Source organism: Oribacterium sinus (assembly GCF_963553175.1).
Taxonomy (GTDB): domain Bacteria; phylum Bacillota; class Clostridia; order Lachnospirales; family Lachnospiraceae; genus Oribacterium; species Oribacterium sinus_B.
Genome location: NZ_CAUVME010000013.1, coordinates 1 through 57,671, shown reverse-complemented (window position 1 = coordinate 57,671; position 57,671 = coordinate 1). Strand labels below are relative to the sequence as shown.

51 protein-coding genes and 1 pseudogene are annotated in these 57,671 nt (G+C 40.6%); 42 read left to right on the top strand and 10 right to left on the bottom strand.

Annotation, left to right across the window (positions count from 1 at the left end):
* Positions 1-44: 44 nt before the first annotated feature.
* The 10 genes and pseudogenes from RYO92_RS05320 to RYO92_RS05275 all read left to right on the top strand — a co-directional run bounded on the left by RYO92_RS05320 (position 45) and on the right by RYO92_RS05275 (position 11,681).
* Positions 45-944 carry a metal ABC transporter ATP-binding protein gene (locus RYO92_RS05320; protein WP_315369718.1) on the top strand — a complete coding sequence of 300 codons (900 nt, stop codon included), beginning with the start codon at positions 45-47 and terminating at the stop codon, positions 942-944.
* On the top strand, positions 937-1,740 hold the full coding sequence (locus RYO92_RS05315; protein ID WP_315369717.1) for an ABC transporter permease: 804 nt from the start codon (positions 937-939) through the stop codon (positions 1,738-1,740). The genes RYO92_RS05320 and RYO92_RS05315 overlap by 8 nt, the downstream gene beginning before the upstream one ends.
* A 61-nt stretch (positions 1,741-1,801) precedes the next feature.
* Positions 1,802-2,731, top strand: coding sequence for a RhuM family protein (rhuM, locus tag RYO92_RS05310; RefSeq protein ID WP_315369716.1), 930 nt, complete (start codon positions 1,802-1,804; stop codon positions 2,729-2,731).
* Between the two features lie 134 nt (positions 2,732-2,865).
* Positions 2,866-4,200: a hypothetical protein gene (locus tag RYO92_RS05305; protein ID WP_315369715.1), complete on the top strand. Its 1,335-nt coding sequence runs from the start codon at positions 2,866-2,868 to the stop codon at positions 4,198-4,200.
* On the top strand, positions 4,184-5,089 hold the full coding sequence (locus RYO92_RS05300; RefSeq protein WP_314967170.1) for an ADP-ribosylglycohydrolase family protein: 906 nt from the start codon (positions 4,184-4,186) through the stop codon (positions 5,087-5,089). Before RYO92_RS05305 ends, RYO92_RS05300 begins: the two co-directional genes overlap by 17 nt.
* A 115-nt stretch (positions 5,090-5,204) precedes the next feature.
* Positions 5,205-8,330, top strand: coding sequence for an AAA domain-containing protein (locus RYO92_RS05295; protein ID WP_315369714.1), 3,126 nt, complete (start codon positions 5,205-5,207; stop codon positions 8,328-8,330).
* A 253-nt stretch (positions 8,331-8,583) separates the two neighbouring features.
* Positions 8,584-9,426 carry a hypothetical protein gene (locus tag RYO92_RS05290; protein WP_314345869.1) on the top strand — a complete coding sequence of 281 codons (843 nt, stop codon included), beginning with the start codon at positions 8,584-8,586 and terminating at the stop codon, positions 9,424-9,426.
* A 117-nt stretch (positions 9,427-9,543) separates the two neighbouring features.
* Positions 9,544-10,470: pseudogene (locus RYO92_RS05285) on the top strand (DUF1848 domain-containing protein).
* Between the two features lie 171 nt (positions 10,471-10,641).
* On the top strand, positions 10,642-11,328 hold the full coding sequence (locus RYO92_RS05280) for an MBL fold metallo-hydrolase (protein WP_315369713.1): 687 nt from the start codon (positions 10,642-10,644) through the stop codon (positions 11,326-11,328).
* Entirely contained in the window at positions 11,325-11,681 is a 357-nt protein-coding gene (locus RYO92_RS05275) for a VOC family protein (protein ID WP_315369712.1), read from the top strand. The genes RYO92_RS05280 and RYO92_RS05275 overlap by 4 nt, the downstream gene beginning before the upstream one ends.
* Positions 11,682-11,881: 200 nt before the next feature.
* On the opposite strand, the gene RYO92_RS05270 is transcribed toward RYO92_RS05275, so the two are convergent.
* A complete protein-coding gene (locus RYO92_RS05270; protein WP_315369711.1) occupies positions 11,882-13,399 on the bottom strand; it encodes an ABC transporter permease in 1,518 nt (505 codons plus the stop codon).
* Positions 13,396-14,124, bottom strand: coding sequence for an ABC transporter ATP-binding protein (locus RYO92_RS05265; protein WP_009537653.1), 729 nt, complete (start codon positions 14,122-14,124; stop codon positions 13,396-13,398). The genes RYO92_RS05270 and RYO92_RS05265 overlap by 4 nt, the downstream gene beginning before the upstream one ends.
* 299 nt (positions 14,125-14,423) lie before the next feature.
* Between RYO92_RS05265 and RYO92_RS05260 the strand changes: the two genes are divergently transcribed.
* The 3 genes from RYO92_RS05260 (at position 14,424) to mgtA (ending at position 19,141) form a co-directional block, all read left to right on the top strand.
* Positions 14,424-15,131, top strand: a complete 708-nt coding sequence (locus RYO92_RS05260; protein WP_315369710.1) for a response regulator transcription factor — start codon at positions 14,424-14,426, stop codon at positions 15,129-15,131.
* Entirely contained in the window at positions 15,128-16,339 is a 1,212-nt protein-coding gene (locus tag RYO92_RS05255; protein ID WP_315369709.1) for a sensor histidine kinase, read from the top strand. The genes RYO92_RS05260 and RYO92_RS05255 overlap by 4 nt, the downstream gene beginning before the upstream one ends.
* 114 nt (positions 16,340-16,453) lie before the next feature.
* Entirely contained in the window at positions 16,454-19,141 is a 2,688-nt protein-coding gene (gene mgtA / locus RYO92_RS05250; protein WP_315369708.1) for a magnesium-translocating P-type ATPase, read from the top strand.
* 175 nt (positions 19,142-19,316) lie between these two features.
* Here mgtA and RYO92_RS05245 read toward each other — a convergent pair whose 3' ends face one another.
* The gene (locus RYO92_RS05245; protein ID WP_315369707.1) at positions 19,317-21,281 is read right to left on the bottom strand and encodes a LacI family DNA-binding transcriptional regulator; all 1,965 of its coding nucleotides are present in this window, start codon (positions 21,279-21,281) and stop codon (positions 19,317-19,319) included.
* Between the two features lie 290 nt (positions 21,282-21,571).
* Here RYO92_RS05245 and RYO92_RS05240 point away from each other — a divergent pair, with 290 nt between their 5' ends.
* From RYO92_RS05240 to RYO92_RS05225, 4 genes are read left to right on the top strand one after another with little or no spacing between them, the layout of a single operon-like run.
* A complete protein-coding gene (locus tag RYO92_RS05240) occupies positions 21,572-22,585 on the top strand; it encodes a substrate-binding domain-containing protein (protein ID WP_315369706.1) in 1,014 nt (337 codons plus the stop codon).
* 41 nt (positions 22,586-22,626) lie between these two features.
* Positions 22,627-24,138 carry a sugar ABC transporter ATP-binding protein gene (locus RYO92_RS05235; protein WP_315369705.1) on the top strand — a complete coding sequence of 504 codons (1,512 nt, stop codon included), beginning with the start codon at positions 22,627-22,629 and terminating at the stop codon, positions 24,136-24,138.
* Positions 24,135-25,118, top strand: coding sequence for an ABC transporter permease (locus RYO92_RS05230; RefSeq protein ID WP_183684600.1), 984 nt, complete (start codon positions 24,135-24,137; stop codon positions 25,116-25,118). The genes RYO92_RS05235 and RYO92_RS05230 overlap by 4 nt, the downstream gene beginning before the upstream one ends.
* A 32-nt stretch (positions 25,119-25,150) precedes the next feature.
* Entirely contained in the window at positions 25,151-26,632 is a 1,482-nt protein-coding gene (locus tag RYO92_RS05225) for a glycoside hydrolase family 32 protein (protein WP_315369704.1), read from the top strand.
* Positions 26,633-26,791: 159 nt separating this feature from the next.
* Here the strand turns inward: RYO92_RS05225 and RYO92_RS05220 are convergent, their stop codons facing one another.
* Both RYO92_RS05220 and RYO92_RS05215 read right to left on the bottom strand, forming a co-directional pair.
* Positions 26,792-27,121 carry a thioredoxin family protein gene (locus tag RYO92_RS05220; protein ID WP_315369703.1) on the bottom strand — a complete coding sequence of 110 codons (330 nt, stop codon included), beginning with the start codon at positions 27,119-27,121 and terminating at the stop codon, positions 26,792-26,794.
* An 86-nt stretch (positions 27,122-27,207) separates the two neighbouring features.
* The gene (locus tag RYO92_RS05215) at positions 27,208-28,572 is read right to left on the bottom strand and encodes an L-cysteine desulfidase family protein (protein ID WP_315369702.1); all 1,365 of its coding nucleotides are present in this window, start codon (positions 28,570-28,572) and stop codon (positions 27,208-27,210) included.
* Positions 28,573-28,774: 202 nt separating this feature from the next.
* Between RYO92_RS05215 and RYO92_RS05210 the strand changes: the two genes are divergently transcribed.
* The 13 genes from RYO92_RS05210 (at position 28,775) to RYO92_RS05150 (ending at position 38,721) form a co-directional block, all read left to right on the top strand.
* Positions 28,775-29,920 (top strand): low temperature requirement protein A, encoded by a 1,146-nt coding sequence (locus RYO92_RS05210; RefSeq protein WP_183684598.1) that lies wholly within the window; start codon positions 28,775-28,777, stop codon positions 29,918-29,920.
* Positions 29,921-30,013: 93 nt separating this feature from the next.
* Complete coding sequence (locus RYO92_RS05205) at positions 30,014-30,448, top strand: LytTR family DNA-binding domain-containing protein (protein ID WP_183684597.1); 435 nt, start codon at positions 30,014-30,016, stop codon at positions 30,446-30,448.
* Between the two features lies 1 nt (position 30,449).
* Entirely contained in the window at positions 30,450-30,884 is a 435-nt protein-coding gene (locus RYO92_RS05200) for a DUF3021 family protein (protein WP_009535134.1), read from the top strand.
* A gap of 323 nt (positions 30,885-31,207) precedes the next feature.
* Positions 31,208-32,119, top strand: a complete 912-nt coding sequence (locus tag RYO92_RS05195) for an ABC transporter ATP-binding protein (RefSeq protein WP_315369701.1) — start codon at positions 31,208-31,210, stop codon at positions 32,117-32,119.
* Between the two features lies 1 nt (position 32,120).
* Positions 32,121-32,828 (top strand): ABC-2 transporter permease, encoded by a 708-nt coding sequence (locus tag RYO92_RS05190; protein WP_315369700.1) that lies wholly within the window; start codon positions 32,121-32,123, stop codon positions 32,826-32,828.
* Between the two features lie 97 nt (positions 32,829-32,925).
* Positions 32,926-33,189: a hypothetical protein gene (locus tag RYO92_RS05185; RefSeq protein WP_315369699.1), complete on the top strand. Its 264-nt coding sequence runs from the start codon at positions 32,926-32,928 to the stop codon at positions 33,187-33,189.
* A 64-nt stretch (positions 33,190-33,253) separates the two neighbouring features.
* A complete protein-coding gene (locus tag RYO92_RS05180) occupies positions 33,254-33,631 on the top strand; it encodes a Panacea domain-containing protein (protein WP_243155913.1) in 378 nt (125 codons plus the stop codon).
* A 183-nt stretch (positions 33,632-33,814) separates the two neighbouring features.
* On the top strand, positions 33,815-34,282 hold the full coding sequence (locus RYO92_RS05175; RefSeq protein ID WP_315000223.1) for a hypothetical protein: 468 nt from the start codon (positions 33,815-33,817) through the stop codon (positions 34,280-34,282).
* Positions 34,283-34,569: 287 nt separating this feature from the next.
* Positions 34,570-35,175 carry a TetR/AcrR family transcriptional regulator gene (locus RYO92_RS05170; protein WP_315369698.1) on the top strand — a complete coding sequence of 202 codons (606 nt, stop codon included), beginning with the start codon at positions 34,570-34,572 and terminating at the stop codon, positions 35,173-35,175.
* Positions 35,172-36,083: a CPBP family intramembrane glutamic endopeptidase gene (locus RYO92_RS05165; protein WP_315369697.1), complete on the top strand. Its 912-nt coding sequence runs from the start codon at positions 35,172-35,174 to the stop codon at positions 36,081-36,083. Before RYO92_RS05170 ends, RYO92_RS05165 begins: the two co-directional genes overlap by 4 nt.
* Before the next feature lies 1 nt (position 36,084).
* Complete coding sequence (locus RYO92_RS05160) at positions 36,085-37,314, top strand: MFS transporter (protein ID WP_315369696.1); 1,230 nt, start codon at positions 36,085-36,087, stop codon at positions 37,312-37,314.
* Between the two features lie 64 nt (positions 37,315-37,378).
* Positions 37,379-37,774, top strand: coding sequence for a hypothetical protein (locus RYO92_RS05155; protein ID WP_315369695.1), 396 nt, complete (start codon positions 37,379-37,381; stop codon positions 37,772-37,774).
* On the top strand, positions 37,771-38,721 hold the full coding sequence (locus RYO92_RS05150; RefSeq protein WP_315369694.1) for a ketopantoate reductase family protein: 951 nt from the start codon (positions 37,771-37,773) through the stop codon (positions 38,719-38,721). Before RYO92_RS05155 ends, RYO92_RS05150 begins: the two co-directional genes overlap by 4 nt.
* A gap of 77 nt (positions 38,722-38,798) precedes the next feature.
* Here the strand turns inward: RYO92_RS05150 and RYO92_RS05145 are convergent, their stop codons facing one another.
* A complete protein-coding gene (locus RYO92_RS05145) occupies positions 38,799-39,347 on the bottom strand; it encodes a TetR/AcrR family transcriptional regulator (RefSeq protein ID WP_315369693.1) in 549 nt (182 codons plus the stop codon).
* A gap of 126 nt (positions 39,348-39,473) precedes the next feature.
* Here RYO92_RS05145 and RYO92_RS05140 point away from each other — a divergent pair, with 126 nt between their 5' ends.
* The 8 genes from RYO92_RS05140 to RYO92_RS05105 all read left to right on the top strand — a co-directional run bounded on the left by RYO92_RS05140 (position 39,474) and on the right by RYO92_RS05105 (position 47,248).
* On the top strand, positions 39,474-40,142 hold the full coding sequence (locus RYO92_RS05140; RefSeq protein ID WP_315369692.1) for a flavodoxin family protein: 669 nt from the start codon (positions 39,474-39,476) through the stop codon (positions 40,140-40,142).
* A gap of 157 nt (positions 40,143-40,299) precedes the next feature.
* On the top strand, positions 40,300-40,563 hold the full coding sequence (locus RYO92_RS05135; protein WP_007157316.1) for a SemiSWEET family transporter: 264 nt from the start codon (positions 40,300-40,302) through the stop codon (positions 40,561-40,563).
* Positions 40,564-40,781: 218 nt separating this feature from the next.
* A complete protein-coding gene (locus tag RYO92_RS05130) occupies positions 40,782-41,393 on the top strand; it encodes a helix-turn-helix domain-containing protein (protein ID WP_315369691.1) in 612 nt (203 codons plus the stop codon).
* 119 nt (positions 41,394-41,512) lie between these two features.
* Positions 41,513-42,826 carry an ATP-binding protein gene (locus RYO92_RS05125; RefSeq protein WP_315369689.1) on the top strand — a complete coding sequence of 438 codons (1,314 nt, stop codon included), beginning with the start codon at positions 41,513-41,515 and terminating at the stop codon, positions 42,824-42,826.
* A 498-nt stretch (positions 42,827-43,324) separates the two neighbouring features.
* Positions 43,325-43,741, top strand: coding sequence for a YjdF family protein (locus RYO92_RS05120; RefSeq protein ID WP_315369688.1), 417 nt, complete (start codon positions 43,325-43,327; stop codon positions 43,739-43,741).
* A gap of 463 nt (positions 43,742-44,204) precedes the next feature.
* Positions 44,205-45,500, top strand: coding sequence for an ATP-binding protein (locus RYO92_RS05115; protein ID WP_315369687.1), 1,296 nt, complete (start codon positions 44,205-44,207; stop codon positions 45,498-45,500).
* Positions 45,501-45,785: 285 nt separating this feature from the next.
* Positions 45,786-46,202 carry a YjdF family protein gene (locus RYO92_RS05110; RefSeq protein ID WP_314345315.1) on the top strand — a complete coding sequence of 139 codons (417 nt, stop codon included), beginning with the start codon at positions 45,786-45,788 and terminating at the stop codon, positions 46,200-46,202.
* Positions 46,203-46,222: 20 nt separating this feature from the next.
* Positions 46,223-47,248, top strand: a complete 1,026-nt coding sequence (locus RYO92_RS05105) for a hypothetical protein (protein WP_314345313.1) — start codon at positions 46,223-46,225, stop codon at positions 47,246-47,248.
* Here RYO92_RS05105 and RYO92_RS05100 read toward each other — a convergent pair.
* The 3 genes from RYO92_RS05100 to RYO92_RS05090 all read right to left on the bottom strand — a co-directional run bounded on the left by RYO92_RS05100 (position 47,208) and on the right by RYO92_RS05090 (position 50,837).
* A complete protein-coding gene (locus RYO92_RS05100; RefSeq protein ID WP_315369686.1) occupies positions 47,208-49,082 on the bottom strand; it encodes a heavy metal translocating P-type ATPase in 1,875 nt (624 codons plus the stop codon). The two genes, RYO92_RS05105 and RYO92_RS05100, sit on opposite strands and share 41 nt — an antisense overlap.
* 318 nt (positions 49,083-49,400) lie before the next feature.
* On the bottom strand, positions 49,401-49,673 hold the full coding sequence (locus RYO92_RS05095) for a metal-sensing transcriptional repressor (RefSeq protein ID WP_183684328.1): 273 nt from the start codon (positions 49,671-49,673) through the stop codon (positions 49,401-49,403).
* Between the two features lie 72 nt (positions 49,674-49,745).
* Positions 49,746-50,837: a WYL domain-containing protein gene (locus tag RYO92_RS05090; RefSeq protein ID WP_315369685.1), complete on the bottom strand. Its 1,092-nt coding sequence runs from the start codon at positions 50,835-50,837 to the stop codon at positions 49,746-49,748.
* Positions 50,838-51,272: 435 nt separating this feature from the next.
* On the opposite strand from RYO92_RS05090, the gene RYO92_RS05085 reads away from it, so the two are divergent.
* Positions 51,273-52,754 (top strand): DUF2828 family protein, encoded by a 1,482-nt coding sequence (locus tag RYO92_RS05085; RefSeq protein WP_315369684.1) that lies wholly within the window; start codon positions 51,273-51,275, stop codon positions 52,752-52,754.
* Positions 52,755-52,767: 13 nt separating this feature from the next.
* Positions 52,768-53,862 carry an RtcB family protein gene (locus tag RYO92_RS05080; RefSeq protein WP_315369683.1) on the top strand — a complete coding sequence of 365 codons (1,095 nt, stop codon included), beginning with the start codon at positions 52,768-52,770 and terminating at the stop codon, positions 53,860-53,862.
* Positions 53,863-53,986: 124 nt separating this feature from the next.
* Here RYO92_RS05080 and RYO92_RS05075 read toward each other — a convergent pair whose 3' ends face one another.
* The gene (locus RYO92_RS05075; protein WP_315369682.1) at positions 53,987-54,634 is read right to left on the bottom strand and encodes a DUF3137 domain-containing protein; all 648 of its coding nucleotides are present in this window, start codon (positions 54,632-54,634) and stop codon (positions 53,987-53,989) included.
* A gap of 523 nt (positions 54,635-55,157) precedes the next feature.
* Here RYO92_RS05075 and RYO92_RS05070 point away from each other — a divergent pair.
* Positions 55,158-55,988, top strand: a complete 831-nt coding sequence (locus tag RYO92_RS05070) for a DNA-3-methyladenine glycosylase family protein (RefSeq protein ID WP_315369681.1) — start codon at positions 55,158-55,160, stop codon at positions 55,986-55,988.
* A gap of 405 nt (positions 55,989-56,393) precedes the next feature.
* Complete coding sequence (locus RYO92_RS05065) at positions 56,394-57,599, top strand: ammonium transporter (RefSeq protein WP_315369680.1); 1,206 nt, start codon at positions 56,394-56,396, stop codon at positions 57,597-57,599.
* The last annotated feature ends 72 nt before the right edge of the window (positions 57,600-57,671 follow it).

Sequence of the window (57,671 nt, the reverse complement as noted above, 5' to 3'; positions counted from 1 at the left end):
GAAAATGTACATACTTTGCTTAACAGGAATAGGAGGGATTGACAATGGCATTGCTGACGCTTAAAGATGTATCCTATTTTTACGAAGGAACGCACAATGGAATTTGTGACATTTCTTTTGAGGCAGAGAAAGGAGATTTTATTGCTGTTGTTGGCAAAAATGGAGCCGGAAAAAGCACTTTACTCAATCTATTATCCGGAATTTATGCTCCCCAACAGGGAAGCATTACTTGCTCACCTAAGCTTACTTATCATGATTTAGGCATAAGCCCACAAAAGCAATCCATTGATTGGTATTTAAATGTGCGAGATAATATTATGCTTGGAGCTGTATTGACCGGCCTTTCTAAGACAGAATCACAGGCGGCAACGGATTCTATCTCTGAAATTCTTGATCTTACAGATTTCTATACCCGTTCCCCCGATTCACTCTCCGGCGGACAACAACAAAGAGTTCAAGTTGCACGTGCTTTAGTTCATAAGCCTGAAATAATGATTTTGGACGAACCAACTGCCGGTCTGGATTACCGTTACTCCCATGGACTATTTGAATATTTGAAAGAGAAATGTTTTGGTGAAAAGAAACTGGCTCTTGTTTCATCCCATGATTTGGGAATGTTGGAAGATTACTGCAACAAAATTCTATTTCTAAACCAAGGTCAGCAGTTTTACTTTGGTAGTATGCGTGATTTTTTAAGTGCTCATCAATTGACAAGGGAAATCACAATTTCCTTCTCCGGCGAAATGAGCGACGCGCTCAAAGAGGAACTGATTGACCAAGGAGCTAAGCTTGAAGAGCAAACAGTAAGTTTCATCGAGTCTTCTGTAGACTTGAACTGTATTATTGGAAAGCTTTTAGCCGAAGTATCGATTACAAGTATGGGTAGTGAACGCTTGGGTCTTAAGGAAATCATGATGCAAGAGGAGGAAACAGAAAATGCGTAAATTTCAAATGTATATTAAGCCCGGGCATCTCGGGCTAAAGGGTTTGCCCATAATGGTCAATAATGAGTTGAAAGCACTTTGGTCCAACAAACAAATTATCTATAGTAGTTTGATTTCCCCTATTTTATATTTCTTATTTTATTCTGTAGGCATTCAGGCTACATTTGGAGATATATCTTTCAATGGAACGACTGTAAGTTTTCTTTCCTACTCTTTAATCGGTATTTTTGCCATGTCGTTATTTAAAGAAATGTACCAATGCGTTTATCGCATGATAACAGACAAGCGTTGGGGACTTTTAAGCTTAAAGATTCTTAACGGAATTCATCCGGCAATTTATATACTCGGAATTGCAACATTTCCAATCGTAGGAGTTGTCATTCAAGCTACCATTTTATATATTCTTTCCTTTTTTGTTGGTGGATCTTTTTCGTTTTATAGATTTTGCATGATAATCGTTTTTTTAATGATTAGCGTGTTGTTTTGGGCTTCTATCCTGATTTGTGTTGCGCTACTGATAAAAAATTATAAGCAACGAGACTTTGTGATGGATACCCTGTTGGTGCCAATTCTTTTTGCTGCACCATTATTTTATTCCTTTGACAATGCGCCATTCCTTCTAAAATGTATTTCACGCATTAATCCCTTAACATATCAAGTTGATGCCATGCGTGCAATCGCATTCGGCATTCCGGATTTCACTACGATTTGCATCGTTTTAGTTTTCACAGTTGTGGCATACTTATTCGCTATATTCTGTCTTAGTAACAGCGATTTCAAAAATGATGAACATTAATTACAGCTCTAAATCCGGTGAAAACTTATGCCTTAAATTCTAAAATAGTGAGGTCTCATCGATGAGAAATGAAATAATCTTATTTACGGATGGCAATATTAATATTGAAGTTCAGATAAATCCTGAACAGGAAACAGTCTGGTTGACACAGAAACAAATGGAAGTATTGTTTGATGTTAAGCATGCTACGGTAAGTGAGCACATCACAAATATTCTGACTTCAGGAGAATTAGATGAGACTTCTGTCGGTTTTTCCGACAAAAGTTCAGGTGGAAGAAAACCGAAGATCTATAACTTGGATATGATTTTGTCTGTTGGATATCGTGTTAATTCTAAAAGAGGTATAGCTTTTAGGAAATGGGCTAATAATGTTCTTAAGCAATATATTATTAAAGGCTATGCTATCAATGAAAAACGCCTTCAGGCATTAGAAAAAACAGTTGATATACAGAGCAGAATGCTTGCCGATGCACTTGATATAGAGGAATCGGATGTGCTTAGAGCTGTAAATGAATATACAGAAGCATTACTTTTACTTGATCAATATGATCACCAGACCTTATGCGAACTAGATGGGAGTAGGCCCACATATCGTATTACCTATGAAGAATGTGTTCATATGGTTGGAAAAATGCGAGATTCTTTTCATACAGATGTTTTTGGAGTAGAAAAAGAAGTTGGAAAAGTATCAGGTATAATTGCTGCAATATATCAAAGCGCTTTTGGACAAGAGGCATATCCGTCGGTAGAAGAGAAAGCTGCAAATTTATTATATTTTATGATTAAGGATCATCCCTATGTTGACGGGTGCAAAAGAATAGCTGCCTCACTTTTCTTGGAATTTTTAGATAAGAATGGGGTCTTATTTCAAAATGGAATCAAGAGACTGAGTGATGGAGCATTGGTGGCGATAACATTAATGATTGCTGAGTCAAAGCCGGAAGAAAAAGATGTAATGGTCCAATTAGTAATGAATATATTGAATTTATAGAGAAAAAATAATGATATTATTAAGAATAAACAGGCAGAGGAGATAGGCATCAAAAGGCATATCTCAGTTTCACTTATAAAAAAAGCGGGTTGGAGTGAGTTGAAATAGTTTTATGAAGGAAGGAAATGTAAGGCATGGAGTATAAAAAGAGATTAATAAAATTCAGCAGAAAGCAATTATATGATGAGATTTGGACCAGTTCAGTTTCAGGAGTTGCTAAAAAATATGACTTAAATTATGCAAAATTAATCATTAGCTGTAAACAAGCAAACATTCCATTTCCATCATCAGGATTTTGGACAAGAAAGCATTATGGAAAAGATATTTCTGCAGAGATTGTACCTTTACCTGAATCTAATCTGGAATATGTTTCAGTTTACTTAAACAATGCAAGTATGCAAACTTCTAAAGAGAGAGCAGAGCTAGAAAATAGCCTAAGCAATCAAAACAGTATTTCTGATATTAAAATAGACGAAAATGAAGAAGGATTATACAGGGATATATTAGATTATCTTGATGAAGCTGAACGTGTTATGGTAATTGCGCAGGCATGTTCCATAAAGATTGTTGAGAGGGCAAGATTGCATCCGGTGCTAGCTAAATATAAAACAATGATGGAGGATTATAGAGTTAAGCTAAAAGAAGCAAAAAGCAACCCATACTATAATCCGAGAAATAAACCCGATGGTGAGCCGGTATTTTTTCCTGATTTATCAGAAAATGGAGCGAAGAGAACGATAGCTATTTTGAATGCTTTGTATAAAGGGATTGAAGCATTAGGTGGAAGCATAAATGATGACCTTTCTGTTACTATTCATAAGGACTCTGTACGTTTTAGGTTTGCAGAGAGTAAGGATAAAATCAAACATGAATTGACTAATAAGGATATTCAGGAGCTTGCGAAGTATGAGAAGGACTTAAAAAATGGCTATAGATGGGTTTCAATGCCACAGATAAGGAAATATGATCATGTGTTTAATGGGAAATTACGCATAGTTTTTGGTGAAAAGAATTACTTACGTGATAATGAGTTCCAACGATTGGAAGACCGACTGGGGGATATTCTGATTCGATTCTATGACAAATCAGAGGAAAACAGAATTGAAAGAGAACGTAGGGAAGAAGAACAAAGAATTAGAGAAGCGGAACAGAGAAGAAAAGAAGAAATCCGTGAGCGGAAAAACCTGGAAAGTCAGCGGACAAAGGAATTGGCCAATAAAGCTGAAGACTATCGTATTGCATGTGATATTAGAAGATTTATCGAAGATGCGATGAAAAGTGGAAAGGAAGAATTTTCTCATGAGTGGCTTGCGTGGGCGAGTTTAAAAGCAGATTGGTATGATCCCATTATTGCTGCTGAGGATAAATACCTTGGAGTGCGTGAACATGGAAAATCCAAAGAAGAAAAAGAAATGGGAGATGAGGAAATACGGAAAGGGAAGAGTATATTTTATGGCAGTTGGTACTAAAAACGATTACTTGTGTTTAAGAAGAAATAACAAACAACTCTATGACGCCATTTTTGGCTTTGCCATCGGCGACGTCCTTGGCGTTCCCTACGAATTTCAGGAGCGGGGTAGCTTCCTTTGCACGGACCTCACAGGCTATGGCTGTCATCATCAGCCGGCAGGCACCTGGTCGGATGATACTTCCATGACCTTGGCGACCTTGAAAAGCCTTAAAGAAAATAACGGGAAAATTCATATCGAGGACATCAGAAAGCGTTTTCTTTCCTGGCTACATGAAAATGCCTTTACCGCCAATGGAGAAGTTTTTGACATCGGTCATGCCACCTACGAGGCACTGACCAGTGGTAAACCCTGCGAAGGGGAGCGTTCCAATGGCAATGGCTCCCTTATGCGTATCCTGCCCTTGGCCTTTGTGGAATGTACGGATGAAGAAATCCGCGCGGTTTCCGCCATCACCCACGGGCATTGGATTTCGGAGGAAGCCTGCGTAATCTACGTGCATGTGGCAAAAAGGCTTCTTACCGGAGAGAATATTTTGGATATCCTTCCCACCTTACAATACGACAAGCCTTTCGATAGACTCCATCGGATTCATCAGCTGGATATTTCAGAAATCAAGTCCTCCGGATATGTGGTGGACACCCTGGAAGCTGCTTTGTGGGCAATCAGTCACGTTGAGGAAAATGAGGAAAACGATGAAAGGATAGGACTAATAAGCAAGGATTATGCCAATGATGTTTTAGCAGCTGTGAACCTTGGGGAAGATACGGATACCGTGGGAGCTGTGGCAGGAGGCCTGGCTGCAATTATTCATGGTTTGGGGTATAAAGGAGAACAATGGCTTGAAAGATTGAGAAATAAAGAGCTGATTTTGGAATGTTTATGGTAAGCGCCTTTATTATTTTGAACTTCCTATAATCAAGTATCTAACATAAAATATTCATAGCATTTATTGAATAGTAGTCTAAAAGATAATGGCAGTATAAAAGGCGAGGGAATACAAAATGGATAAGAGGGAAAACATATTAGAAGCGTGGATTATGGTGGAACATCTCTCTGAGGGAGATATTAAGCTAAATGACAATTTGTTGAAAAAGCTGGAGATTCCTAAAGATAGAGATTATTACTCTTTGCTTAACGAAGAAATACAAGGTCAAAATTTATCAAACGATAAGGGTGGAATTGTTCTGTATTTTAATACTTATCCCTTTTCCACTGTGATTCAATTACTAAGAGAGAAATATAATCTTTCGGAGACAGATGATGAGGTATCTGTGGGAGATAAGTTTTCCTTCGCTTTGTATTTTGATAAAGAACTAAAACTTCAAGGGGAAATGACATTTTTCACAGCCAGTTATTATATCTTACAAAACAATAGTATTCCTCAAGAAAAAGATTTTTTAAAGTTTGAAAAGGAAAATAAGGAAAATATCAACAGCATTTTTGCTTGCCCGGAAGAAGAGGACTATATAGCATTTTTCAATAAGGCTTTTACAAAGCTTTTGAATCAATACTCGATTCAAACTGAAAAAACTAGGATGAAAGCCTTAAATAACTTGGAAACGGATGCCACGAATCTGCATTCTTTTTTTGTAGATGATTTAGAAAAGGCAAAAAGCATTAAAGCAAGAAATTTAGAGTGCTATCTTTCAGGGGAAAATGAATCGAGAATTAATCTGAATAGTAAAGCCAATACACAGGGTTTTAATCCTGCTGCATTTGAAGAAATCTTACAGGCTAAAAATTATCCTCTTTCACGATTCCCGGCTAATCCTAAATTTTCACTTTCTTTGATGCAGCAGCTTGCAGTGAACTTAGCCATTCAAGATAGCAATGAGAAAATCAGAAGTGTAAACGGCCCTCCCGGAACAGGGAAGACAACTTTATTGAAAGATGTCTTTGCAGAATTGCTTGTTGAACAGGCATATGAAATTGCAAAATTAGCAGATAAAGATCTCAGTAAAATGGATAGGTTGAATTATTATGACAAGGCCTATATTGCTGTGATGCCAAGCGTAATAGCAGAGAAGGAAATTATTGTCGCAAGTTCCAACAATGGTGCAGTTCAGAATATAGTAAAAGAACTTCCACTCATCAATAAGGTAGATGAATCCTTTGTGGATAAATTGCGAGATGCAGATTATTTTTGGGAAATATCAAACGCGAAGCTTTCTATGGAATGGATAAAGAAGGAGGTAGGGAACTATATTGAAGTGCCGAAAGCTATACCTTATGAAGATGAAAAACATTGGGGATTGTTTTCGTTAGAGGGTGGCAAGAAAGAAAATATGAGCGGCATTATCACGGCATTAAAACATGTGGAAAACTACTTATATAATGCTTATGAGTCCAGTAGCGATGTTTATGCTCGGTTTTTAGAAAAATATCGGAAACAATGTAAATACAAAGAGGAAAGACAAAGAATAGCGGAAAATCATGCTGAACTTTTACTTCTACAAAAAGAAATAGAGTTTAAATGCATCAAGCTTGAGAAAAAGAGAAAAGAACTAGAATGTGAGTTTAAAGCTTTTAAGGAAAAGAACAATGCGGACAGTATAAAGATAAAACAAGAGTCATCCGATATAGAAGGTAAGATGGCTAGCTTTTCCAATCATATTGAAAAAATTCTTAAAGAGAAAGAGAATATTCATCAAGCTATACAAGCATTACAACTGCAAAAACCCTCGTGGTTTCAGTTTGCAGCAAAAAAAGAGTTTAAAGAAAAAATGCGTTGTTTTTCTGAGGAGCTGTTAGAACTATTAGCAAAAGAAAAAGAGCTGAATTTGGAATATTCCAATTTGAAGGAAGGCAAAAGACGTATTACAAAAGCATTGAAAGAAAATGAAGAGAAGCTATCTTGTAAGAGAAAAGAAAATGACAGCATTATTCAATTAGGAAATAAGGAAATCAGAGCACTATCTGACAAGATTAATGCGCTCTCTATGGAGCTGGAGAGAAAGCCGGTTCAGAGACTTGATATGTATAAAGAATATGATGCACTTCAATTAAGTAATCCATGGTTTGATGAAGAGTACAGAGTATTGCAGTCAGAACTGTTTATTGAGGCATTAAAAGTCAGAAAGCAGTTTTTATATGAAAATAGAAAAAGCATAAAAGCTGCATATCGTATCTGGAGTAGACAGAAGGAATACTTAGAGAAGAAGGAAGTAATACGTCAAGCATGGAACTGGATAAATATGGTCATTCCAGTGATAGGATCTACCTTTGCCAGCTTCTCAAGAATGTGTGAAAATCTCGGAGAAGGTTCTTTGGGGTACTTATTTGTAGATGAGGCGGGGCAGGCACTTCCCCAGGCCGCTGTTGGAGCACTCTTTAGAAGCAAGCAAGTGATGGTTGTAGGAGATCCTGCTCAGATAAAACCGGTACTTACTTTGGACCCGTCAATCCTCGCTATGTTAGGAAAGCATTATGGGGTATCTAATAAATATCTATCAGACTCTGCCTCAGTCCAAACACTTGTAGATGCTATCAGTAAATTCGGTTTCTATAAAGATGAGGATGAATGGATTGGAATTCCACTTTGGGTGCATCGAAGATGTAAAAACCCTATGTTTAATATTTCCAATGCCATTTCCTACGGTGGAAATATGGTGCAAAGTACAGCTGTCCCGGGAAAAGCATCTTGGTATGATGTGAAAGGAAATGCTACTGATAAATATGTGAAAGAACAGGGAGACTTCCTTAAGGAAAAAATATTAGAGTTAATAAAGCAGAATCCTAATATTGTCAATAAAGGAGAAAAAGACCTGATTTACGTCATCTCCCCATTTAGGAATGTAGCATATCAGTTATCACAGAAACTCAGAGAAATTAATTTTACAAGATATGGCAAGGATGGGAAACCCAGCAACATTGGAACAGTCCATACCTTTCAAGGGAAAGAAGCCGATATAGTCTTTTTGGTATTGGGATGTGACGAAAAAAGCAGAGGTGCTGCTAGCTGGGCAGTTGGAACGGATAATCCCAATATTATGAATGTAGCAGCCACAAGAGCGAAAGAAGAGTTCTATATTATTGGAAATCGAAAGTTATATAATAGTATTAACAGCGAGGTAATCCATCAAACCAATAGAGTTTTGCATGAGTTTAATGGCATAGAAAATGCATAAGCGTATGTCGTTGCCCTAGAATATTTTGGAGCAGTATTCAGATGCAGAACATAGATTGACTCAGCAAGAGATAATCCGTCTTCTGAAGAGCAGTTATGATAAGTATGACGACATTTCCGACTATCGTCTGGACAAGATGGCAAAGTAGAGATAATCGACTCAAAAAAGCCATTTTTGAAATGAACAATAAGTATAAAAAATGATTACAGTATTATCACTATGTAAAGTTTGACAGCAGAAAGGGGAATTCACGGTGAAGGTAATATTGAGTAGGAAGGGTTTTGATAGTGCCAATGGCGGTATAGCAAGCCCGATATTTGAAGATGGTACAATGCTATCATTTCCAATCCCGAGTAAGGATCATGATAAGGATAAAATTGCATATGAAGAATTGACCTGTAATAATATTCCATTAAATAAGATACTGGAAGATCTTGGCTATAAAGGCGATAAATACTGTCATCTTGACCCGGACTTGGAAAGTAAAAGAAGAGTAGTGCCGGTTGAAGGGTGGAAACCTGCATTTGGACAAATAAATCAGTCTGCATCATATCTGATAAATAATCAGATAGTAAGCGGCGACTTGTTTTTGTTTTTTGGTAACTTTAGGCATGTTGTTGAGAGTAGTGGGGAATATAAGTATGCACGCAGAAATAAAAATTCAGCAGATTCATACTATGGAAAAGAAATGCAGGTTATATGGGGATATCTTCAGGTGGGAGAAATTATATCGGACCCTAAAGAGCAAGAGAAATTTTTCTGGCACCCACATGCTTGTGAGAAACGGTTATTTAAAGAAAAAAACAATATAATATTTACAGCTAAAGAGAATCTGTCATTTGCACCAAATATGCCCGGATATGGGACTTTTTCTTACAATGAAAAGAGAGTACTTACAATGCCCGGAAAAACTAAGGCAACCTGGACGAAGCAAAAAGCATATGATGTAGACAATATAAACAAGATAAATAATAGAGATAATAAACGCAAGAATTCAGCCAAAGACCCGGGAGGAATTTATTATGCCGGAATATGGCAGGAACTGGTTCTGAAGGACAATAAGGATTCGGAAAAGTGGGCAAAAAGTATGTTTTGATGTGCAAAATTATGCACATTTCTATTACAAAGGACAGATTATTTTTGCTCCATGGATGAATGAAAAGTCACAGAGATTACTTTAGCCGGATCACGAGAGCAAAGGAGGCAACTGAACTTGATTATTAACACGGGACAGAGGACGGACATTCCCGCCTTCTATGCGGAATGGTTTGCAAACAGGCTGAAAGAGGGCTTTGTTTGCGTGCGAAATCCCTATAATCCGAATCAAGTCAGTCGCTATCGCCTTGAACCTTCCGTGGTGGATGTTATTGGTTTTTGCACGAAAAATCCGGCCCCAATGTTCCCGTACATGGAGCTTTTAAAGGCTTATGGACAATACTGGTTTCTTAGCATTACACCTTATGGAAAAGATATAGAGCCGAATGTGCCGGATAAACATTTGCTTATAGAGCATTTCAAACATCTTTCCATGCAGCTGGGAGTGAATTCTATCGGCTGGCGTTACGACCCGATTTTTCTGTCTGAAAGATATAGCAAAGACTATCATTTGAAAGCTTTCGAGTAGATAGCTACGGCGCTGGAGGGGTATACGAAAACCGTGGTCATTAGTTTTGTAGACCTTTACCCCAAAGTGAGACGGAACTTTCCGGAGCTTAAGGCTCTTGTGAAGGAAGATAGACTTCTACTGGGAAAGGCTATGATTGAGATTGCTCGTTCCCATGGCATGACACTAAAGCCCTGTGCGGAGGGGAAGGAATTGGCTGAGTATGGGGCAGATTGTGGTGGCTGTATGCTTATCAGCGATTATGAGAAAGCCATTGGAAAACGCTTGCATGTACCGAAAAAGAAGGGGGCAAGAGCAGCATGTGACTGTTATCTTTCCTGTGATATCGGCGCCTATAACAGCTGTAAGCACCTTTGTAAATATTGCTATGCCAATGCAGAACCCTCTATCGTTATGAAGCAAAGTCGACTACATGATCCAAAATCCCCATTCTTAATCGGGAATTACGAGAAAAATGACAGTATTCATGATGTACCCCAGCAGTCCTGGGTGGATGGACAAATGAGCTTGTTTTAGTCCCTCGTTGACAGTAAATGTAGGGCAACTTATACTGAAGAGCATATAGAGTAGGAAAACGTAAGGGAGCAAGCAAGCAAGGAAGCAAGTAAAGTAAGTAAGGAAGCAGGTAAGGAAGGGAGAGCAACAATCTCCATACCGAGAAAGTAAAATATTTTACGGAGTAACTTCATGAAAGTCACGTATCTGAACCACAGCGGTTTTTTGCTGGAATTAGAAGACTGCTATATTATTTTTGATTATTACAGGGGAGAGTTGCCGCCTCTGAACAAGAAAAAAGAAGTGTTCGTTTTTTGTAGTCACGTCCATGGGGATCATTATAATCCGAAGATTTTTTCCATGCTCGACGGGCAGGGGATGAGCTATCAGGCGGTATTGGCAAATGATATACGGGATGAAAAGAGGCTATTGAAGTTCAAGCACAGTTTTGTCGAAGCCGATAAAAGCTATCCGTTGGATCATGGGATTCAGCTTGAGACCCTGCTTTCCAATGACAGCGGAGTTGCCTTTATACTAAAAACCAAGGAAGGCTCTATCTATCATGCCGGGGACTTAAACGACTGGTATTGGGAGGGAGAACCGGAAGAAGATAATCGGAGGCTTCGCGAGATTTATCACAGGGAGATAGGACGAATCAAGGGCAGACATTTTGACCTTGCTTTCGTTCCCCTTGATCCGAGATTGGAAGCGCACTATGCTGACGGGATTTTGTATTTTCTTGAAAATGTGGATTGCAATGCCATATTTCCGATGCATTACTGGGGAGAGCCCGATGTGATTCAACGCTTTATTACGGAATATCCTAAGTACCGCTCACAGATCAAAAACACGGAAACAGCGAAAGGAGAAAAGCTATGAAGTTTAAGATGATTCACGAGAATTTGAATGTATCCGATTTGGATCGTTCCCTTCGATTCTACGAGGAAGCCCTCGACCTACATGAGGTAAGACGAAAGACCAGCGAGGACTTTATCATTGTGTACTTGAAAAGCGATGTGGGTGATTTTGAGTTGGAGCTTACCTGGCTGAAAGACCACCCCCAGGCTTACGACCTGGGAGAGTGCGAATTCCATCTGGCATTTCAGGCGGATGACTTTGAAGAAGCACATAAAAAACATGAGGAGATGGGTTGCATTTGCTTTGAAAATGAAGCCATGGGCATCTATTTCATTGAAGACCCGGATGGCTACTGGCTGGAGGTTTTGCCATAAGATTACCGATTCAGAGCGGGACGATACTCGGCCTATATTTTTCACATGACTGAGAGTATTCTTCTGCCAGATAGAAACAAGATGTTAGCCACTTGTTAAGAATAAAAAATCAGTTGTCGACGCTTTGTCGACAACTGATTTAAAGACTTTCGATAAGAAAAATAGTATTTATATTCACCAAAACCAAAAGCCTTTGCCTTTTAGACATGTGTTCTCACATCACTCTTCTTTAGGTACAGAATGCCGATGCCCAATGCTGCGAAAATATAAAAGGCACAGCTTAAGAGGAGAATCGGAAAATTCAGCTCTCCGGTGATAGAAGTACTGCCCATGCCGTAAATCAGGGTGGAATAGGGCAGGGCATAGTAGGCTCCCTTAACGGTCAGTGTAAGGCCGACCAAGCTACCCAGAAATGCCAGCGCAATGGGAAGGGCAAAGGAGTGGAAGAACATGGACAGGGTACTTTGCAGGGCAGTAATTGCGGCAATGGAAAGGATAGCGGAAAGCATTCGCATCCAAAAGATTGCCGGAACAGTTCCCGGAAGGCCGAGAATCTTACCGCTCAGAAGATAAATAAAACTGATCCAGACCATGCAGAGCGTACTGAGGAGGGTTGCTGTAAACCATTTGTCCCGAAGCAGTTTTCCGGGGCTAGTAATAGTTAAAATCAGATTCCAGTTACTGCCCTGATGCTCCATTCGCCACAGAAGACTGCAGAGAATGCCGATGAGGGGAGCCAGGAAAAACATTCCCAGAAACAGAGATTGTTGGGTCCAGAGATCCTCCCAAGTATATTGTAAGACACCCTGATTTTGCACAAAATTCACCGTTCCAATCAGTGCCGAAATCAGAGGAATCAGAAGGAAAGGAATCCAGATGGGGTTCCTTTTTAACTTGATAAATTCCGGAGACAAACTGCTGTGCAGACTGTGGCTTACATTTTGCCTGTGGAGAGAAAACAAAGCTTCTCCCTGCTCTGCCCGAGTGAAAAGAAGGAGACCAAGCAAAAATGTGCCGATGAGATAAAGCAGGCTTAGGAAAATATCGGAAATAGGGATAGACCTTAGACTCAGGCTCATAAGTTTTGATGCGCGGTCATAGTCCATACCGATAGGGCTAAGAGAGAAGAAAACGGACCAGGGAGTCCACATATCTGTGCTGATAAAGGCCAGGAATAAGCCGGACAGGGTGCCACCGAAGGCGATGGAAAGGGCTGCAAACTGGCTGGAAAACAGCAGGGAAAGCATGCATTGAAGCTGATACAGAATCATTCCGCCGATAAGCTCTGAAAAGAACAGAACGGGAACAATATGTGACGGAATATCTCCGGTAAAACCTAAGAACTTTCCCCCAAGAAGGACCATACCGATTTGGAAACTGCAAAACAGGACAAGGGCAATAAAACCGAAGAAAAGCTTTCCCAGATAGATAGAAGCTCTGCTTTCCAAGGTGGGAAGAAGGTTCCACATAGCGCCTTTGTGTTCCATGTCCACAGACTGGGAGGCAATTACCGCCATAAGTACGGACAGAACCAGAGTGTTAATGATAGGAAGAGCATAAAAGATATTTAACCATGTCTCGGAATGCGCTTTTGTGCCATAAAATAGATAGGCACAATCCAAAAGCAGAGCTGCGAGGAACAGCAAAGGAAAATGCTTATGGCGCGCTTTTTGAAACTCTATAGAAACAATTTTCGGGATATTAATCAGGGTATTCATAAAGACTCCTTTCCGCCGGTCATTTCCAGAAATGCCTCTTCCAGACTTTTTCCGTTACATTCCAGGTCCTTAAGAGGACCCTCGTAGAGTAGCTGTCCATGGTGAATGATACCGACTTGACTTGCCATTTGCTCTATTTCACTAAGGAGATGACTGGAAATGATGACCGTCATATTTCTTTCTTTAGGGAGAGATACAATCAACTCACGAATTTCTTGTATGCCGGCAGGATCCAAGCCGTTTGTGGGCTCATCCAGGATTAGAAGCTTCGGATTTCCCAAAATGGCCATAGCGATACCAAGACGCTGTTTCATACCCAGAGAATAACTGCTGAGCTTCTTATCTCTTTGTTCATAGAGCCGGACGGTTTTTAATGCCGAGGCAATTTCTTCTTCCTTCACGCCCTTTAATTTCTGCACAATCTGCATATTTTCCAGTCCGCTTAAATGCCCGTAACCGCCGGGATTTTCAATGAGACTTCCGGTCTTTTGGAGAAGAGAAAGGCGATTTTGGGAATTTACTGTTTTTCCCAGAAATTGAATTTTTCCTTCGCTCTGGTGAATCAAACCCAGAATCATTTTGAGGGTAGTGCTTTTTCCGGCGCCATTGGGACCTAAAAAGCCGTAAACGCATTTCTCCGGAACAGATAAAGAAAGGTCTTTTACACGGTAGCTGTTTCCGCTTTTTTTGCTAAGATGCTGTGTTTCCAGAATATAGTTCATCATTTTTTCCTCCATGTGTTTGTTTACGAGAGGAGAATAGCGAAGGAAGCTTATGGGAACCTTGTGCGTACCTTATGTTTACCTTAAGAAATGAAAAAAACTATGGGGAAAGAGGGGGAGAAAGGCTATAGTAGGACGGGTAAGGGAAGACGGCGGTTGGAGAAATGCGATAGTAAGATTGCTGAAGATAGTAGTAGGAGACAGACTATAGTAGGCGTGGTAAAGGCAGATAGAGGTAGAAAGGCTATAGTAGGACGGGTAAGAACAGACAGTAGCAGGAGACAGTAGCAGGAGACAGAATCATGGAAAAAGAACATTGTAAAATTTTGGTGGTGGACGATGAGAAAGAGCTTAGAGAGCTTTTGAAAGAACTATTAAAAAAAGAAGGCTATTTTTCGGTGGAGGCCGTTTCTTCTTGCAAAGAAGCGGAAGCGAAGCTTTCAGAGAATTGCTATCAGCTGATTCTTTTGGATGTCATGCTGACCGATGGCAATGGCTTTGATTTTTATAAAAAGCAAAAAAAGGAAGGTCTTCTTTCCGAAGTTCCGGTGATTTTTCTCTCTGCAAGGGACGAGGATAGGGCTCGTTTGCATGGCTTGGGACTGGGTGCGGATGACTACATTACCAAACCTTTTCTTCCGGAAGAGCTTATCCTGAGAATTGCCGCCGTGCTGAGAAGAACCTGTCATTTGGAGGAGAAAGAGCAGGGAGTGCAGCTGGGGGAATCGCTGGTTTCCATTGATGCAGGAACGGTGATTCGACAAGGAGAAAAGCTTTCTCTAACGGCTAAGGAACTGGCGCTTTTTTCTATCCTATACCGTAATAAGGGGAAAATTGTCACCACGGATACCCTCTGTGATGCCCTTTGGCCGGATGGGAATTTCGGCTTGGAAAGCTCACTGCTTGTGCATATGCGGCATTTACGGGAAAAGATCGAAAAAGAGCCATCTAAACCCGTATTTCTACTGACCGTAAGAGGGCTTGGCTATAAATTGGAGATAGGAAGATGAGAGGGAATAGAGAACGGAAAATTCAGCTGATTGCTCTGGTGCTTCTGCTCACAATTTTTTTACTGTTTGCAGACCTTTTGATTTTTGGGATTTTTGTGTCCCGAAACGGTATGCCATATTATCCCGACAGTGAGGAGATTATGGAGCATTTACATAAGGAAAAGGGTGAGTACCGTTTAGCGGAAGAGGAATCAAAAAAGCTGTCCGGGGCACAGCAATTTGCCATGCTCCTTGACAATGGAGGCAATATCCTATGGAGCGAGTTCCTGCCGAAAGAGCTTCGGAAAAGCTATACCTTACAGGATGTGGCGAAGTTTACCCGGTATTATCTGGAAGATTATCCGGTGCGTACCTATGTGGTTCCGGAAGGCTTATTGATTATCGGACAAAAGAAAGAGCAGATTTGGAAATATACTCTGGAATACAAAGAGGGGGTTATCCGAAATCTCATTGAGTTTCTGCCGCTTTTTTTGCTTTTCAATGCGCTGATTCTAGTTTCCGTTCCCATATGGATACAGAAGAAACGGGCAAAGCAAAAAGAGGAAGAGCGTACGGAATGGATTGCCGGGGTTTCCCATGATATTCGGACACCCCTTGCCATTGTTCTGGGAAATGCGGAAATGATTGCAGCTACCACGGAATCGGAAGAAATCAAAGATCGTGCGTTAAGGATTGAGAAGCAGGGACTTCGTCTTCGTCGCCTTGTAGAGAACCTGAATCTTTTCAGTAAGCTTTCTTTTGGCTATGGGAACTTGGAAAAAGAAAAAATCCAAGTGAGCCGTTTTCTTCGAAAGACGATTACGGAAATGCGGAATCAAACAGAGGATGAAAGGGTGCAGTTTACCTTGGATATCGAGGAAGATTTGCAGGGCTTGGTACTGGGCTTTAATGAAAATCTGATGGAAAGAGCACTGATGAACTTATTATACAACGCAGTACAGCATAATCCGGAGGGATGCGAGATAACAGTCAAGTTATATCAGGACGAGAAAAGCCATATATTTCTTACTGTGGAGGATAATGGTTGCGGTTTAGAGAAAGCTGCTCTGGAAAGACTGAACCGGAAAAACTATGAGTGGGAGCCCAGCACAGGACAGCATGGATTGGGATTAAAAATTGTAAAACAGGTAATCAGCCGTCACCGATGGAAAGTGCAGTTTAGAGAAGGTAGTCAGGGCGGATTTTTGTGCCGCATACAGATGGGATAAAGGCGTAGGAAGAGCAACAAAGTATATCAGACTGAAATAAAAATCATATTAAATTGACTCGCATTGTGCAAAGGTCTAAGATATCCTTGTATAAGTAAAAGGAGGGTGAAAGATATGATTTTAAACAATGAGAAGAGATTGAACCCTACGACAAAGACTGTCGGTGTGGAACAAGAGTTTCAGAAAATTGCTGGAAAAGAAGCTTCTCTGGTCTTAGAGGAATTAGGCTGCACGACAAATGGAATCAGCGACGAGGAACGAGAAGAAAGACTGGAGAAGTACGGCTATAACGACCTTTCCGCCATGCAGAAGCATGGCGTATTCTATTTTTTATTTCATAGCTTTACCGATGCTTTTATTATCGTGCTCCTTGTTTTGGCTGTTGTGACCTTTGTTGTGGAAAGGGATATTCTGTCCGGAGTCATTATTCTGGCACTGGCCTGTATGAGTGCGGTGATTCGATTTACCCAGGATTACGGCTCCTATCTGGACATGCAGAAGCTAAAGGATATGGAGCACGATACGGTGAGAATCCGGATTCCGGGAAAGGACGGTACGGAAATCAGAGAAGTGCCGGTGGAAGAGGTGGTACCCGGGGATATACAGCTCATCGGCTCAGGAGATATCGTGTGCGGAGACCTTTATCTTCTGGAGAGCAGAGACCTGTTCCTTTCAGTTTCTGCTTTCACGGGAGAGTCTATTCCGGTGGAAAAATATACCGGTGTGGATCAGAGAGTGGTCAATGCAGCGGAACTAAACAATCTCTGCTTAGGCGGCTCTACGGTGAATTCCGGCACCGGAGTCGGTGTGGTGATACGAACCGGAAAGAATTCCTATCTGGGAAAAATTTCTTCCACCATTCATACACAGAAGAAAGAAACCGATTTTGATAAGAGCTTATCGAAGATAACAAGAATTCTGATTAGCTACATGATTGTGGTGGTTCTTTTTGTATTGCTTATTAACGGCCTTGTGAAGAAAAACTGGCTGGAAGCCTTTTTATTTTCCATTTCCGTTGCGGTAGGCATTACACCGGGAATGTTACCGATGATTGTGAATGGAACCCTTGCCAAAGGCGCGAAGTTCCTTGCAAAGAAGAAGACCATTGTAAAGAACATGTCCGCCATTCAGAACTTAGGAGCTATCGATGTGCTGTGCACCGATAAGACCGGAACCCTTACCATGGACAATGTGGTTTTACAGAAATATATCAATGTAAATGGCGAAGATTCCTATGTGGTTTTGAATTATGCATGGATGAATGCTTACTATTCTACAGGGGTAAAAAACCTGATTGACCGGGCCATCCTATCCTACGGCGCGGAAAGCGATGTGCAAAAATACGCCGGGGGCTATGTGAAGTCCGATGAAATTCCCTATGATTTTGAGCGCCGGAGAATGAGTGTGGTGATATCCAATCCGGGTGGGGAGCATCTGGGAGAGGAAACAGAAGAAATTCTTCCCAAACCCCAGGATGAGGTTTTGATTACCAAAGGGGCATTGGAGTCCGTACTTTCCTGTTGCAGCCGTATTCGGATAAAGAAGGAATATAAGGATATTCAGGAAGAAGACCTTCAGAAGATTAATGCCCTTTCCGAGAAGTTAAATCATGAGGGAATGCACGTCATTGGCGTTGCCGCAAAGAGGAAAAATGCAGGAGACACCGCTGTTTTCCATGCGGAGGACGAAACGGATATGACCTTCCTGGGCATTATTGCCTTCCTGGATCCGCCCAAGCCGGATGCCAAGGAAGCCATTCACGGACTGTATGATGCAGGCGTACAGGTAAAGGTCATTTCCGGCGATGCCCCCGTTGTGGTGGAGCACGTATGTAAGCTGGTAGGCATGAAGGTAGGAGAGCAAAATGCGGTAACCGGCTCCGACTTGGAAAAGATGAGTGAGGAAGAGCTATCTGCCGTTGTAGAGAAAAAAGACATTTTCGCTCGTCTTTCTCCTATGCAGAAGCAGCGAGTGGTGGATGCCCTTCGGAAAAACGGACATGTGGTGGGCTATATGGGAGACGGAGTAAATGATGCGCCCAGTCTTCATGATGCGGATGTAGGCATTTCCGTGGACAATGCCACAGACGTTGCCAAGGCCAGCGCGGATATTATCCTCTTGGAGAAGAGCTTAACCGTCATTTTGAACGGTATCTATGAGGGAAGACGAATCTACGGAAATATCCTGAAATACATGAAAATGGCATTATCCGGTAATTTCGGAAATGTGTTCTCCGTATTGATTGCTTCGATATTCTTGCCCTTTTTGCCCATCCTGCCCCTGCAGATTTTGATTCAGAATCTGATTTATGACTTTACCCAGATTGCGATTCCCTGGGACAATGTGGACGAAGAATTCCTGCAAAAACCCCATAAGTGGAATAGTGCATCCCTTGTGTCCTTTATGAATGTGATGGGCGGTATTTCCTCCGTATTCGATGTGATGACTTTCCTGGTACTTTGGTTCCTTTTGGGCTATAACAGCCTTTCCATGCAGAACTACTTCCAGACAGGCTGGTTTGTAGAAGGCTTGATTTCCCAAATCCTGATTGTGCAGTTCATCCGTACATCGAAGCGACCGATTCTGGATTCCAAGTGCGACTCCAGACTGGCACTGGCTTCGGCATTGGGGATTTTTGCGGCTATTTCCATTCCCTATCTTTTTCATAATCTGGAAAATACGGTATTTACGGAAATGCCCATGGCGTATTTTGCGTATTTGTTTCTTATCCTTTCACTTTATAGTTTTACCATTGAAACAGTGAAGAAGCTCTATATCAAGAAATACGGGGCTTGGCTATAGGGCAAGAAGGAAATTAAGAAAGCTTGTATGCGGTACAGTCGTAAAGGTGGCACGCTCTCGCTAACTTCGCCCTGCAGGGGTACTAAGCGAAAAACTTCATTGACATTCGTTTTTCGCAAGTACCCGCGGGCTCAGATTACCCCCTTTTCTGACCTATACCGCATCCAAGCAAGCACTATTCCAGCTCCATTGGTAACTTTTCAAAAAATATGTTTTGCCAAGCTTGCTTTAATTGATTCTCCCTAATGAGGTAAGGCTGTACGGCAATGTATTTCGGGATATCTTCACTAACTAAAGATTTAGCCAAAACTCTTCCTGCTGCTTGACCTTGTTCATAGGGACGCTGTGTACTGATTCCTTTAACAATTCCTTCTTTCATTTTTTCGGCAATTTCATAATCCAGGTCCGTTGTGAAAACAGCAATATCTTTTCGATTTAATTTGTCTAAGGCCTTAATAGCTAACAAGGCAGGCTGATCCCAGCTCACGTATAAGCTGGAAATTTCAGGATGTGCATGAACTAAGTCTGAACAGATGGAATAAGTGTTTTCTATCGAGTAAAAATTTTTTTGTGCTACTACATTTACAGAAGGATAGTGTGTAAGAAGTGTTTTAAGAACCATGCTATCTCTTTCAGAGGTACCATAAAAATTTGCACCGTGGGTAATAAGGGCAGTATTCTTAATGGTCTTATTTTCCAGATAATCTCCTATCATTTGCCCGATATTATAACCATTTTCATGTTCATCCACGGAAATACAAGAAACATAATTATTTTTATCAAATCCTTTAGGGATATTACTTAAGAGAATTACTCTTGTGTGTTTGGATAATTCTTCAAAGGCCGAACTGGTTTCTATATCGTCTACAGGTATTGCAATTACCGCATCCGGATTTTGATGTTGGATGCTTTCTAATTGAATCTTTTGTAGCATGGGATCAAAATGAGCATCCATAATGGAGATGATTTCGATGCCATACTTTTCTAATTCGTCTCGTATTCCTTTCTGGTGCAATTTTGCCCATGCAGTTCCGGTATAGTGGAAAGAAATTGCTACTCTGTACTTTCCGGTAACTAATTGTACTTTTTCACGTTGAGAAATTCTAATTCGATCTAATGATGTGGGATCTTCTCCTCTTGGACCCTGATGTAAAATACGTATGGAGTTATTGGGACGAAAATCGACATTAACATATTGTGTATTTTCAACTTTCTTTCCTTCATGGAGACAGAGAAGCGTTTCGAAAGAAGTTTTTGCCAGCTGAGCAGTATTCCGTCTGATGTGGGATAAATCTGAGGAAAACGTATCGGAGGAATTCTGGTCATCCCAACCGATTACGGAAATATCCTTTGGGCAGTCTATCTCAAAAAAATGCAATGCCTTCATAAGCAATGAGGTTATGGGATTGTCACAAGCTATAATGGCTGTAACAGAAGGAGATAATTCTTTCCGTATTTGCGAAAAAATAGACTCCTCAGATTCCATCAATGAAATCTTCACAATATGGGGTACTAAAGATGTATCAAAGTCATTCAGTTCTTTTTGATAATAATGCATTACATTTTCAGTGGTACTGGAAGGTGTTTGATTGACAAGTAATAAAATGTTTCTATGTCCTTTTTCCAATAGTGCTGAAGTGGCTTGAGGGATTGCGCTGGAATAATCGGAAAGAATTTTATAGCAAAAATTACTGCTGCAATTGTTTTCGATCAATACAAAGGGAGTATTGCTTTTTATCAAAGGAATAAAATTATTATCATCCATGGAACAGGGAGCAATGATGAGCCCTAATGTTTTTTTACTGGATAAGGCGTTCAATATCATTTGTTTTTCAAGTTCAGTATCATTATTAGAGATGGAAAGCAATAACTGATATCCCCTTTTCACAAGAATTGCATGTAGTTCAGTAAAAAATAAGATATAAAATGTATTCTTGAGATTAGGGACAAGAAGCAAAATTTGGGAATTGGATCCGGGAATTAAGTTATGATCTTTGGATTTTCTTTGGTAGCCGCATTCCTTTATAATTGCTTCTACTTTTTCCTGTAAACTTGGAGAAACATAACGAGTATGGTTAAGAACATGAGAAACGGTGGCTATAGAGACCCCTGCTTTCTTAGCAATTTCCTGTAAATTCATTTTCCTAATCTCCAATCTGTTTTAGTAGATATTGTTCTTTTCTTATCTGTCGTAGTGCTATATTTATTGCTAACCTCATCACTGAAGTTTTACGTAAAAAAATAATTTCGAAAACTATTCATAGGCGATATGCATATAATTAGTGTTGCATTGTGACGAAAATTATGCAATATGAAATAATTATATTGCAATGACTTATATAGATTAGTACTATTTACATATATCACAAGGACGTAAACTTAATCAAGATTAAATTTACGTAAATTTAAAGTACTAAGGAGGAACGACAAATGAAAAAAAGAACAAGAATGTACGTTATGAGTCTCGTATTCGGGATGGCATTAGGAGCATTGGTGGGATGTTCATCAAAACAAGATTCAAATAATGAATCGTCATCTAAAGTTTCTGAAAAAGCGCAAGAAAATTCTGATAAAAATACAGCTAAGAAATCTTTTGTATTCTGTACTAACACATTAAACAATAGCTTTCAAAGCTCAATGGACTCAAAATTCAAGGAATTATGTGATAAAAACGGTATCGCTTATACTTGTTTAGATCCTGATTATGACTTAAATAAGCAGCTTAGTCAGCTATCAGATTGTGCCAATAGCGGATATGATGCCGTATTTGTGATTCCTGTAGACTCTTCCGGAATCACAGCAGGCTTGGCAGAGATATCTGATGCTAAGATTCCAATTTATAATGTGGATACTGCTGTAATAGAAGAAGACATGAATAAATATGTTACTCAGTTTGTAGGAACGAATGCTTTTATGGCCGGAGAGTTGGTTGGAAAGCAATTAGTTAGCAAACATCCCGATGGAGCCAAAATTGCTATCTTGGATTTTCCTTCAAATGAGAGTTGTGTGGATCGTGTGAATGGATTTATGAAAGGTTTGGGAGAACAAAAGGATAAGTTTACCATTGTGGCACAACAGGATGGTGGAGCTGCATTGGATAAATCCTTAGGTTTAGCTGAAGATATTTTGACCGCTAATTCTGATTTGGATGCATTTTTCTGTATCAATGATCCATCAGCATTAGGAGCTGCTGCGGCGATCAAAGCAAGTAATAAAAAAGGCAAAGTAGAGGTTTACAGCATTGATGCATCTCCTGAAGGAAAGCAGGCATTATTAGATGGTGATTTTACAGCTGTAGCAGCACAAGTTCCTTTGCAAATTGCTGAGCATGCATTTAATGAGGCAATGAATGGAGAAGGTAAGAGTTCAGAGAAAAAAGTTTATTTGGATTCTCATTTAGTGGATAAAGAAGAAGCTGAAAAAACATTAAAAGATTGGCAATAATCTTTGTTCCTAAAGATTGCGTTTTGAAAGGTTCATAAAAGATGGATACTCCCATTTTGGAAATGATAGATATTAAAAAAAGTTTTTCCGGAATATATGCATTATCCGGAATTAACCTTTCTTTGGAAGAGGGAGAGGTTCATGCTCTATTAGGAGAAAATGGAGCGGGTAAATCTACATTGATAAAAATTCTTGGCGGAATATATAGACCGGATTCGGGAACAATTAAAATAAAAGGTGAAGAGGTAGAAATTCACGGAGTGAGAGATGCCGAGATGAAAGGAATCGGAATTGTTCATCAGGAGATTGTTTTAGTGCCACAATTAACCGTGGCACAAAACATTTTTCTGGGAAGAGAATTGATGGGATCCTTTTCAAGGGTGAAGCGGAAAGAAATGAATATCCAAGCTGAAGAAATGCTTCAAAACCTGGGAGTTTCTATTTCTCCCACTACCTCGGTTTCTTCACTTACCATTGCACAACAACAAATGATTGAAATTGTCAAAGCAGTTTCTTTTCAGGCAAAAATCATTGTAATGGATGAGCCAAGTTCGTCTTTATCTGTTGAGGAAGTTGAGCAGTTATTTCAGATTATTGCAAGACTGAAGGAAAAGAAAATTAGCATTATCTACATATCCCATAGGATGGAAGAAATCTTTAAAATTGCAGATCGCATTACAGTTATCAGAGACGGATGTTATATTGGCACGAAGAAAAATGGTGAAACCGATGTAGATGAGCTTATATCTATGATGGTTGGAAGAGAATTAAAAGAATTTAGTGTTCCTAAAAAACAAATCAGCAAATCAGATGAAATAATCCTGGAAGTCAAAAACTTGAGCTGTAGACCGTATTATTCGGATATTAGCTTTCAACTTCATAAAGGGGAGATATTGGGATTTGCCGGTCTGGTAGGCGCTGGAAGAAGCGAGTTAATGGAGTCAATTTTTGGCGCACGTCATTTTACTAAAGGAGAAGTATTTCTTAGGGGAGAACAGGTGCATTTTTTCAATCCGATGCAAGCGATTAAGGCGGGGATTGGATTTGTTACAGAAGACCGAAAAAAAACCGGATTAGTTTTGGGAAATACTGTTTCGTTTAATCTATCATTGGCTTCGCTAGATAAATATCAAAAGGGCATATTTCTGGAAAAAGATAAGATGGATGAATCAGTTCAATATTACACTGATAGACTAAATATTAAGTCTGCAGCATTAAATGTGAAGTCAACTCAAGCATCCAATCTTTCGGGAGGAAATCAACAAAAAATAGTTATTGGAAAATGGCTCGCCACAACGCCATCTATTCTAATTTTAGATGAACCTACGAGAGGCATTGATATTCATGCAAAGCTTGAGATTTACAACTTAATTAATGAGCTGGCAGAAGGCGGTATGTCAATTTTGCTAGTATCCAGTGATTTGCCTGAAATCATACAACTTTGTGACAGGGTTTGTGTTTTGAAAGAAGGAATTATGACCGGAGTTTTAGATAGTCATGAGTTAGAACAGGAGAATATTATGCGCTTTGCTGCGGGAGGGGAATCGGCATGAGAAATAGAATAGAAAAGAGTAAAGTTCCCCATATTATTTCTGATAATATCGGAATCATGGTGGTGCTTCTTATTTTATGTATTATAGTTTCACTTGCTACTGACAAATTTTTGACTTCCGGAAATATTATTTCTGTTTTAAGACAAATTTCAATTAATACCTATATTGCCCTGGGAATGACCCTGATAATTATTTTAGGGCATATTGATTTGACAGTAGGGGCCGTAGTAGCAATGTGTGGCACATTAACAGTAGGGTTTATTGTAAATCAGGGACTGCCGGTGGAGCTTGCTATTATAGGAGGCGTTTTGCTAGGTGTCTTATTTGGATTTATAAACGGAGTAATTGTATCTACATTTAAAGTGCCGTCATTCATTATCACAATGGCAATGATGAATGTTGCAAATGGAATTGCCTATGTATATTCAGGTGGTCAGTCCACCCGTATCACAGATGGATTTTTTATATCCATTGGAACAGGATATCTATTTTCCTTGATTCCGCTACCTGTTCTTTACATGATTTTGCTCATTATTGTTATTAGTTTTCTTCTGGTAAAAACCAGATTTGGAGTTTATGTCTATGCCATTGGTGGAAACAGAGAAGCGGCAAGATTATCCGGTATTCCCATAAGAAAAATTGAAATTATTGTTTTCACATTATCGGGTTTACTTTCTGCATTTGCAGGTCTGGTTCTTGCTTCAAGAATGTACTCAGGACAGCCTTCTGTTGGAAGCGGGTATGAAATGGATGCCATCGCTGCATGTGTACTTGGAGGAACGTCCATGGCAGGAGGCAAAGGAAGTATTAGCGGAACTGTACTTGGAGCAATGGTCATTGGCATAATATCCAATGGACTAAATTTAATAGGAGTGAGTTCCTATTGGCAATTGATAGTAAAAGGAATAATCATTGCCACTGCTGTAATTTTGGATTCTCAGAAAGAGAAGTTTAAGAGAAACGCTATCATCAGAAAATAATATACAAATATCATTTTATACTAGGAGTAAAAATGGAGATATTTAGAAAAATGTCATTCGCAGATTCGACAGGAGATGCTATTCCATTCTACCACGATGGGGTATATCATATTTTTTCCTTAACACCTCCGGTGGGGACAACCGTATATCCGGAAAGACTGCGTACTACTTGGAGCCACGCTGTTTCAAAGGATTTAATTCACTGGGAAGAGCTGCCTACAGCTATCTATCCAGGAGAAGGGAAGGAACCGGACGCTTCAGGAGTTTGGACGGGTTCGGTTCTGTATGGAGAAGGCAAATACCATGCGTTTTATACAGGCTATAGTATCCAGGCTGAATATCAGCAGACCATTTGCCATGCATATAGCGAGGATGGGATAAACTGGAAAAAGGATACAGGAAATCCGGTTATTAAACCACTGATAGACCAATATGAGCAACAAGATTTTAGAGATCCATATGTATTTTTTAATGAAGATGAAAAAAAATATTGGATGCTGGTTTCTGCTAGAAGACTGGATATGCCGGTGACCAGACGAGGATGCATTGTATTGTATCGCTCTACAGATTTGGAATCTTGGGAGTACTATGGAAATTTATATTCACCCGGTCACACCAATTGCCCTGAATGTAGTGAAATTTATAAAATGAAGGATACTTGGATTTTATCTTATTCACGTTTTTCCGAATTTGGAAATACCATTTATCGTACAGCTAAGTCTCCTTATGGTCCATGGAAAAAAATGAAAAAAGATGGTATAGGAGGAAGACGTTTTTATGCAGCAAAATCTTTAACGGATAAAAACGGAAGACGAATATATTTTGCGTGGGCACATGATCGGGGACAGTGTAGTGATAAAGGAGAATGGTATTGGGGTGGTCGATTCTGCATACCCCATGAAGTGAAACTCTCCGAGACCGGAGATCTACTAGTTGATATTCCACAGGAGTTTACAGAAGGTATTCATAAAAATATTGCTTGGAATTATCTTCCTGTCTTAGGAGAGTACAAAAGCTATGGTGCAGAAAGCATCGTGTTGGATGCTTTAGAAACAACTAGTTATGGCTTTTTAATGCATGACAAAAAACGATTTTATTTCCATGCATCTATTATTCCCAAAGAAGCAAATGATAGTTTTGGAATTCTTTTAAAGTCGGATAAAGAGGCCAGTGAATGTCTTTTTCTTGAGTTTGATGTAGCAATGCAAAGAGTATCTCTTTTGTCTTTACCGATGGGGGTAGATCCATTCTGGGAGCAGTCATGTCAGGCTGTACCGGAGGCATCATCTCCCGGACCGGATGGGTTTCGTGTATCGGAAAAAACTTTTTCTATCAAGACAGGGGCGGTCATTGATGTAAAGATTTTTATGGATCATGATATGATTGAGGTATTTATAGGAAAAGAAATTGCTTTCACTTATAGGGTTTATAGAAGCTCTGAGTATGAGATTGGCATCATTGCTCAGGATTCTAAAGTGGAATATGCCAATATAGCGCTATGTGATTATACATAAAATATATTTGATATATTATAATAATTCGAAGAATTTTTAAAATAGAAATCGTTGTTATGCAGTGTAGGTTTACGATGGAGAGAAGTGAGGGGGCGTTTGATACAGGCTTATCCGCCCACTCCTCTTCATTGAACCCTCTCATCGCAAAGCTCTCTCCGATCATAATTCTGTCTCTCCCGCCATTTTCATGTATCGCTCCAGTCGAGCAAGTATTTTGTCCAAGCTAAAGTAGCCCGATTCTCTTGCGACTTCCGTACCATCAATCACGGCTATGACTGTCGGAACCGATAAAATCCCTTTCTGAGCCGCCTCCTCCTGATGATCTTCAATCGGGAGATAGCTATAAGTCACCGTAGGATGCGCCCGCTGCCATTCCTCGAGCTTGCGTCTGATTGCTACGCAAGGCGCACAGGTCTCCGAGCCGTATTGTTTTACTTCGATTCTCATACTTTCACCATTATTTCTCATGCTTTCACCATCATCTCTCATACTTTCACCATCATCATACATCATCCTGAAGGAAAAGCTGCTCTGTTTTCCGAATGTGAAATACAGCTTTGATTCAGAAGAACAAATTATCTTAACTTCTCTTCAAAGATTTCTACAATTGTTTTCTCCGTTCCCACCATACCGGGGGATGCAATTAAGCCCATATTCCGCATGGTTTCTTCCGGGGTATTTCCATTGATACCGTGTACTTTGTCAATGTGGACACCCTTCATGGCAAATGCCACGGAACGGAATGCCGCATCACAGGCAGCTACACCCTTCATGGTACAACCCTGGTTTCCCCCGTCGCAGATCATTCCGGTGATGGAGGAGGCCATGTTGTTGAGGGTGTATTCCATTTGCTCCACAGTACCACCCTTTAAGTACACTAAACCGCAGGCCATGCCGGTACCGGCGGCAATGGCACATCCGCAGAAGGCGGAGAGTCTTCCGGAGTATTCTTTGATATAGGTGCAGATGAGGTAGCTCAGCATGGTTGCCCGGTAGAGTATTTCCTCACTTAAGCCATGAATCTTATAAACGCCGTACAGGGGCATGGTGGCAATGATTCCGTGGGCACCGGAGCCGGTGATACTCATGGCGGGCTTGTCTAAACCGATGACACGGGCTTCGATTGTGGCGTTGCAAAGAAGGGATGCGGTCATTTGCTCATCTTTGGAAATGACTTCCCCTCCATTCATAACCAGCAGCTGTCTTGCAAAAGTGGTGCGGGGATTTTTGAGAGCCTCTTCGAAAAGTTCTAAATTGACTCTATAAGCATCCTTTACGAATTCGATTTCTTTTAAGGGAACCGTATTTATATAGTCTACTAGTTCGGCAAGAGTATATCTATGGATGGAATGGATTTTTGTGATGCCGGTTCCTTCTGCTACCTTGTTCGATTCTGTAATGCCGCATCCTTCTTCTGTCTTGTCCGATTCTGTAATGCCGGCCTCCGGCCTATCTATCGCCTCATCGTTCTCTTCAGCCTCCAGCACTGTCTCCCCATTGACTACAATCTTCGTGATATTGGTATGTGTGTCACGAATCGTAAGAAGAACCTTGCTTTCTGTTGTTTCCAAAGTTGCTTCCATAAAAATACGGCTGGAAATTCCGCTAAGTGCCACGGTGATTTTCCCCTCATCAATAAGCCTTTGCGCACTGACATTGTCGGCAGGCGTAACATTTGCCAGAGACTCCAGGCCCTTATCAGGATTCCCGGCAACATATCCAAGTGCAGCGGCAAAAACATTTCCCACTTCTTTGGAATTGGGAATACCGCAGGTGAAGGCATTTTTATACATGCCGCTATTCATAGCGACATTTAAGTGAAGCAGCTCGCCCTTTGCGTAGGACTTTGCTTTTGCGACACAGAAGGAAATTGCTCCGGGTTCTGTTACGCCCAGTGCAGGAACCATATCTTTTTTGATTAGTGTGCTTAATTCGTGCATATTTAGAAACCTCCCCCGCTTTTGCTTTTTATTATAGCATTTTTTGAACCTTGATAGATGCCTCATCTGATGAATAAAAAGGATGAAAAAGGAAAATAAAGCATGCTATAATACAGTCTGCTTTTCTCCGAAATGTAAGTTTCTACGAGAAAAAAGCTGTTTATAAAAGAAGAAAGCAAAAGTAAGGAAACGTGAGGGTGGTATGGGAGAGAAAATAATAGAAGAAGCGAAGAAAGTTAATCTTACCGAGCTGTTTTATGATTTGGTTTTTGTCTTCGGAATTTCCAAGATTACCCATGTCTTAGAAAGTCTGGATAAGGGAATCTTTAGCTGGAAAGAGATTATCATTTATATCGTAGTCTTTGTCTGTTTCATCAACGTATGGAATGTGCAGACCGTGTATATGAATCGCTACGGAAAACATAATCTTTTGCATATCATTAGTATGACGGTTTTCCAAATGCCGGCTTTAGTCTTTATGGCGGCAAATGTCAGTTCCGATATGGAGGAAAGCTGGACAGCCTTTACACTGGCGCTTCTATGGATTGCTGTCATACAATTTCTGCAATATATCTACGCTTATACGCAAAACAAGAATAGTGAAAAGGACCGAAAACTGATTTTTGATTTCCTAAAGCTTCTTTTTATACGATTGATCGGAATTATTTCCAGTCTGTTTTTATCCGGTATCGGCCGAATCCTATTGACCGGCTTTGGCTTTATTTTAAGTATTTTGGGTGCCAGCTTCTTCCGAAAAGACATGGCTAGAGTACCCATTAATATGCCACACCTTATAGAAAGATTAACACTCCTTACTATTATTACCCTTGGGGAAATGCTGATAGCCGCAGCGGATTTCTTTGAAATAGAGAAATTCTCGGTTTACTCTGTTTTCATTCTGTTTCAGGTGGTGGCATTATTTTTGTTCTACATCACGGAATTTGACCACGCTATTGATGAAGAGCTTCCCTGCCAAAGCGGGGCAGGACTGACTTACAATCATTATTTTGTGTGGTTTGGTTTAAATCTTTGTACGATTGACTTGGACTATGCTAATGAAGCTATGGGCGCTTCCAGAATTATTATGATGTTCCTGGGCTTATTCCTTTTTTATCTTGGTGTGTTTAACAATGCGCATTTAAATAAAAAGAGCCACAAATTGGATAAAAAACTGATGATTCCTTTTGTGCTTGTTTATCTATTAGGCCTTGGCAGTTCCTTCATTTTCCAGTCCGATGTTCCGGTGATTACAGTCCTTTGTACCCTGACGATTGTTTTGGAAACGGTACTTTTTGTATCCTTCGTAATACGACGTTTTCCGAAGGAAATCAGGAAGGAAATGATTTGAGCGTAAAGGGAAAAATAGCTTTTTCTTTAGAAAAGTGGTACAAGTACCTAAAATCTAAAATGGGAGAAAGTAGAATCATTAGGTGGTGACATAGTGAAGGTAGATATTCAAAAAGTAAATTCCTATGAAGAAGAGCAAGCGCTGCTCCGTGTTGTCAAAGTGACGGAGAGTATTCAAAGAGCCATCAATGCTCTTGAAAACAGTGACCCTGTTATTACTGCCCGCTCTAATGGGGAAACGCTTCTCTGTCCCATTGATAAAATCTATTATATAGAATCCGTGGATAAACGAACCTTTGTCTATACAAAGGATAATTGTTTGGAAGTCCAATATAGATTATATGAACTGGAAACTATGTTAAGTCGGAATTTCTTCAGAGCGGCAAAGGCAATGATTATCAATATGAGGAAAATAAAGTCAGTGCGAGCAGAACTTAACGGAAGAATGACGGCAGAACTTTTGAATGGAGAGCGTGTGATTATTGCAAGATCCTATGTGAAAGAACTGAAAGAAAGGCTGGGACTATAATATGCAAAAAGTAAAAACTATTTTTAGTCAGACTTTAATGATTTCAACAGCCATTCTTTTTGGAATTGGAATTCTGATGTTTATTCAGCACTTTGTATCAGGAGTACAGACCCTAAGTTTGCAATGGAGTGACCCTCTTTCTATTTGCCTCACGGGATTTTTATCCTCCTTACCGACATATTTTCTTTTGGATATGGATAGTTTGAAGAAAAGCGAAGTCCGGATCAGAATCGGAATCCACTTTGTCTCGGTTCTCGGAATCGTGGTTTTGTGTGCAAGCCTTTTTCATTGGTTCGGACAAACCATCAACTTACGCATCATTTGTCTTATGTACAGCCTCATTTATCTCTTTGTCTGGTGTGCAACAGCATGGATGGCAAAGGTAGATGAGATTAAAATCAATGGAGCTATTAAAGATCTGCAAGATTCGGAATAAGAAATAAAGCGTTTCATGAAAATAAAGCCTTTCATGGAAAAAGTGCAACTCAGTAGGCTGTAAATGCAGCTTGGTAGGGTGGCACTTTTTTTATGCTTACAAGTTGATAAGCTGATTTATGTCAAAACCGGTGAGGCAGAATAACAAGTTAAGACAACAGGGCAGAATTGTGGGAAAAATTACAGGACAGAACCACAAGATGGAACCACAGGAACCATAGGACAAATTGGAACTACGAGGGGCTATAGGACTGAATGATAGGATGTAACTATAGGGAAGAATTACAGAAAGAACTATAGAGGCGCCAAGGAGGAGTGAATCGGATGAATGCAATTACAGTAAAGAACTTAAGCAAAAACTATGATCAAACGACTGCGGTGGATCATATTTCCTTTTCCGTGAAAGAGGGGGGGGTTTTTGCCTTTCTCGGAGAGAATGGTGCGGGGAAATCAACGACCATCAATATCCTCTGTACCATTTTTGAAAAGACAGAGGGAGAGGTAGAAATCTTTTCCCACAAGCTTGGAGAAGAGGATGATAAGATTCGAGAGAAAATAGGCATTGTTTTTCAGAACTCTGTGTTGGACAGCGTATTGACTGTAAAAGAAAATCTGCTGACGAGAGCCTCTTATTACGGAATACACAAAGAAGAAATTTTGGAGCGCTTATATCCTTTAATGCAGGCTTTCGAATTGGAAAGCATCTGGAATAGAAAATATGAGAAATTATCCGGAGGACAGCGAAGAAGAGTGGATATTATCAGAGCGCTTTTACATAATCCGAAGATTCTCTTTTTGGATGAGCCCACAACCGGGCTGGACCCCATGTCCAGAAAGCTGGTGTGGGAGTATATCGATTATCTTCGGAAAGAAAAACAAATGACGATATTTCTTACAACACATTATATGGAAGAAGTAAGAGATGCAGACAGAGTTGTGATCCTGGATAAGGGACGAATTGTAGCGGAGGACACACCGACGGCTTTAAAAAGGAAATACACAAATACAAAACTGATTTGGTATGTAGAGAAATGTAGTGACAATGAAGCTGTGCTGAAAGGCATAGAGCATTCTTATGAAGCGGATCACTACATTGTGCCATTGGAATCAAAAGAGGGGTTCCATCTCAGTGAGTTCCTCTATACAAATCGAAATAAAATCAGAGATTATGAAATTGTAAAAGGCAGTATGGATGACGTATTCCTACATTTAACAGGAAGAAAGCTGGAGGTATAAGATGAGGGGAATTTTGGGATTTATCAAGAGAAACGTATTGCTGTTTTTCAAGGATTGGCAGAGCATTCTATTCTCTCTACTGACATCCATTATTGTGCTTGTACTGTATTTATTATTCCTGAAAGGCACCTTTGTTAGTGCGATACAAAGTGCAATGGAGCAGTATCCGGGACTGGCTTCTATGGTTCCCCAAAAGAATATCGATATGTTTGCAAATCTTTTTTTACTGAGTGGCATTTTAGGCTCCGCAATGATTTCAGTTCCTTTTAGTTGTATTACTGTACTCGTAAAAGATAGAGCGAATAAAGTGGATTATGATATTCTGGCAACACCTATGAAAAGGGAACAGATTATCTTCGCTTATTTTGTATCGGCCGTGCTTACTTCAACACTTTTGACCGATATAATCCTAGCTGTCGGCCTTATTGGAATTCGTATGCAAGGGAATATGTATTTGAATGCGAGTCAAATAACGATAATGCTGAGAAATATACTGCTTAACGGACTTTTGGAGCATATCAATACAAGCCTTCAAGGAGTGGATCAGGGAATGTTTGTTCTTAGTCTGAAAGATTACTTTTCGTTTAAAGCAAAACTGTTTTATGGGTATCTGAATATGAATAAAATGCTGGGATATATCCTGGGGGTAATACTATTCTGTATCGTAGCGCAAATTATGATTTATTCCGGAAGCTATAAGAAGAACTAGGACAGAAAATGGACACTTAATTAGGAATAGTTTTCTTGACATGCAACTCCATAAGATACACACTATCAATTGATTGTAAAACTGTTGAAGGAGGTGAATGATGGAAGCAAGTAAAGTTATTAGAAAAGTGCATATGGATTGTCCATTATGCGATAAGAAGCATGATGTAGAGGAAAGAAAGCGCCTGGCAAGTATTACGATAAAAGGGGATAAGGTAGATTATGAAGAGCACTTTTTTTACTGCATAAACGCTGATGAAGAAGAGAGGGAATTTGAGACCGGAGCGATGGCAAATGAGAACCTGCTTAATGCAAGGAATGCTTATCGCGTTTTACACGGCTTATTGACTTCTGAATATTGATAAAATTGAGGCGATGATTTCGTATATTGCTGAAAGTGTATCGAATCTATTCAAAGTTAAACTAATGAAAATGCTTTGGTATGGGGATGCATTGTCCTTTAAACGACGCGGTATTGCTATGACGGGTATGGTATACCGTCATGAACCAATGGGGGCATTGCCTGTTGGCCATTATAGCCTGATGAATTTGGAGAATTTAAACATTCGAGAGGAAGAAAGTAATAATTACGATTTGATGCTTCATATTTATCCGAGTAAAGGAATGGATTATGCTGTTCTTACAGATGAGGATAGGAGCATCTTGGATGATGTGATAAAGAAGTTCAAAGATTATAAGGCGAAGGATATTATAGAGTATATGCATGGGGAAACGGCATATACGAAAACGAAGGCGGGAGAAATGATTCCATTTAGCCTAGCCAAGGACATTAGAGAATTTTGAACATAAATATCCGTACGTAGCTGTTTTGCAATCTTGAAATCTGTAGCATTGCATCCTTGATAGCCATATTGACATTCGGCATAGTGAAATTATAATGAATTTTAGGTTTATTAAAGAAAAACTTCCCTCTTTTAGCTTCCGGCCTTGCCGTTAAAATGAGGGGGGGATTTTAGGAGGAATAAAATGGGACTCTTAGACATTGTGAAGAAATTAGCTACAGGAGCTTCCGATGAGGACAATCGGAAAAACAAAGCAAGGATGCGGGAAATCTTTAATTCGCTGGTAGAAGGCGGAGACGACTACAAATTAATTTATTGTCACTTGGAGAACTACAACGATGTAGTTGTGGCTAGCATCACTGTCCACAGCAATTTCATTGTAGGCTATAAACCCGGAGAAGTTGTTGTGATTCAGGTCAGTCCGGATTTGACGGAGTATGGAGAAGCAGAGGTCTTCAACAAGGAAAATGGCGGACAAGTCGCCGCTTCCTGGACAGGGTTTTGTTCGGTAGCGAAGGAAGGAAAGATGTATCAGCTTGAGCCGATTACCTATTCGCCCGGAATCAATAGGGGAGCGAAGTATTGTGTGGCGGTAACGCAGTCCGGTGAAGAAGTCTCAGCCTTTCATAAGTTTTGTAAAGCAGGCTTCTAAAGAAAGGCTTCTAAAGAAATATAAAGCAAAAGAGTATTTGACAAGGCAGGCACTTGCATTTTTGCGGGTGCTTTTTTTGATTTTCAAATTTCCAAAGAATTAAGTTTTAAAAAAAGCGTTTCGAACAACTTACCGACTAATAGTCGAAAAAACTTGACAACTGATTTTCCCTGTTTTATCATAAAAACCGACCAATGGTCGAAAAATATCAAATAGGAGCAAAAGCTCAAATATGGAGCTCGGAGCAGATAGGAAAAACGGGTCGGATATAGAAAATGGAGGCGGATATGAAAAAAGGGGAACAAAGAAAACAGGAACTGTTAAAGCTTGCCTATCGCATGTTCATAGAAAAAGGCTATGAGAATACCAGCATTGACGAGATTGTAGCTAAGGCCGGTATCGCAAAAGGCACTTACTATTATTATTTTGCAAGCAAAGAGGAAACGCTGGAAGCAGTCATCGAAATGATGATAGAGAAGGAGAGTGCCGTAGCCAAGGAGCTTCTTCAGGCACCGCTTTCCATACCGGAAAAACTGGTTGCAGTTGTGAATGCCTTTCGTCCGGAGAAAGAGGAGGCGGTGATTACGGATGTTCTGGAAAGAAAGGAAAATATCGTTATGCACGATAAAATCTGCAAGAAAATTGTAGAGGTGGCGGTACCGATTTTGGCAGAGATTGTTCAAGAAGGAATAGCACAGGGAATCTTTTCGTGTACGTATATTGAAGAGCGAGTGAAGATGCTCCTGGTTACGAGTCAACATATGTTCGATTATGGAGATTTTGGGGAAAGAGATGTAGAGGTGTATATCGATATGCTGGAGAAGTCTCTGGGGGCAAAATCCGGAACCATGCAATTTATCAGCCAGGTCTTAGTAGAGGGGGCAAAGGAATGAGCAAGGGAATGAGCAAAGAACAGAATAAAGAACAGAATGAAGGGCTGAATAAAGGACAGTTCATGCAGGATAAAGATGAATATCGATACAGACCGTGGTTATTCTTTATCTGCGCTTATTTTTTCACATGGATATTCTGGATACCGGCAATCTTTATTTCCGAAGACAAGGCTGCGGTATTGATGTTGCTGGGTCTCCTTGCGCCGGCTGTGGTCTCGACGGTATTTGTGCTTGTATCCGGCTGTGAGGACTTGAAGAGAGATCTTAAGGAAAAGATTATAGGCTTTTATAAAGTAAAGTGGAAGAATGTGTTTTGGGCAGTAATTATTTATGCACTGATTATTGTTTTTTCTATGCTTTTATCTCTTTTGTTCGGACAATCTTTAAAACAGTTTTCCTTTACAGAAGATTTTTCCTTTACCGGAGTGGGAATAGGATCTGCTTTTGTGACCATTACGCTGGCTTCGATTATTGAAGAAGTAGGTTGGAAGGGATATTGTGAAGACTCCATAGGGCAGTATATGGACTGGTTTATTGAATCCCTGATTTTTGGAATCTTGTGGTCATTCTGGCATTTTCCCCTGCTCTTTATCAAGGGGACATATCAGGCAGGACTTATGATTAGTCCTCTGTACGTCATCAATTTCTTCGTGGGCGCCATACTTATGGGATATATCATCACATGGGTGTATCTGGTCAGTGACCGCTCAATTCTGGCCTGCATGGTTTTCCATCTGTTTGTAAACTTCATGCAGGAAAAAATCGCGATGACGGCGGAGACAAAGTGTGTGGAAACCATTGTGATTTTCATTGTAACGGCGATTATTGTACTGCTGAATAAGAAAATGTTTTTTGGAACGGAGCACGTTGGAAGACTCTTGAAAACACGATTTGGGGAGGGAAATTAAGATGAGTTCCGGAATGAAAAAGTTCCTCCTTCTTTGGATTGGGGAGCTCATATCGTCTATAGGTGGCGGACTCACTTCTTTTGGACTTGGGGTTTATGTCTTTCAAAAAACAGGCAGTGCGGCAGGAATGGCCTTGGTGACTTTACTTGGATTTCTGCCTACCCTTCTTTTCACTGTTCCGGCAGGAGTGTTGGCTGACCGTTACGATAGAAGAGTTCTGATGATGATTGGAGACGGTTGTTCAGGACTTGGCATCCTTTACATTTTCCTCTGCATGCTACATGGGGGAGAAAATCTTGTTCAGATATGTATAGGTGTGTTCATCAGTGCCATATTTTCCTCTCTTTTAGATCCTTCTTACAGAGCAACGATAACAGATCTATTATCCAAGGAGGAATTTTCCAAAGCTTCCGGATTAGTGTCTTTGGCAGGGAGTGCCAGATATCTGTTCTCGCCCATCATAGCAGGCCTATTGCTGGCGTATCATGACATTTCCCTATTGCTGCTCATTGATGTATCCACCTTTTTTGTTACGATTACGACGACTTTTATTGTAAGGCAAGGAATCAAGGCGATACAGCCTACAGAAAAGCAGTCCTTTTTGGAAAGCATAAAGGAAGGCTGGAGCGCGATTCATATAGAAAAAGGCGTTTTTGTACTTGTCCTCTGTTCTTCTCTGATTACCCTATTTCTGGGGACTTTGCAAATTCTTGTTGAGCCGATGATCCTTTCTTTTGCGGATTCCAAAGTGCTTGGCATTATAGAAACCCTATGTGCAAGTGGAATGCTTGTATCTGGAGTGCTTCTCGGAGGCATCGGAATTAAGAAGGAATATGGAAAAGTTCTTCAAATCTCCTTTTTTATGGCGGGAATCTTTATGATCGGTATGTCAATATTTGAAAATCTGGTCAGTATTAGTATATTTGGTTTCTTTTTCTTTGCTACCTTACCTATTTGCAACAACTGCATGGATTATCTTTGCAGGATAAATATACCGGATGCTTTGCAGGGGAGAGCTTGGGGATTTATAGGCTTTCTCTCGCAGATAGGATATGTTATTGCCTATGCTGTTTCCGGCTTAGCCGCAGATGGTCTCGGTAGTCTGAGCGGAATGGGTGTCGGACGGGGAGCTGCAATGATGATTGGTATTTCGGGTGTCTTTCTTTCTCTTGTGGCAGTCACATTTCTTCGTTTTCCGTCTATCAGAGAACTGGAAAAGAGAACGGAGTAGAGGAGTTGTAATAGGTAATTTCCAGAAGTCTAAGGCAATCTGTGAGTTTAAGGAGGCTTAGTCAATGCATCAGAAAAAAATGAATCTTTTCTTGCGCGTGCTGTTTATCATTCTCATCATAGCGATATCCGGTGCGGCGATCCTACAGATTTTCGCACCGGAATATATGGGAAGAAACTCTGCGTATGGCATTTCTATAGGATGGCAGAGAGAAATCGGCTTTTGGAATATTGCCGTTTTAGTCATATTGATTACGGCGTATAGGCACTACAATTGGACCTATCTAAAATCCATTTTGCTGGCTCTCATTCTTGGTGGAATCGGTATCGGAAGCAATCATTTTATCCATTATCTTAAGATGCATCAAATGGTAAATTTGATTGGCGCTGTGGAAAATTATCTTCTGGTTCTTGCCTGGATAATCGGATGGAAAATAGAAGAAAGGAGCCAGAATTTATGAGAATATGCGTAGTAGGCCTTGGCGTTATAGGCACAACGTACGGGTATGTGTTCCAAAAAGCAGGGCATCAAGTCGAACATTTGCTGAGAGAAGAGAAAAAATCGAAGGCACCGGAAAGTCTAAATATCAGTTTATTAGACGGACGCTATAACAAAAAAGGAGAAGAAAAAGCGGATCAATACAAGGTGAATCTTGCAGAGCCGAATGCAGAGTATGATTTTATTATTTTGAGCGTGGCAAGCGGAAAAATAAAAGATGCTATAGCGACACTTTCACAAAACCATATTACAGGAAGCTTGATTTTGTTTTGTAACTGTTGGAATAGTCGGGAAGAGATTGATGAAATAGTGGGTGCTTATCCTTATATTATCGGCTTCCCTACTGCCGGCGGAAAGCTTGTGGGGAATGAGCTTGATTGTGTTCTCTTTGAACACATCATGCTGGAAGGTGAGGAAAAAGCAGGGATTTCCAATTACAAAGCTTTAACAGCTCTTCTCGCTTCCGCAGGTTTGAAAACGGAGATTCCTCACGATATGGTGGAATGGATATGGCTTCATATGGCCATCAATGCAGGTGTCACCTCTTCTGCTGCCCGGGAAGGGAAAATTGAACACCCGGCGCAGCTTGCTCTTAACCTGATGAACGATGCCTATGCCCTGTCTATTACAGTAAAGGCAATAAGAGAAACCATTCAGGTGGTTAAGGCGAGAGGCGTAGACTTAAGCTTCTATAAAAATGAACTTCTCCCGTATAGAATTCCGTCTACCTTTGCCGGAATTTTTATGAAACGAATGTTCAAAACGAATGAACTCACCCGAAGAATCATGACTTTACATAGTGATGTAGGGGATATGCTATATGGGTGCAAATGTGTTTATGAGACCGGGAAGTTAAAGCATCTCGAACTACCGATATTTTACTCTACTATGGATAAAATCTTGGCATGATTTTTGATTGACTTTAGGGATTGGCTTTTAACATTTGCTTTTAACATTGGTGTTGGCTTCTACTATTTGGAGAATCTCTAAGCACTTATCCGCTTCAAATATTTTTTCAATGTCTCTTGAATGCTGTCCAGAGAATCCACCATTCCCCGGTCAATCCATTTAAAAAGCACATTCCAGATAGCCCCCACATTGAAGGCAATGAGGTAGTCCGGCTCCAGTTCTCCCATAAGCTTTGCAAAGGGATTGCTACTCATATCCTCTGTTTTACTGTACTCCGGAAGAAATTCATTTAGGCGAATCAGGAGGAAATACAGCATTTTGTTTTTGTGCAGTAAGGAAAGAAGGGCTTTATTTTTATCGCAGAAGGAGAAAATAACAGTGAGCGGATCAACATTTTCCTTGGAAAGTGCCTCGGTATATTCCCCGATTAATTCGTTCAGAATGGACGCCAGTACATCGTCCTTGGAACGAAAGTTCAGGTAAAAGGTTTTTCTTGCAAGGCTTGTTTCCATAATAATCTGCTTTACGGAGATTTCTGCATAGGGATACTCTTGCATTAGCTTGAGCAGAGCATTGGAAATCTCCTTTCTTGACCGTACAGCGGATGGATTTTGGCTTTTCTTCATAGCATACTCTCCTAAAATACACAGAAAACAAAGATTGTGTATCTTTTTTGAAATGATTTACTTTCCTTCGATGCTACAGTACCATGCCCTTGCAAGATACACAAGTGAGTAGTTTTGGAGGAGAAAATGCAGGTTTTAATCATCAATGGGAGTCCGAGAAAAAATGGGGTAACGGCAGCAGTGCTTCATAGGATTGAAGAAAATCTTCGAAAAGCAGGTATAGACGTGCTGTTTTACAATCTGGGGGAAATGAAAATGTCCCATTGTACCGGCTGTAACTATTGCTATAGAACAGGGCATTGCTGTATAGAGGATGATGCAGAGCTACTCTCCAAAAGAATTGAGGAGGTGGACGGAATCGTTTTGGGTTCTCCAACTTACGCAAGTAATGTACCCGGATTAATGAAAGATTTTATCGATCGAGGACATTTTGTGATTGAACAACTGCTTCATAAAAAATATTGTATAGCGGTGGCAAGCGGGGAAAATTACGGCAGTCAAGATACTTTGAAAGTTCTGAAGAATCTTGTGTTATTTTCCGGAGGGAGATTGAGCGGAAAGCTTCGGATTCAGGCCGGCTTTAACGACCTTGAGGGAATGATGAGAAAGAGAAAAAGGGAGATTGATTATTTATCGCAAAGCTTTATCAGGGCAATGAGGCGTAAGCAACACTATCCTATTCAGAGCATAGTTCATTTTTTTATTTTCCATCTGGGAATCAAGCCCTTTGTAAAGAAAAAAGGCACGTTATATCAAGGCGTTAGGGAAAGATGGAGTAAGTTGGGGATTACCTGAATAAAGGAGATTTTTGTATTGGATGCAGAGAATCTATAAAAAAATATTTGACAAAAAGCAAAAATCCCTTATAATTGGCATGGCGTCAGTTACAAAAGGAACTAATTGACATTTTTTAGTAACTTTACGACAAGTACATATGGAAAGGAGTCAGCAGATGTCCAAGCAAAAAATCAATCTTTTTGTAGGTTCTATTGGAGCGTTTATCGGTATTTTTGTTTTTATTGCTTACATTCCCCAGATTTTCGCAAACTTGCAGGGAGACAAAGCTCAACCTTTTCAGCCGCTATTTGCAGCAGTTTCTTGCCTGATTTGGGTTATTTACGGATGGACTAAGGAACCGAAAAAAGACTGGATTCTTATTATTCCTAATTCAGCGGGAGTGATTTTAGGAGGATTAACTTTTCTTACTGCTTTGTAATCCCATGTAATGAATATGAAAGCCGGCGACTTCTTTAGGAAGTTTGCCGGTTTTTTATTACTTGCCATTTCGGTGGAATTAGTCTTAATAAGAGAAGAAGCTGAATATAGAGAAGAATTTAGATTCAACCGCCGGTGGAATAGGTAGAACTCAACCGCCGGTTCCTGTCATTTTCGACGGTTTCCGGTAAGCTTGTGTCGTGAAAGGAGGTGTCCGATATGGATCAAATCAAAATCGGAAAACTTATAGCAGCTTGCAGAAAGGAAGAGGGCATGACACAGGCGGAGCTTGCGGAGAAGCTTGGTATCAGTGATCGGGCGGTATCCAAATGGGAAACCGGAAAGTCTATGCCGGATTCTGGGATTATGCTGGAGCTTTGTGGATTTCTGAAAATCAACGTAAACGAACTCCTGTCGGGCGAAAGAATCATGGCAGAATTCTATAGTAAACAAGTAGAAGAGAACCTTCTCACAATGAAACGAGAATTGGAGGAAAGGGATAGGAGAGCCCTTAAGCTGGAATATTGGATGGGATTTTCGGCAGTGCTATCCGGGTCGGTCTTAATTCTTTTGGCATCCTTCCTTAAGATGCCCTTCTTGCTGAGGATGATACTTTCTGCCTTTGCCCTGATTATGATTTTACTGGTCAGCTTTATCGCGGTTGGCATTGAACAGAAAGCCGGATGCTATGAATGCGCGTGTTGCCATCATCGCTATGTGCCCTCTTACAGGCAGGTGATTCTTTCTATGCATAGGGGACGGGCAAGATATATGAAATGCCCGGTTTGCGGAAAACGAAGCTGGCAGAAAAAGGTATTAGGAGAGGAATAGAAAATTTTCATTTCATAAAAGTGCCGTTTACGGCAAAAATATGAAATGTATCTCTTGCGAATTTTCCGAATAATGAGTAAACTATTTTATAAAAGTGCCGTTTACGGCAGAAATATAAAATGGAGATCAAGATGGAAATCAATAGAGATGTGTACCTTAATCGGCTTATTGTCAGGAAACACAACGGTTTCATTAAAGTGATTACCGGAATCAAACGCTGCGGTAAGTCGTATTTGCTGAATACTTTATTCTATAAGCATTTACTTTCGGAAGGGGTAGGAGAGAGCCATATTATCCGATTCGCCTTTGATACAGCGGAGGATTTATTAAAGATTGGAGAAGATCCCATCGTACTGGATAATGAAAAAGAAGAGCGTAAGGTGGATCCCTCCCGATTTATTACTTGGCTGATGCCACAGATTCGTGGTGAAGGCATGTATTACCTTTTGCTGGATGAGGTGCAGAAGCTGGGAGCCTTTGAATCAGTGCTGAATGGGTTCCTTCGGAAGCAAAATGTTGATGTTTACGTAACAGGCAGTAATTCCAGGTTTCTGTCAAAGGACATTTTAACTGAATTTGAGGGAAGAGGGGATGAAGTGCATGTGCTGCCTTTATCTTTTTCCGAATACTATACATTCAAAGAGGGAGATAAAAGCGAGGCTTATGATGACTACTCCGTTTACGGAGGGCTCCCGGCGGTTGTGCTGATGAATACGGAAGAGCAAAAGACCAATTATTTGATATCCCAAATGAAGAACGTGTATCTTCGGGATATCGTGGCCAGATATTCGATACAGGATGAAAGCGCCTTGGGAGAAGTAATTGACGTCATTGCCTCAGGTATTTCCACCCTTACCAATCCAAGGAAAATTGCCGCAACGATGAATTCTGTTCATGGGACAAACATTAGTGATACAACAGTGGATAAATACATCACCTATGGGGAAGAAGCGTTTATGCTTACTCGGGTAAAAAGATATAATGTAAAAGGGCGAAAGTATATTGGAACCCCTTATAAAATTTATTTTGAAGACCTGGGTCTTAGAAATGCCCGACTGTCATTTCGGCAGATTGAAGAAACCCATATCATGGAGAATATCATTTACAATGAATTGCGATACAGGGGCTATCAGGTAGATGTGGGAACCGTGGAATCCAGGGAGAGGGATGTAAATGGGAAAGAGATTCGGGTGCAGAGGGAAATCGATTTCATTGCTACCTTAGGAAGTAAGAAGTATTATATTCAGTCTGCCTATGCCATTCCCGATAAGGAAAAGTATGAGCAGGAATGCAAATCCTTTGAGCGCACCATGGATTCCTTTAAGAAAATCATTATCGTAGAAAGAAGTATGAAGCCTCGCTATGACGAGAACGGATATCTGATAATGGGAGTCAAGGAATTCTTATTAGATGGGAATAGTTTGCTGATTTAATTCATGAAAAGTATCGTGTGGAAAGCCGCGATACTTTTTTTATAGTATTAAAGTCGAGAAATTAAGGTGGAATTCCACCGGAATTTTTCGAGTTAGTTTGCTTGAATCAAAAAAGTCCCTTGAAAAAGTTGTGAAAATACAAAAAAGTCCCTTGAAAAAGTTTATTCTTATTTGATTCCTGTTTTTAAGAGGTACTAAAATATTCTTTGGGAAGAACTTACATTGCAAACGATTCCATCTTGAATAGAGTAAAAATTTTGTCAGTTGATACAAAAGCAAAAGAGAGCATTGTTGCCAATATATTTTTCCATTGTTATGATAGAAGACGATGGAAGAAATTTCATCGATTATGTACACAGCAAAGATAAAAACGCAACGCATACAGAGAAGTATGCCAGAGCCGGTAGGTAGCCCGGCCGTCACAGAATCTTGTGGTAAGTAACCTTCCCCTCCGGGTTGTCCATTCTTTGTCCATAAAGCAATTTAGGAGGGATAAATATGGACAAGATGACTTGTCAAATGACAGTGCTTTTTGAAGGCGCTTTTTGGGTAGGCATTTTTGAGAAAACAGAGGGGAATCGCCTATCCGTTGCGAAGGTGACTTTCGGTGCAGAACCAAAGGATTATGAGGTACGTGATTTTATCTTAACGCATTTTTATGAGCTGAAATTCAGTCCGGAGGTCAAAACAGAAGTCAAGGAAAGGAAACAGAATCCGAAAAGAGCACAGCGAGAGGCAAAAAAGCAATTACAGCGGATTGGTATAGGGACAAAATCGCAACAGGCGTTAAGCTTGCAACATGAAGAGAACAAACAAAAGCGCAAAGAAAAAAGCAGAGAACAAAAACGTATTGAGGAAGAACGGCGATTCATACTGAAGCAAGCGAAGAAAAAAGAAAAACACAGAGGCAGATAACGAAAAATTGTGAGGAATAGCATGGCGGGATATTCGGTACAGGATTAAGGTACCATGGGAGAAGGAATTCATGTCATTGTCTCGGACATGTCAAACTCCCACCATAAATCCAAGAAAAAATCGTAGAAAGAAGTATGAAGCCTCGCTATGACGAGAACGGATATCTGATGATGGGAGTTAAGGAATTTTTATTGGATGGGAATAGTTTGCTGATTTAATTCATGAAAAGTATCGTGTGCAAAGCTCGCGGTACTTTTTTTATAGTACTAAACTCGTGAAAAAAAGGTGGAATTCCACCGGAATTTCTCGAGTTTTCCTTTATAAGAAACAGTGCGGAAAAAGCCGGAGATACCTTATTATCTTATTAATTGGGCCGCTTATTGATAGGAGCACAATAAAATGATAGAATAGACTCGTGAAAAAAAGGTGGAATTCCACCTTAATTTTTTGAGAGGATTTACATATGCAGATTAGACGTGGTTTTTATCTCCATAAAATTATAGAGAAAAAGGATAACGGTAGAGTAAAGATTATCACGGGAATCCGAAGATGTGGGAAATCTTATTTGCTTTTCCATTTGTATCGGGATTATTTGCTCTCAAGCGGTATCGAAGATGGACAAATCATTTCGATTGCACTGGATGAAATAGATACGCTGGAGTATAGGAATCCGTTTAAATTAAATGATTATATCAAGGAAAAAACGCAGGATGAAACGAAAAAATACTATGTGTTTATCGATGAAATCCAATTGTCGATTGCTGTGAAGAATCCCTATATTGAAAGCGACGAAAAGACGGTGACTTTTGTGGACGTGCTTTTAGGACTTATGAAGCGGGATAATTTAGATATATACGTAACGGGTAGTAATTCAAAAATGTTGTCCAGAGATGTTTTAACTCAATTTAGGGATAGAGGAGATGAAATTCATATCAATCCTTTGTCTTTTGCGGAAGTTTGTGAAGTAGTAGAAGATAAGTCATTGGCATTCCAACATTACAGTATATATGGCGGAATGCCCTATATTTATAGTTTGAAAAGTGATGAGGAGAAAAATCGTTATTTAAAAGATTTATTTCAAGAAACCTATTTAAAAGATATTCTGGAAAGAAACAAGGTAAAGAATGATAAAGAGGTTATGGAAGTATTATTGGATTTTACCTCTTCGGCGATTGGCTCTCTTACTAATCCCAGTAAGCTTTCTAAAAGATTTCTCTCGGAAAAACAAATTAAGATATCCTCCGGTACCATTTCAAAATATTTGGAGTATTTTGAAGAAGCATATTTGTTATCCCATGCAAATCGATACGATGTTAAGGGAGCTAAGTATTTTACCACGCCACTTAAGTATTATTTTACAGATATCGGGCTAAGAAATGCCAGATTGAATTTCAGGCAAGTAGAAGAGACCCACATCATGGAAAATATAATCTATAACGATTTAATTCGTAGAGGATATAATGTGGATATTGGGGTAGTGGAATATGATTGCAAAAAAGACGGAAAGAGGCAAAAAATTCAGCTGGAAGTGGACTTTGTAATGAATAAAGGGCATGAAAGATATTATATTCAGTCTGCACTGCACATAGACAGTGAGGAGAAGCAAGAACAGGAAACCGCTTCTTTAAAAAAAATAGATGATTCCTTTAAGAAAATTGTTGTTGTAAAAGATAATATTATCCCCCGACATGATGATGCAGGTATTTTATACATTGGATTGGAGAATTTTCTTTTGGATGAAAATGCAATAAATCTTTAACTGCTGCATAGTCATATCTTCGAATTACCACAAAATATATACTTTGGAAAGAACTTTCATCGCAAACGATTCTATATTCTTGCTAATGCAGTTTTCAATCGTTATGATATAAGGCAATGGAAGAAATTTCATCAATTATGTACACAGCAAAGATAAAAACGCAACGCATACAAAGAGCTATGCCAGAGCCGGTAGGTAGCCCGGCCGTCACAGAATCCTGTGGTAAGTAACCTTCCCCTCCGGGTTGTCCATTCTTTGTTCATAAGCATTTTAGGAGGGACAAATATGGACAAGATGACTTGTCAAATGACAGTGCTTTTTGAAGGCGCTTTTTGGGTGGGCGTTTTTGAGAAAACAGAGGGGAATTGCCTATCTGTTGCGAAGGTGACTTTCGGTGCAGAGCCCAAGGACTTTGAGGTACGTAATTTTATCTTAAAGCATTTTTATGAGCTGAAATTCAGTCCGGAAGTCGAAACGCAAGTCAAGGAAAGGAAACAGAATCCGAAAAGAGCACAAAGAGAGGCAAAAAAGCAATTGCAGCGCGCTGGCATCGGGACGAAGTCGCAACAGGCGTTAAGTTTACAGCATGAAGAGAACAAACAAAAGCGTAAAGAAAAAAACAGAGAACAAAAACGCATCGAGGAAGAACGGCAATTTATGCTGAAGCAAGCGAAGAAAAAAGAAAAACACAGAGGCAGATAACGAAAATAGTGAGGAATAGCATGGCCGATTTAAAACTAAGTCTTATACAAAAATATAAGTTGGAAAATGCATATACCTATATTTACAGCACAGGTTTTCTTTCTCCTGCGTGTCCGGAGCAAGGCGCAAACGCTCTCCTCTTAACCAGAAGAGAAGAATCCCCCGGAGCCTACACTGTTCTAGTCCTGTCCGAAACCGGCATACAGGAAATAGAGCTTGGGGAGGACTTTCTTGACCGAGAAAATGATCCGGTACTTTTTTCATTTGGAAATGGCTTCGGGGTAATCAAGGCAAAGAAAGAAATTTTCTATTTTACCGGAGATTTTTCTTCACTGGAAATCATCTCGATTAAGAACAGCCTCTTGCCCTTTCGTAAAGTACTGCCGGAAAATGCAAGACAACGGCATTTTCAGACCGTTTCAGACGGTAGCCTAATTCCTGTCTGCTTTGAAAAGGAAGTGTATTACGGCCTTTCCCGATGCTTTGCTTTATTAGACTTTGACCCTGTAAAAAAAGAAGCCAAGTGGAAATGCTTTTCGGAAATGGAGAAAAATGCCTTTACCCATCATAATGAGAGGACGAAGGATGCTCCGAAAATCGACAGTTTAAAAATGGAGGAAGGGGAACTCTACGCCTTTACTTCGGGAGAAAGCACGGGCTCGGTGAATAAATGGGGAATGGATTATTATGCTCTGGCAAAAATCTCCTCTGAGGGCAAGGTAAAGGAAAAGCTTTTGGAGTCGGAGCAATTGAAGGCGGGCGGAAAAAAGTCCGGGGTGAATGGAACTTTCACCCATTCGGATTATCTTATTATCACACCGCTTTTTAACAATGACGATTGGAAGGGAAAGCAAAAACTCTTTTCCCTAAGAACAAAGGAATATTTGGATATTGCCATGCCAAGGGGGATGACGAAGCATAGCTTACACAATATTTGTGGAGAGCTATGCCTCACTGCCCTGTATGACAGAGGATTGAAAGAAATCGGACTTTGTAAAATAGAGACTATTCCTGAGCCTTCCATTTTAAAAGCAGTGCAGAATTAATAATAACCAGTATACTTCCTGCATTGTGCACGAGAGCGCCCACAACCGGCCCCAGTATGCCGGTAATAGCCAGCACAATGGCAAGGAAATTCAGCGCCATGGAGAAGGTTAAATTGATTTTTATGGTTTTCATCATTCTCTTTGATAAAGCAAGAAGGTGGGGGAGCTCTTTAATTTCATCATCTACCAAAGCAATGTCTGCGGCGTCCACGGCAATATCACTGCCGATTCCTCCCATAGCGATACCGACATTTGCTTTTTTCAGAGCAGGTGCATCGTTAATGCCGTCTCCAATCATAGAGACACTTTCTCCTCTTTTTTGCGCTTCTTCTATCGCAGTTAATTTATCTTCAGGAAGACAGTTGGCCTTTACCTCAGTAATACCTACCTTCTTTGCAATGTTTAAAGCGGCATTTTCATGATCCCCGGTAAGGAGTACGGGGGTGATATGCAATTCTCTTATTTTCTGAATGGTATCATAGGATTCTGTACGCAGTGTGTCGGAAAGAACGATAAATCCTGCCAACTTTCCGTCGATTCCCATGTAAATGACGGTGCTTCCGTCAGAAAGATAGCTTTCTGCTTCTTTAGCGACCTCTGCATTCAGGTGGATCCTGTTAAAGAGTTTCGCATTTCCTGCATGGATGGTTTTTCTGTCAATTACAGCGGAAACGCCTTCTCCCGGCTCCATGTGGAAATCCTGGACGGGAAGAGTTTCTTTTCCGTAGCAATGGACAATTGCTTTCCCCAGGGGATGCTCGGACATTTTTTCAACGGATGCGGCATAAGCGTAGAGTTCCGCTTCGGAGTAAGAGGAAAGGGATTTCACCGCGGTGACAACGGGGGTTCCGTAAGTTAATGTTCCCGTCTTATCAAAGGTGATTTTCCGCACTCCGGCAAGACGTTCTAAGGCATCTCCTTCCCGAACAAGAAAACCGTGTTTTGTGGCATTTCCGATGGCAGCCATAATGGCAGTGGGGGTCGCAAGGACAAGGGCGCAGGGACAGAAAACAACCAGTATGGTGACGGCACGAATGATTTGCCCTGTAAAAAGCCAGGTGAGGGTTGCTGCGGAGAGTGCGATCACCACAATCCAGGTAGCCCACCGGTCAGCCAGTCCCACGATCTTTGCCTTGTCAGCGTCCGCAGATTGGACCAACTGAATCATACGTTGAATGGAACTGTCTTTACCGACCTTGGTTGCCTCCATTTCAAAGGCACCGTATTGGTTCACGGTTCCGCTGGAAACCGTATCTCCCACCGTCTTGTCTACCGGTAGAGATTCACCGGTCATTACCGCCTGATTTACGGAAGTTTGCCCGGAAAGAAGGATACCGTCTACAGGGATTGTTTCTCCGGGAAGCACCCGCAGAATGTCCTTAAGCTGAACCTGCTCTGCCGGGATGATTTGTTCTTCGTTATGGGAAATGACACGGGCAGTTTGGGGAGCGAGCTGCACCAGCTTTTCTATGCCTGCTCTTGCTCTGGCCACAGTCAAGTCCTCCAAGAGCGCACCGAGCTGCATGATGAATGCTACTTCTCCTGCGGCGAAATCTTCGTGGATGAAAATAGAGGCAATGAGCGCAAGAGAAACCAGAACATCCGCTTTAATATCAAAGCGGGTAGTCAGTCCGATCACTGCCTCCAGGATGATAGGGATTCCGCAGAAGAGAATGGAGAGCCAGGCAATGTCGAAGGGGAGGGGAAGAAAGGGAAAACGACTGTTCATGAGACTTAATAAAAGAGAAACACCGCCAATCACGAGGAATACAATATCTTTTTTCATTCCACCAACTTCCAACAATTCTTCCAATTTGAACATCATTTTTTTCATGCTTGCTTCTCCTTTTTTTGCTTTATTATCGGGAAAATGAAAATAAAAATTTTCTAATATCCTGGTTTATACCCATAGGGGTATAGCCACATAATATACCTATAGGGGTATAAGTTGTCAAGAAAAAATTAAAGCATATAAGAAAATGATTTTGATGTGAAAAGCAGCCAACGAGATATTGCACACTACGCGTGCGATACTCGTTAAGAATAAGCTGTCTCAGGCTTCGCCCGCGTCACTTGCTCAGAATAAAAAAGAGCCTATAGCGCGCTTTATAGTAGCTCCGCATATAGACTCAAACAGAATTCTTGAAAATCCTTACTGCATGTTGGCAAAACGTTCGATGGCTTTTGTGAAATTTTCAATTTCGGCCTCATCACCCTGCTCCACCGCGTCTTTAATGCAGTGGTGGATGTGCCCTTCCAAAATGACTTGTCCGGCTTTATTTAGTGCGGACTTAGCTGCGCTGATTTGAGACAGCACATCTTCACAGGGAACATCATCATCCACCATCCGATCAATGGCTTTAATCTGTCCCATGATTTTGGCAAGTCTCCGGTGTAAATTATCTGCATCCATACATTTCTTCATAGAGAACCCTTCTTTCCGGCATTACAGTGATAAGAATCATATACCCCTATGGGTATAACCATTCTATCGTTTTTATTGCTGCTTTTCAATGATAATCTTCTCCTTCTTTCTATACGCCTCCCATGCTTTTTTGTAAAAAAACCGCATAGATTCCCGACATTCATCCGGCTCAAGAATTACTGCCTCTTTTCCGAAACGCCGAAAATACGCCTCCAGCTGTAGTCTTGGCCAGTGGAAATACAGCGTATTTCCCTCTTTTTTCAAGACATCCGGTCTGTTTTTTGTGACAAGATGAAACTTTTGCATACCCTTATCGGTGAAGAGAACTTTAGCTTCTACACTTTTGGATGCAGATTGGGGGCTTCTTCCGGCAATTTCCTGTAGCTCCAGTTTTCTCGTTTCGTCCGGAAGAAATTTATCGGAAGAAGTAAATAGGGCGTGAATTCTGGAAATACGGAAAGTTCGAGGAATTCCGCTGGCGTGGTCCGTGCAAAGAAGGTAATTGCATTGTTCTTCTTTGGATGCGGCAATAAAATAGGGGCAAACCGTGAAATGCAGTTCGGGGGCGGAGGTGGAAGAGAAGCTGATGATGCTGTTCTTCTGAATAGCGGCATTTAATTCCAAAAAAGTGTCTTGGAAGAGGATTTTCTCCCGGTCTTTTCTGGAAATAGAAAGGTAGGAGCTGAAAAAATCGTTAAGATACCGGGAAAGAGAAACCCTGGAGAGCATATTACTTTCAATGGAACGCATAATATTTAAGGAGCGACCGCTGACCGTCAAGGTAATGGCGGCGTTTCGCTCGCTTTTTAATGTAGAACGAGTATTTCTCCCGGAACCTGCGGCAGTTTGCCTTGCATGAATATCCTGCATAGAGCGCACGATATCTCGTTCCGGTCTTCTAAGATAGGTATTCATGATTTTATCCGCGATGGCATCGGCGTCTTCCCGGGAAATCGAGGAAAATGCACTAAGGTCGGACAAAATAGTATCCAGTAGCCTTTCCTTTGTTTCACGATATTCATCAAAATATTGGAGCAAAAGCTCCTTCAAAAATCCATTCAGATTTATAGAGCCGTCCTTCTTATAAAAATCAAAGAGCTCCGCATCATTCAAAAGGCGTAATCGCATCTCTTCCGGAATGTAAATTTTGTACTTCTCCGTCATGATTTCCTCCTTCTTAAAAGAAAAATACCCTATTCGAATTCCCCATAATGGACTTGTTCAATGTCATAATAATAACGAAAATACAATACTTATACAATGAATTTGGGGTTGAAAAATATTTATATTCCTCAGCTTTTTATCTCCTGAAAATCGGTATATCATAAAGGCACGAAAGACACATACAGCAAGCAATTATGTTTGGAATTAGATCAAATGCGGATGTTGAATCCGGTGTGTCTTGTATAGCTTAGGGATATTCCCTAGGTAAAGTAAAACAGTCGGAAAGATACTAACAGCAAAAAATATGTGATATTTGGCTGAGTTAGCCGGCGCAGGGCTAAAGCCCCGGCGCTTCCGGGGGTGCAACTCCCCCTACTTTAAGGGGCAAATGTCCCTTACCTTGTGGCTGTTTCTTTTTAGAAGGAGGTAGGAGCAATGTTTTTAGAGGAATTAAGAAAAGAAGAGAATCTGACATATACGGAGAATGGCGCTCTTACCAACAGGAGCACGAACTCTTATTGTCTGGATCTTTTTGCTACCATTGGGGCTTTACGAAATGCAGAAGACAGAGAAATCATTTCCCGATTTATCAAGGCCTATACGGAAGACAGAAATATGGCGATGAAGATTCTCTTCTTCGCAAGGGATATCCGAGGAGGACTTGGGGAGAGAAGAGTGTTTCGGTCTATACTAAAGTGGCTTTCTCTTCATGAGGCGGAGTCCGTTCGAAAGAATATCACAAATGTTCCCGAGTACGGGAGATTTGATGACCTGCTTTCCCTTCTGGGCGGACCTTGCGAAAAGGATGTGATTCTCTTTATAAAGGAACAGTTGGAAAAGGATCTTTCTGCCCTGAAAACCGGGGAGAGTGTCTCTTTACTGGCCAAATGGCTTCCTTCCGTGAATACCAGCAATAAAGACACGGTAAAAATGGCAAAGAAGCTGGCAAAAGCAATGGGATTTAGCGATGCGGAGTATCGTAAAGTCCTTGTTTCACTGCGGGCGGAAATAAAGCTGATGGAGAATTATCTTCGGGAGAAGGATTACTCCTTCTCTTACGAAAAGCAGCCTTCTAAAGCCTTGTATAAGTATAGACTGGCTTTTCTTAGAAATGACAAGGAGAGATACTCCGCTTTTTTAGAAAAGGCGGAAAAGAATCCCTCCGTGATGAATACGGGAACTTTGACGCCCTATGATGTTGTAGCATCCATTTTCCATAGAGATATGGAGGAAGAGGACATCACGGAAGAAGAACGCCGTTCGATGGATGTCACCTGGAAGGCACTTCCCGACTATACAGGGGCGGAAAATGCTCTTGCTGTAGTGGACGGATCCGGTTCCATGTATTGGAACTGGGGATCCGGGTACATGCCGGCAGCAGTGGCACAGTCTTTGGGGATTTATTTTGCGGAGCACAACAAGGGCTGTTTCCATAACCATTTTATTACCTTTTCTGAAAATCCGAGATTGGTGGAAGTGCAAGGGCGGGATATTGTGGATAAACTTACGTACTGCGTGAGTTTCAATGAGTGTGCCAATACGGATTTACAGAGCACTTTCGACTTAATTCTGAAGACGGCCATTCAAAATAAGGCAAAGCAGGAGGAACTCCCGGAAAAACTCTATATCATTTCGGACATGGAATTCGACTATTGTGCGAACCATGCGGAAATGACGAATTTTGAGTGCGCAAAAAAGAAGTTTGCAAAGTATGGCTACAAGCTTCCGCAAATTGTATTTTGGAACGTGGAAAGTAGAAACCCGCAACAGCCGGTTACGAAAAATGAGCAGGGAGTTGCCTTGGTGTCCGGCGCTTCTCCGCAAATTTTTTCCATGCTTTCCGAGGGGATTTTAGATCCCTATTCCTTTATGCTGGAAACACTATCTTCCGAACGCTACCAAAGGATTTGTGCGTAGAGAGGGAAAATGTATGTTTAATATAGAGGGAAAGGTCAATACGGCAGTTTGTTTTGCATCAGTGGTGGAGGACTGCGCCATTCAACAAATAAAAAGAATGTGTGACTACGACTTCACAGCCGGGAGTCAAATTCGTATTATGCCGGATGTGCATGCCGGGAAGGGGTGCACGATTGGGACGACAATGACGGTTCACGACAAAGTCGTTCCGAATATTGTGGGCGTAGATATTGGCTGCGGAATGTACACGATTAATATGGGAAAGGCGGAAATGGACTTTGAAAAGCTGGATAAAGCCACGCACTTTATTCCGTCCGGAATGAGCGTATGGGATAGAGAACGGGAAGAGTTTGACTTAGAGGCATTTCACTGTTACGGGAAGCTAAAAAATCCGGATCGTCTTCGGAAAAGTCTGGGAACTCTTGGAGGAGGAAATCATTTTATCGAAGTGGATAGTTCGAAAGACGGAACGAAATATCTTGTTATTCATAGCGGTAGCCGGAATCTCGGGAAGCAGGTAGCGGAACTGTATCAAAACATCGCGATTATGGAACATAAGGAGGTGTCGGATATACCGGAGGACTTATGCTATCTAAGTGGGGAGGCTTTTCAGGACTATCTTCATGACGTAGAACTCTGCCAGCATTTTGCAAAAAGAAATCGAGAGATGATGGCGAAGATTATTTTCGCAAAATGCAATCTAAGTGGAACAGATGCTTTTCATACCATACATAATTATATTGATTCTGGAGAAATGATTCTTCGAAAAGGAGCGATAGCAGCACATGCAGGAGAAAGAGTTCTTATACCTATCAATATGAGAGATGGAAGCATTCTTGCACTTGGAAAGGGAAATCCGGAATGGAATTATTCCGCACCGCATGGGGCAGGACGGGTTATGTCCAGAACCAAGGCGCAAAATGAGCTCAGCATGGAAGAATACCGGGAAAGCATGAAGGGGATTTATTCGAGTTCTATTAATCAAGCGACCTTGGATGAGGCGCCTATGGCCTATAAGTCTTTGGAGGATATATTAAATGTCTTGGAAGATACGGTGGATATTATAGAAGTGTTGAAACCGATATATAATTTTAAAGCGTCTGAATAAGAAAAAGAATTTGTGCGTAGAAAGAGGGAAGTAAAAAAGCGGAAAATGCTGAGACAGTACAGTATTTTCCGCTTTTGATGCATAATGAGTATCGCTCGTAAAGCATATAGTATATCTTTTTTGGTTAGAACATTTCCGCAAGTTCTCTAGCTGAAGCCACCATGGACTTTATCTGTCGGGCGGTTTTCTCCATATTCCATTTTTTCCATGCCTTCTTATTCTTTGGGGGAGTGAATATGGCCAAGTCGCTTTTCACTATCAAGTAAATTCGGTCGTCGTTTAAGGAAAAGCCTAACCCGGAAGAAATTTGTCTGTCAAACCAGGAAATCATAGTCGGTGTCAGAAATTTTCGCGCAGCCTGTTCATCGGTGCAGAAGATATTGTAATGTTCATTGTGGGTAATATCTTCTACATCGATTTTCTTTTCTCCGTCACAGGCAGGAAAATGCCCTCCATTTGTTTCTTTCCCCCACACTTTCTCCGTAGGAACAATTCTTAGCTGTCCTTCAAAATGAGAATGATATTGTAAAGTATAAATTTGCCCGTAGAATTCGTATAAACCTTTCCTGTCTTTTCCCTTTTGGGGAGAGTAAGCATATAAGTCGGTGATTTTTAGCTCGGGTTGCTGCTGCAAATCCAGTAAACCGGCCGGGTAGTAATAAGAAAAAATCGGCACCGCTTTTTTAAATGCATTTAGAGGAAGATTATTGTTCCCGTCAAATTCTGCTTTGGGAAGAATGATTCTCATCATTGGAGGGAGTATTCGATTCAAATAGACTTCCTTAGTATCCGGTATTTTTATTATTTTAAAAATAATACTAAGAATTGCGGCTATGATGTATAGACCAACGATAGCCAGGAGAGAAGAACCAACTATCCCCCAAAGATACTTATTATAAAGCAGACATATGCTCTGAAAGGCGGTAGAGTGATTCCCGAGATATATCAGGATAGGCGAAACCAAAATACTTAAAAACGGAAGAGTGGAGAACAAGATCAAAAAAGGTAAGACAGGGCTTTCTTCGAGGTAGAAGCTTCTCTTCATTGCTTTTCGAGCTTTTTTGAATGTTGGAGACGTCCAAAGTTCTCTAAGCTTTTGCCGTTCTTCTTCTGTTAAATCAATTTGATGCATCGTTCTTCCTTTCTTATATTTAGGTTCTTATTGAAACTTTTTAAGTATAACATAAAGGAGTGACTTTTTGATGCAAGTGATGAAAGAATTTATATAAGGCTAAACAGCTTTAGCAGGTCTTTTGTGCTATGATATTTCACAAAGCTTTATAGGAGTGTGACTTATGCAAGTGACCATCAAAGATGATTTTGACTTAGAGAAAATTATTGAAAGCGGACAGTGCTTCCGGGGAAAATGCTTGGAGGACGGAAGCTATCGTTTTATCTCCGGAGATTCTGTCATTTACCTTCGGCCCGAAGATAGAGAAGCCGGAGTATATACGGTGTCCTGTGACCGGGAAAGCTGGGAAACGATCTGGTTCCCTTTTTTTGATTTGGAAAGATGCTATAGCGAAATCGCAGTTTCGGAAAGCGGAAAGCATGAATTCGTGGATCAGGCCATTGCCCATGGTCGCGGAGTAAGGCTCCTACGGCAAGACCCTTGGGAAATGCTACTTACCTTTATCATTTCCCAACGAAAGAGCATCCCGGCAATAATCAAATCCGTGGAAGCACTGTCGGAGAAATATGGCCATGATATTGTTACTGAACAGGAAAGGCTAAAGGCATTTCCTTCTCCGGAAGAAATGAAGGAAGCTACTGCGGAAGAGCTGGCAGCCTGCGGTCTTGGCTATAGGGTGAAGTATATTTTGGACGCAATACAAAAGGTCAATAGTGGAGAGTTGAATTTGCAATCCATCGCAGAACTTCCTGATAATGTATTGCTGGAAAAGCTGCAGCTCGTCAAGGGCGTAGGCATAAAGGTGGCAAACTGCATCGCCCTTTTTGCCTACGGAAGAACCGCCTGCGTTCCGGTGGATGTCTGGATTTTCCGCGCCATAGAGAAAGAATGTGGAGGCGTATCTCCATTTTCCTTGTATGGAGAAAATGCAGGGATTATTCAGCAATATATTTTTTATTATGAGAGAGGGGTTATCGGGCGCAAGGATGGATGAAAATGCATAAGAGGTTGTGGAGATACGGCTTTGGAATTCGTGAAATATGCATAGAAGGCTGAAATTTGATAGCGGTAAAAGAAAGTACGTAGGAAAGTATTCTAAGTACTTTTTTTTGCATTTAAATCTCGGTAAAGCATGTTTCTGAAAATAAAGTTTAACAAAAAAACTTTTGAAAATTAAGAATAACAATTGGAGAGGAGATTATACATTCTTATTTCATAAGATTATTTTATGAATGAAATAAAAAATTGAAATTTATAGTTCGTAGATAGAAAAAGTGTGATATGATGTTCGATAATATATAGCACTTGAAACTTTAGCTCAATTTAATACTAGAGCTTTTCGTTTTTTAAGTGTTCACCATATGTTGTTTTTAAAACAACGGCCTAGAGAGGATTGGATATGAGCTACGGAGATACCACTTTTATGATTCTGGCTACAGCTATGGTCTGTTTAATGACACCTGGATTGGCCTTTTTTTATGGAGGACTTACAAGGAAACGGAGCATCCTTATTATGATGATGCAATCCTTTATCTCCATGGGGATTGTCACCATTATATGGATTTATGGTGGGTTTGGCCTTGCTTTCGGCAGAGATATAGGCGGAATAATTGGAAATATTTCGGATTTTTTTGGACTGGTAAAAGTAGGTATTGAGCCTAGCGCAGTCCACGCCGCATCCATTCCTTTTATTCTATTTTTTGCTTATCAGCTCATGTTTTGTGTGATTACCGTTCCCCTTATGACCGGAGCCTTTGCGGAACGTCTGAATATGAAGGGGTATATGAGCTTTTTAGCGTTATGGACTATTTTAGTGTATATTCCGGTTTGCCATTGGGTTTGGGGAGGCGGTTTTTTGAGTAAATTGGGCTTTGTAGATTTTGCCGGCGGTACGGTAATTCATACTACCGCAGGTTTTGGTTGCTTGGCAGCAGTGTTTTTTCTTGGACGTAGGAACCAAAAAAATATAGCGATGAAACCGAACAATCTTATGGCGGCAGCTGTTGGAACCGGCCTTTTATGGTTTGGTTGGTTTGGATTTAATGCAGGAGGAGCTTATCAGGCGGGGAATCTTGCAGCAGTTGCTTTTGCAAATACCTTTATCGCTCTTGCAAGCGGTATGGTAACATGGACAATTTACGCCAGACTGGTTCGTGGTAAGTTTGATTTCGTGGATGTGATGACCGGATCAGTTGCCGGTCTGGCTACCATTACACCGATTGCCGGTTATATTGAACCCTATAAGGCTGTTCTTGTGGGAATTGTGGCGGGAATTATCTGTAACATAGCCTTGTCCTTTCAAGAGAAGAAAGGATGGGACGATGCGCTGGGCGTTTGGGGAGTCCATGGTATTGGCGGCTTTACAGGAACGATTTTAATCGGATTATTGGCAGATAAAGAAATAAACGGTGTTTCGGCAAGTCTCCAACAGTTGAAGATTCAAGTAGGGGGAGTCATATTTGTCGCACTATACGCCTTCATTTTAACAGCCATCATTTTAAAACTTTTATCGCATGTAATGAGAATCAAGCCAAGTGATGAGCAGATTCAACAAGGCTTGGACGAAACATTACTGAATGAACAGACTTATGACTTAAACCCATAATAAACTAAATTTTGGAAAGGAGGTGTTAAGATGCTTGGTGTTGTATTGCTCTACGTGGGAATTGTCCTCATT

Excerpts from the sequence above, each read along its gene's own strand:
- RYO92_RS05180 (WP_243155913.1), top strand. The coding sequence starts at position 33,254 with ATGAAAATGCTTTGGTATGGGGATGCATTGTCCTTTAAACGACGCGGT.
- RYO92_RS05295 (WP_315369714.1), top strand. The coding sequence starts at position 5,205 with ATGGATAAGAGGGAAAACATATTAGAAGCGTGGATTATGGTGGAACAT.
- RYO92_RS05305 (WP_315369715.1), top strand. The coding sequence starts at position 2,866 with ATGGAGTATAAAAAGAGATTAATAAAATTCAGCAGAAAGCAATTATAT.
- RYO92_RS05220 (WP_315369703.1), bottom strand. The coding sequence starts at position 27,121 with ATGAGAGATGATGGTGAAAGCATGAGAAATAATGGTGAAAGTATGAGA.
- RYO92_RS05100 (WP_315369686.1), bottom strand. The coding sequence starts at position 49,082 with ATGAAAAAAATGATGTTCAAATTGGAAGAATTGTTGGAAGTTGGTGGA.
- RYO92_RS05090 (WP_315369685.1), bottom strand. The coding sequence starts at position 50,837 with ATGACGGAGAAGTACAAAATTTACATTCCGGAAGAGATGCGATTACGC.
- RYO92_RS05280 (WP_315369713.1), top strand. The coding sequence starts at position 10,642 with ATGAAAGTCACGTATCTGAACCACAGCGGTTTTTTGCTGGAATTAGAA.
- RYO92_RS05200 (WP_009535134.1), top strand. The coding sequence starts at position 30,450 with ATGCAAAAAGTAAAAACTATTTTTAGTCAGACTTTAATGATTTCAACA.
- RYO92_RS05175 (WP_315000223.1), top strand. The coding sequence starts at position 33,815 with ATGGGACTCTTAGACATTGTGAAGAAATTAGCTACAGGAGCTTCCGAT.
- RYO92_RS05265 (WP_009537653.1), bottom strand. The coding sequence starts at position 14,124 with ATGATGAACTATATTCTGGAAACACAGCATCTTAGCAAAAAAAGCGGA.
- RYO92_RS05185 (WP_315369699.1), top strand. The coding sequence starts at position 32,926 with ATGATGGAAGCAAGTAAAGTTATTAGAAAAGTGCATATGGATTGTCCA.
- RYO92_RS05115 (WP_315369687.1), top strand. The coding sequence starts at position 44,205 with ATGCAGATTAGACGTGGTTTTTATCTCCATAAAATTATAGAGAAAAAG.
- RYO92_RS05110 (WP_314345315.1), top strand. The coding sequence starts at position 45,786 with ATGGACAAGATGACTTGTCAAATGACAGTGCTTTTTGAAGGCGCTTTT.
- RYO92_RS05135 (WP_007157316.1), top strand. The coding sequence starts at position 40,300 with ATGTCCAAGCAAAAAATCAATCTTTTTGTAGGTTCTATTGGAGCGTTT.
- RYO92_RS05080 (WP_315369683.1), top strand. The coding sequence starts at position 52,768 with ATGTTTAATATAGAGGGAAAGGTCAATACGGCAGTTTGTTTTGCATCA.
- mgtA (WP_315369708.1), top strand. The coding sequence starts at position 16,454 with ATGATTTTAAACAATGAGAAGAGATTGAACCCTACGACAAAGACTGTC.
- RYO92_RS05245 (WP_315369707.1), bottom strand. The coding sequence starts at position 21,281 with ATGAATTTACAGGAAATTGCTAAGAAAGCAGGGGTCTCTATAGCCACC.
- RYO92_RS05130 (WP_315369691.1), top strand. The coding sequence starts at position 40,782 with ATGGATCAAATCAAAATCGGAAAACTTATAGCAGCTTGCAGAAAGGAA.
- RYO92_RS05300 (WP_314967170.1), top strand. The coding sequence starts at position 4,184 with ATGGCAGTTGGTACTAAAAACGATTACTTGTGTTTAAGAAGAAATAAC.
- RYO92_RS05240 (WP_315369706.1), top strand. The coding sequence starts at position 21,572 with ATGAAAAAAAGAACAAGAATGTACGTTATGAGTCTCGTATTCGGGATG.
- RYO92_RS05155 (WP_315369695.1), top strand. The coding sequence starts at position 37,379 with ATGCATCAGAAAAAAATGAATCTTTTCTTGCGCGTGCTGTTTATCATT.
- RYO92_RS05125 (WP_315369689.1), top strand. The coding sequence starts at position 41,513 with ATGGAGATCAAGATGGAAATCAATAGAGATGTGTACCTTAATCGGCTT.
- RYO92_RS05195 (WP_315369701.1), top strand. The coding sequence starts at position 31,208 with ATGAATGCAATTACAGTAAAGAACTTAAGCAAAAACTATGATCAAACG.
- RYO92_RS05160 (WP_315369696.1), top strand. The coding sequence starts at position 36,085 with ATGAGTTCCGGAATGAAAAAGTTCCTCCTTCTTTGGATTGGGGAGCTC.
- RYO92_RS05315 (WP_315369717.1), top strand. The coding sequence starts at position 937 with ATGCGTAAATTTCAAATGTATATTAAGCCCGGGCATCTCGGGCTAAAG.
- RYO92_RS05065 (WP_315369680.1), top strand. The coding sequence starts at position 56,394 with ATGAGCTACGGAGATACCACTTTTATGATTCTGGCTACAGCTATGGTC.
- RYO92_RS05105 (WP_314345313.1), top strand. The coding sequence starts at position 46,223 with ATGGCCGATTTAAAACTAAGTCTTATACAAAAATATAAGTTGGAAAAT.
- RYO92_RS05165 (WP_315369697.1), top strand. The coding sequence starts at position 35,172 with ATGAGCAAGGGAATGAGCAAAGAACAGAATAAAGAACAGAATGAAGGG.
- RYO92_RS05235 (WP_315369705.1), top strand. The coding sequence starts at position 22,627 with ATGGATACTCCCATTTTGGAAATGATAGATATTAAAAAAAGTTTTTCC.
- RYO92_RS05120 (WP_315369688.1), top strand. The coding sequence starts at position 43,325 with ATGGACAAGATGACTTGTCAAATGACAGTGCTTTTTGAAGGCGCTTTT.
- rhuM (WP_315369716.1), top strand. The coding sequence starts at position 1,802 with ATGAGAAATGAAATAATCTTATTTACGGATGGCAATATTAATATTGAA.
- RYO92_RS05215 (WP_315369702.1), bottom strand. The coding sequence starts at position 28,572 with ATGCACGAATTAAGCACACTAATCAAAAAAGATATGGTTCCTGCACTG.
- RYO92_RS05320 (WP_315369718.1), top strand. The coding sequence starts at position 45 with ATGGCATTGCTGACGCTTAAAGATGTATCCTATTTTTACGAAGGAACG.
- RYO92_RS05225 (WP_315369704.1), top strand. The coding sequence starts at position 25,151 with ATGGAGATATTTAGAAAAATGTCATTCGCAGATTCGACAGGAGATGCT.
- RYO92_RS05145 (WP_315369693.1), bottom strand. The coding sequence starts at position 39,347 with ATGAAGAAAAGCCAAAATCCATCCGCTGTACGGTCAAGAAAGGAGATT.
- RYO92_RS05085 (WP_315369684.1), top strand. The coding sequence starts at position 51,273 with ATGTTTTTAGAGGAATTAAGAAAAGAAGAGAATCTGACATATACGGAG.
- RYO92_RS05270 (WP_315369711.1), bottom strand. The coding sequence starts at position 13,399 with ATGAATACCCTGATTAATATCCCGAAAATTGTTTCTATAGAGTTTCAA.
- RYO92_RS05255 (WP_315369709.1), top strand. The coding sequence starts at position 15,128 with ATGAGAGGGAATAGAGAACGGAAAATTCAGCTGATTGCTCTGGTGCTT.
- RYO92_RS05070 (WP_315369681.1), top strand. The coding sequence starts at position 55,158 with ATGCAAGTGACCATCAAAGATGATTTTGACTTAGAGAAAATTATTGAA.
- RYO92_RS05095 (WP_183684328.1), bottom strand. The coding sequence starts at position 49,673 with ATGAAGAAATGTATGGATGCAGATAATTTACACCGGAGACTTGCCAAA.
- RYO92_RS05190 (WP_315369700.1), top strand. The coding sequence starts at position 32,121 with ATGAGGGGAATTTTGGGATTTATCAAGAGAAACGTATTGCTGTTTTTC.
- RYO92_RS05170 (WP_315369698.1), top strand. The coding sequence starts at position 34,570 with ATGAAAAAAGGGGAACAAAGAAAACAGGAACTGTTAAAGCTTGCCTAT.
- RYO92_RS05275 (WP_315369712.1), top strand. The coding sequence starts at position 11,325 with ATGAAGTTTAAGATGATTCACGAGAATTTGAATGTATCCGATTTGGAT.
- RYO92_RS05260 (WP_315369710.1), top strand. The coding sequence starts at position 14,424 with ATGGAAAAAGAACATTGTAAAATTTTGGTGGTGGACGATGAGAAAGAG.
- RYO92_RS05230 (WP_183684600.1), top strand. The coding sequence starts at position 24,135 with ATGAGAAATAGAATAGAAAAGAGTAAAGTTCCCCATATTATTTCTGAT.
- RYO92_RS05210 (WP_183684598.1), top strand. The coding sequence starts at position 28,775 with ATGGGAGAGAAAATAATAGAAGAAGCGAAGAAAGTTAATCTTACCGAG.
- RYO92_RS05140 (WP_315369692.1), top strand. The coding sequence starts at position 39,474 with ATGCAGGTTTTAATCATCAATGGGAGTCCGAGAAAAAATGGGGTAACG.
- RYO92_RS05150 (WP_315369694.1), top strand. The coding sequence starts at position 37,771 with ATGAGAATATGCGTAGTAGGCCTTGGCGTTATAGGCACAACGTACGGG.